General features: G+C 71.2%; 43 protein-coding genes and 2 pseudogenes (2 of these 45 running past the window's edge). 29 read left to right on the top strand and 16 right to left on the bottom strand.

All coding sequences use genetic code 11. From position 1 onward, the window contains the following. The 4 genes from ACQKM2_RS07305 to nusB form a co-directional block, all read left to right on the top strand. A protein-coding gene (locus ACQKM2_RS07305) for an AAA family ATPase (RefSeq protein ID WP_427707326.1) crosses the window boundary here: on the top strand, nucleotide 1 shows a 1-nt sliver of it. It extends 734 nt beyond the left edge of the window; just 1 of its 735 coding nucleotides falls inside the window; its start codon lies beyond the left edge, outside the window; its stop codon straddles the left edge of the window (only 1 of its three bases is visible, at nucleotide 1). 90 nt (nucleotides 2-91) lie between these two features. Further along, nucleotides 92-1,198 (top strand): aminopeptidase P family protein, encoded by a 1,107-nt coding sequence (locus ACQKM2_RS07300; RefSeq protein WP_125817771.1) that lies wholly within the window; start codon nucleotides 92-94, stop codon nucleotides 1,196-1,198. 59 nt (nucleotides 1,199-1,257) lie between these two features. Beyond that, complete coding sequence (gene efp / locus ACQKM2_RS07295; protein ID WP_125817770.1) at nucleotides 1,258-1,824, top strand: elongation factor P; 567 nt, start codon at nucleotides 1,258-1,260, stop codon at nucleotides 1,822-1,824. Nucleotides 1,825-1,826: 2 nt separating this feature from the next. Beyond that, nucleotides 1,827-2,258, top strand: a complete 432-nt coding sequence (gene nusB, locus ACQKM2_RS07290; protein ID WP_427707325.1) for a transcription antitermination factor NusB — start codon at nucleotides 1,827-1,829, stop codon at nucleotides 2,256-2,258. 232 nt (nucleotides 2,259-2,490) lie between these two features. Here nusB and aepY read toward each other — a convergent pair whose 3' ends face one another. The 6 genes from aepY to ACQKM2_RS07260 form a co-directional block, all read right to left on the bottom strand. Next, nucleotides 2,491-4,830 carry a phosphonopyruvate decarboxylase gene (gene aepY / locus ACQKM2_RS07285; protein ID WP_427707324.1) on the bottom strand — a complete coding sequence of 780 codons (2,340 nt, stop codon included), beginning with the start codon at nucleotides 4,828-4,830 and terminating at the stop codon, nucleotides 2,491-2,493. After that, complete coding sequence (locus ACQKM2_RS07280; protein ID WP_427707323.1) at nucleotides 4,827-5,684, bottom strand: isocitrate lyase/phosphoenolpyruvate mutase family protein; 858 nt, start codon at nucleotides 5,682-5,684, stop codon at nucleotides 4,827-4,829. The genes aepY and ACQKM2_RS07280 overlap by 4 nt, the downstream gene beginning before the upstream one ends. 42 nt (nucleotides 5,685-5,726) lie before the next feature. Continuing rightward, nucleotides 5,727-6,611, bottom strand: coding sequence for a TauD/TfdA family dioxygenase (locus ACQKM2_RS07275; RefSeq protein WP_427707322.1), 885 nt, complete (start codon nucleotides 6,609-6,611; stop codon nucleotides 5,727-5,729). Between the two features lie 72 nt (nucleotides 6,612-6,683). Beyond that, nucleotides 6,684-6,977 (bottom strand): PqqD family protein, encoded by a 294-nt coding sequence (locus tag ACQKM2_RS07270; RefSeq protein WP_427707321.1) that lies wholly within the window; start codon nucleotides 6,975-6,977, stop codon nucleotides 6,684-6,686. Further along, on the bottom strand, nucleotides 6,974-7,849 hold the full coding sequence (locus tag ACQKM2_RS07265; RefSeq protein ID WP_427707320.1) for a hypothetical protein: 876 nt from the start codon (nucleotides 7,847-7,849) through the stop codon (nucleotides 6,974-6,976). Before ACQKM2_RS07265 ends, ACQKM2_RS07270 begins: the two co-directional genes overlap by 4 nt. A gap of 360 nt (nucleotides 7,850-8,209) precedes the next feature. After that, nucleotides 8,210-9,430 (bottom strand): hypothetical protein, encoded by a 1,221-nt coding sequence (locus ACQKM2_RS07260; protein WP_427707391.1) that lies wholly within the window; start codon nucleotides 9,428-9,430, stop codon nucleotides 8,210-8,212. Nucleotides 9,431-10,090: 660 nt separating this feature from the next. Between ACQKM2_RS07260 and ACQKM2_RS07255 the strand changes: the two genes are divergently transcribed. The 10 genes from ACQKM2_RS07255 to ACQKM2_RS07210 all read left to right on the top strand — a co-directional run bounded on the left by ACQKM2_RS07255 (nucleotide 10,091) and on the right by ACQKM2_RS07210 (nucleotide 23,969). Further along, entirely contained in the window at nucleotides 10,091-12,322 is a 2,232-nt protein-coding gene (locus tag ACQKM2_RS07255; RefSeq protein ID WP_427707319.1) for a terpene synthase family protein, read from the top strand. Between the two features lie 405 nt (nucleotides 12,323-12,727). Beyond that, complete coding sequence (locus tag ACQKM2_RS07250) at nucleotides 12,728-12,865, top strand: hypothetical protein (RefSeq protein ID WP_427707317.1); 138 nt, start codon at nucleotides 12,728-12,730, stop codon at nucleotides 12,863-12,865. Nucleotides 12,866-13,133: 268 nt separating this feature from the next. Then, complete coding sequence (locus tag ACQKM2_RS07245) at nucleotides 13,134-14,288, top strand: LLM class flavin-dependent oxidoreductase (RefSeq protein WP_427707316.1); 1,155 nt, start codon at nucleotides 13,134-13,136, stop codon at nucleotides 14,286-14,288. 252 nt (nucleotides 14,289-14,540) lie between these two features. After that, nucleotides 14,541-17,072, top strand: coding sequence for a cytochrome P450 (locus ACQKM2_RS07240; protein ID WP_427707314.1), 2,532 nt, complete (start codon nucleotides 14,541-14,543; stop codon nucleotides 17,070-17,072). Beyond that, on the top strand, nucleotides 17,069-18,163 hold the full coding sequence (locus ACQKM2_RS07235; protein ID WP_427707312.1) for a polyprenyl synthetase family protein: 1,095 nt from the start codon (nucleotides 17,069-17,071) through the stop codon (nucleotides 18,161-18,163). The genes ACQKM2_RS07240 and ACQKM2_RS07235 overlap by 4 nt, the downstream gene beginning before the upstream one ends. A gap of 42 nt (nucleotides 18,164-18,205) precedes the next feature. After that, on the top strand, nucleotides 18,206-19,567 hold the full coding sequence (locus tag ACQKM2_RS07230; RefSeq protein WP_427707311.1) for a cytochrome P450: 1,362 nt from the start codon (nucleotides 18,206-18,208) through the stop codon (nucleotides 19,565-19,567). A gap of 89 nt (nucleotides 19,568-19,656) precedes the next feature. Then, nucleotides 19,657-21,291 (top strand): ABC transporter substrate-binding protein, encoded by a 1,635-nt coding sequence (locus ACQKM2_RS07225; RefSeq protein WP_427707309.1) that lies wholly within the window; start codon nucleotides 19,657-19,659, stop codon nucleotides 21,289-21,291. Between the two features lie 12 nt (nucleotides 21,292-21,303). Further along, nucleotides 21,304-22,254, top strand: a complete 951-nt coding sequence (locus ACQKM2_RS07220) for an ABC transporter permease (protein WP_427707308.1) — start codon at nucleotides 21,304-21,306, stop codon at nucleotides 22,252-22,254. Further along, nucleotides 22,255-23,082, top strand: coding sequence for an ABC transporter permease (locus ACQKM2_RS07215; RefSeq protein ID WP_427707307.1), 828 nt, complete (start codon nucleotides 22,255-22,257; stop codon nucleotides 23,080-23,082). Nucleotides 23,083-23,345: 263 nt separating this feature from the next. After that, complete coding sequence (locus ACQKM2_RS07210; protein ID WP_427707306.1) at nucleotides 23,346-23,969, top strand: molybdopterin-dependent oxidoreductase; 624 nt, start codon at nucleotides 23,346-23,348, stop codon at nucleotides 23,967-23,969. 15 nt (nucleotides 23,970-23,984) lie between these two features. Here the strand turns inward: ACQKM2_RS07210 and ACQKM2_RS07205 are convergent, their stop codons facing one another. Further along, nucleotides 23,985-24,686, bottom strand: a complete 702-nt coding sequence (locus ACQKM2_RS07205; protein ID WP_427707305.1) for a M24 family metallopeptidase — start codon at nucleotides 24,684-24,686, stop codon at nucleotides 23,985-23,987. A 169-nt stretch (nucleotides 24,687-24,855) separates the two neighbouring features. Then, on the bottom strand, nucleotides 24,856-27,036 hold the full coding sequence (locus ACQKM2_RS07200) for a SpoIIE family protein phosphatase (RefSeq protein WP_427707304.1): 2,181 nt from the start codon (nucleotides 27,034-27,036) through the stop codon (nucleotides 24,856-24,858). A 212-nt stretch (nucleotides 27,037-27,248) separates the two neighbouring features. On the opposite strand from ACQKM2_RS07200, the gene ACQKM2_RS07195 reads away from it, so the two are divergent. Further along, nucleotides 27,249-27,986: a gamma-glutamylcyclotransferase family protein gene (locus tag ACQKM2_RS07195; RefSeq protein ID WP_427707302.1), complete on the top strand. Its 738-nt coding sequence runs from the start codon at nucleotides 27,249-27,251 to the stop codon at nucleotides 27,984-27,986. Nucleotides 27,987-28,303: 317 nt separating this feature from the next. Here the strand turns inward: ACQKM2_RS07195 and ACQKM2_RS07190 are convergent. Then, a pseudogene (locus ACQKM2_RS07190) lies at nucleotides 28,304-28,603 on the bottom strand (HAD family hydrolase); the annotation flags it as partial. Nucleotides 28,604-28,863: 260 nt separating this feature from the next. Between ACQKM2_RS07190 and ACQKM2_RS07185 the strand changes: the two are divergent. After that, nucleotides 28,864-33,057 carry a molybdopterin-dependent oxidoreductase gene (locus ACQKM2_RS07185; RefSeq protein WP_427707301.1) on the top strand — a complete coding sequence of 1,398 codons (4,194 nt, stop codon included), beginning with the start codon at nucleotides 28,864-28,866 and terminating at the stop codon, nucleotides 33,055-33,057. Nucleotides 33,058-33,078: 21 nt separating this feature from the next. Here ACQKM2_RS07185 and ACQKM2_RS07180 read toward each other — a convergent pair whose 3' ends face one another. Together ACQKM2_RS07180 and modA are read right to left on the bottom strand one after the other, a co-directional pair. Beyond that, nucleotides 33,079-34,926: an ABC transporter permease gene (locus ACQKM2_RS07180; RefSeq protein WP_427707390.1), complete on the bottom strand. Its 1,848-nt coding sequence runs from the start codon at nucleotides 34,924-34,926 to the stop codon at nucleotides 33,079-33,081. 227 nt (nucleotides 34,927-35,153) lie between these two features. Continuing rightward, nucleotides 35,154-35,978: a molybdate ABC transporter substrate-binding protein gene (gene modA / locus ACQKM2_RS07175; RefSeq protein WP_427707300.1), complete on the bottom strand. Its 825-nt coding sequence runs from the start codon at nucleotides 35,976-35,978 to the stop codon at nucleotides 35,154-35,156. A gap of 373 nt (nucleotides 35,979-36,351) precedes the next feature. Between modA and ACQKM2_RS07170 the strand changes: the two genes are divergently transcribed. From ACQKM2_RS07170 to ACQKM2_RS07160, 3 genes are all read left to right on the top strand, one after another. Beyond that, complete coding sequence (locus tag ACQKM2_RS07170) at nucleotides 36,352-36,771, top strand: TOBE domain-containing protein (protein WP_427707299.1); 420 nt, start codon at nucleotides 36,352-36,354, stop codon at nucleotides 36,769-36,771. A 1,385-nt stretch (nucleotides 36,772-38,156) separates the two neighbouring features. After that, nucleotides 38,157-38,801, top strand: a complete 645-nt coding sequence (locus tag ACQKM2_RS07165) for a hypothetical protein (protein WP_427707298.1) — start codon at nucleotides 38,157-38,159, stop codon at nucleotides 38,799-38,801. A gap of 110 nt (nucleotides 38,802-38,911) precedes the next feature. Beyond that, a complete protein-coding gene (locus ACQKM2_RS07160; protein WP_427707297.1) occupies nucleotides 38,912-39,565 on the top strand; it encodes a hypothetical protein in 654 nt (217 codons plus the stop codon). 45 nt (nucleotides 39,566-39,610) lie between these two features. Here the strand turns inward: ACQKM2_RS07160 and ACQKM2_RS07155 are convergent, their stop codons facing one another. Further along, on the bottom strand, nucleotides 39,611-39,817 hold the full coding sequence (locus ACQKM2_RS07155) for a ferredoxin (protein WP_427707296.1): 207 nt from the start codon (nucleotides 39,815-39,817) through the stop codon (nucleotides 39,611-39,613). After that, nucleotides 39,814-41,007 (bottom strand): cytochrome P450, encoded by a 1,194-nt coding sequence (locus ACQKM2_RS07150; protein ID WP_427707295.1) that lies wholly within the window; start codon nucleotides 41,005-41,007, stop codon nucleotides 39,814-39,816. The genes ACQKM2_RS07155 and ACQKM2_RS07150 overlap by 4 nt, the downstream gene beginning before the upstream one ends. A gap of 181 nt (nucleotides 41,008-41,188) precedes the next feature. Here ACQKM2_RS07150 and ACQKM2_RS07145 point away from each other — a divergent pair, with 181 nt between their 5' ends. Beyond that, a complete protein-coding gene (locus ACQKM2_RS07145) occupies nucleotides 41,189-41,863 on the top strand; it encodes a helix-turn-helix domain-containing protein (RefSeq protein ID WP_427707294.1) in 675 nt (224 codons plus the stop codon). A gap of 384 nt (nucleotides 41,864-42,247) precedes the next feature. On the opposite strand, the pseudogene ACQKM2_RS07140 reads toward ACQKM2_RS07145, so the two are convergent. Then, nucleotides 42,248-42,316: pseudogene (locus ACQKM2_RS07140) on the bottom strand (WhiB family transcriptional regulator); the annotation flags it as partial. A 200-nt stretch (nucleotides 42,317-42,516) separates the two neighbouring features. Next, nucleotides 42,517-44,490, bottom strand: coding sequence for an ABC transporter ATP-binding protein (locus ACQKM2_RS07135; protein ID WP_427707293.1), 1,974 nt, complete (start codon nucleotides 44,488-44,490; stop codon nucleotides 42,517-42,519). 97 nt (nucleotides 44,491-44,587) lie between these two features. Here ACQKM2_RS07135 and ACQKM2_RS07130 point away from each other — a divergent pair, with 97 nt between their 5' ends. Beyond that, complete coding sequence (locus ACQKM2_RS07130) at nucleotides 44,588-45,019, top strand: hypothetical protein (RefSeq protein WP_427707292.1); 432 nt, start codon at nucleotides 44,588-44,590, stop codon at nucleotides 45,017-45,019. A gap of 9 nt (nucleotides 45,020-45,028) precedes the next feature. Here the strand turns inward: ACQKM2_RS07130 and ACQKM2_RS07125 are convergent, their stop codons facing one another. Continuing rightward, nucleotides 45,029-46,114: an NAD-dependent epimerase/dehydratase family protein gene (locus ACQKM2_RS07125; protein ID WP_427707291.1), complete on the bottom strand. Its 1,086-nt coding sequence runs from the start codon at nucleotides 46,112-46,114 to the stop codon at nucleotides 45,029-45,031. Nucleotides 46,115-46,275: 161 nt separating this feature from the next. On the opposite strand from ACQKM2_RS07125, the gene ACQKM2_RS07120 reads away from it, so the two are divergent. The 8 genes from ACQKM2_RS07120 to ACQKM2_RS07085 all read left to right on the top strand — a co-directional run. Next, nucleotides 46,276-46,461 carry a hypothetical protein gene (locus tag ACQKM2_RS07120; protein ID WP_427707290.1) on the top strand — a complete coding sequence of 62 codons (186 nt, stop codon included), beginning with the start codon at nucleotides 46,276-46,278 and terminating at the stop codon, nucleotides 46,459-46,461. Between the two features lie 17 nt (nucleotides 46,462-46,478). After that, nucleotides 46,479-47,825, top strand: a complete 1,347-nt coding sequence (locus tag ACQKM2_RS07115; protein ID WP_427707288.1) for a lanthionine synthetase C family protein — start codon at nucleotides 46,479-46,481, stop codon at nucleotides 47,823-47,825. Between the two features lie 76 nt (nucleotides 47,826-47,901). Further along, complete coding sequence (locus ACQKM2_RS07110; protein WP_427707287.1) at nucleotides 47,902-51,174, top strand: lantibiotic dehydratase; 3,273 nt, start codon at nucleotides 47,902-47,904, stop codon at nucleotides 51,172-51,174. Then, complete coding sequence (locus ACQKM2_RS07105; protein WP_427707286.1) at nucleotides 51,171-52,100, top strand: phytanoyl-CoA dioxygenase family protein; 930 nt, start codon at nucleotides 51,171-51,173, stop codon at nucleotides 52,098-52,100. Before ACQKM2_RS07110 ends, ACQKM2_RS07105 begins: the two co-directional genes overlap by 4 nt. A gap of 25 nt (nucleotides 52,101-52,125) precedes the next feature. Next, entirely contained in the window at nucleotides 52,126-52,983 is an 858-nt protein-coding gene (locus ACQKM2_RS07100) for a phytanoyl-CoA dioxygenase family protein (protein WP_427707285.1), read from the top strand. 327 nt (nucleotides 52,984-53,310) lie between these two features. Then, nucleotides 53,311-56,061 (top strand): AAA family ATPase, encoded by a 2,751-nt coding sequence (locus ACQKM2_RS07095; protein WP_427707283.1) that lies wholly within the window; start codon nucleotides 53,311-53,313, stop codon nucleotides 56,059-56,061. 376 nt (nucleotides 56,062-56,437) lie between these two features. Then, complete coding sequence (locus ACQKM2_RS07090; protein ID WP_427707282.1) at nucleotides 56,438-57,406, top strand: hypothetical protein; 969 nt, start codon at nucleotides 56,438-56,440, stop codon at nucleotides 57,404-57,406. Continuing rightward, on the top strand, nucleotides 57,403-57,671 hold the beginning of the coding sequence (locus ACQKM2_RS07085; RefSeq protein WP_427707281.1) for an NAD(P)/FAD-dependent oxidoreductase. Its footprint extends 844 nt past the window's final position; the window shows 269 of its 1,113 coding nt (coding positions 1-269); it begins with the start codon at nucleotides 57,403-57,405; its stop codon lies off the right edge, out of view. Before ACQKM2_RS07090 ends, ACQKM2_RS07085 begins: the two co-directional genes overlap by 4 nt.

Below are 57,671 nucleotides of genomic sequence, written 5' to 3'. Positions count from 1 at the left end.
GGGCACCCGCGGCGGGACGCGGGCCCTGCCCCGGCCCCGTCCGGACGCGCTCGCCGGGCCGGATGCGCGGGGCGCTCGTAGGCTCGAAGACATGTCAGACGTGTACGAGGCCCGCAGGGGCCTGCTCCGCGAGCGCTGCGCCGCCGCGGGCAACTCCGCCGCCCTGGTCACGCGTCCGGCGAACGTCCGCTACCTCGCCGGGGCGTCCCCGCTGGGCGCCGTCCTGCTGGTCGGGCCCGCCGAGGACGTGCTGTTCTGCCCCGGAGCGCCCACCGGCGAGGCCGACGAGGGGCGGCTCGACGAGGGGCTGCGGGTCTCCGTGCTGCCCACCCCCGGCGCCGACCCGGCCGTGGCCGCCGCCGACCTGGCCGCGGCGAACCGGGCCGATTCCCTCGCCGTCGAGGAGCACCACCTCACCGTCGGCCGGCACCGGGCCGTGCACTCGGTCGCGCCCCGGCTGCGGCTGGCCGACCTCGGTACGGCGGTGGAGCAGCAGCGGCTGGTCAAGGACGAGGAGGAGATCGCCTGTCTGCGGATCGCCGCGGAGATCGCCGACCAGGCCCTCGGCGAGCTGCTGGAGTCGATCCTCGTCGGCCGTACCGAACGCCATCTGGCCCTGGAGCTGGAGCGGCGGCTCGTGGACCACGGCGCGGACGGTCCGGCGTTCCCCACCTCCGTGGGCACCGGCCCGCACTCGGGCCGCTCCCGGCACCGGCCGTCCGACCGGCGGGTGGAGGAGGGGGACTTCCTCTCCGTCTGCCTCGGCGCCAACTACCGGGGCTACCGCTGCGAGATCGGCCGCACCTTCGTGATCGGCACCACGCCGGCGGACTGGCAGATCGAGCTGTACGACCTGGTCTTCGCCGCCCAGCGGGCCGGCCGGCAGGCCCTGGTGCCCGGTGCCGCGTACCGGGAAGTGGACCACGCTGCGCGTTCCGTACTGGACTCGGCGGGGCACGGTGAGGCCCTCGCGGGATGGATGGGACACGGGGTCGGCCTCGAAATCGACGAGGACCCGCAGCTTGCACCTACGGCAATGGGTAAACTGGACGCTTGCGTGCCGGTCACCGTCGAACCGGGGGTTCACCTCCCGGGCCGGGGAGGTGTCCGGATCGATGACACGCTCGTCGTGCGCCCCGAGGCGGACGGCGGTCCCGAGCTACTCACCATTACGACCAAGGAACTGCTCGCGCTCTAGTCCGCACAGCCGGACCGTGCGCGCATCCCTGGTCTTCCAGTGCAGGAGATTCCGCAACCGTGGCTTCCACGAACGACCTCAAGAACGGCATGGTGCTCAAGCTCGACGGTGACCAGCTCTGGTCCGTCGTCGAGTTCCAGCACGTCAAGCCCGGCAAGGGCCCGGCCTTCGTGCGCACCAAGCTCAAGCACGTGCTCTCCGGCAAGGTCGTCGACAAGACCTTCAACGCCGGCACGAAGGTCGACACCGCCACGATCGACCGCCGTGACATGCAGTTCTCGTACATGGACGGCGACTACTTCGTCTTCATGGACATGAGCACCTACGACCAGCTGATGGTCGACCGCAAGGCCGTCGGCGACGCCGCCAACTTCCTCATCGAGGGCTTCACCGCCTCCGTGGCCCAGCACGAGGGCGAGGTGCTCTACGTCGAGCTCCCGGCCGCCGTCGAGCTGACCATCGAGCACACCGACCCGGGCGTCCAGGGCGACCGCTCCACCGGCGGCACCAAGCCCGCCCGCCTGGAGACCGGCCACGAGATCCAGGTCCCGCTCTTCGTCACCACCGGCGAGAAGATCAAGGTCGACACCCGCACCAGCGCCTACCTCGGCCGGGTGAACAGCTAACCGTGGCTGCCCGGAGCAACGCGCGCAAGCGCGCCTTCCAGATCCTCTTCGAGGCCGACCAGCGCGGCGTGCCCGTGCGCGAGGTCCTCGCGGACTGGATCCGCCACTCGCGGTCGGACGACCGGCAGCCGCCGGTCAGCGCCTTCACGATGGACCTCGTCGAGGGCTACGCCGACAAGGTGAACCGCATCGACGACCTGATCGTCACCTACGCCGTGGACTGGGAGCTCGACCGCATGCCGGTCGCCGACCGGAACATCCTGCGGCTGGGTGCCTACGAACTGATCTGGGTCGACGAGACCCCGGACGTCGTGGCGATCGACGAGGCCGTGCAACTGGCCAAGGAGTTCTCCACGGACGACTCGCCGGCCTTCGTGAACGGCCTGCTGGCCCGCTTCAAGGACCTGAAGCCGAGCCTGCGCCGGGGCGAATAGCCCGGAGCCGGACGGCTGAGCGGAGGGCCCGCGGCGCACGAGCGCCACGGGCCCTCCGCCGTTCTCCGGCCGCCGTGCGGGCCGCGCCCGGACTTCTGTCGGCCGACCGACGAAAAACCGGCGGGTGCCGGCGCCCTGGGCCGAGACCGGGGAGGTCCACGCTCCGTACCGGGCCGTCTCGTTCACGGCTGGGCTCCTCTCCGGTTTCGGGTGCGGGCGGTGCGGGTGCGGTTCAGTGGATGCTTTCGAGCGCGGCGAGGACCGCCGCCTCGTCCAGGCGGACCGGGTTGTTGGCCGCCCGCTGTACCGAGGAGATCCCGGCCACGAGCTCCGGCAGGCCGTCCCGGGGCACGCCGTGGTCGCGCAGCCGGTTCGACCAGCCGGCTTCGGTCAGCATCCGGCCGAAGTGCGCCGCGCTGCCGCCCGCCGCACCGCCGGCCCCGGTCAGTTCGTCGAGCTCGGCGAGCCGTTCGGCCAGGAACTCCGGGCCGCGGGCGTCCGTGCAGCCACTCGCCGCGTGCTCCCGGTTGTACGCGTACAGCCACTGGAGGTTGAGCAGGCAGGCCACGCCGTGCGGGACGCCGTACGTGCGGGTGAGCGCGTACGCGCAGGCGTGTGCGGCCGTGGTCCGGGTGATCGTGATGGCCCTGCCGGCCTCCATGGAGGCGGTGGCGAGCGTCTCGCGCTCCCCGGCGGTCGGTGCGGTGATCCCGGTACCGCCCGTCAGCGTCAGCGGCAGCAGCAGGCGCAGGGCCCGGGCCGCGTGCTCCCGCGACCGGGGGGTCGACCGGCGGGCCCAGTAGGACTCGACCGCGTGGCACAGGGCGTCGAATGCGCAGCTGCTCGTCACGTGGGCCGGGCAGGACCCGGCCAGCCGGGCGTCGACGACCGCGATGTCCGCCGTCACGCACTCGTGGTCGAGCGACAGCTTCCGGTCGCCGTCGAACACCGTGGCGAACTGGGTCACCTCGCTGCCGGTACCGGCCGTCGTCGGGACGAGGACCAGCGGCCCGGACACCCGGTGGCGCACCTCCCCGGCCGCCCGGCCGTGCAGCTGGTCCAGGGCCGCGGTGCGGTCCGCGGGCAGGATCCGGACCATCTTCGCGACGTCGAGGGCACTGCCCCCGCCCACGCCCAGGACCAGATCCGGCCCCCAGTCGTCGCGCAGCGCGCAGCCCGCCAGTACGTCATCCAGATCCGGGTTGGCGCGGAACCCGGAGAACACCCGGTGCGGGCGGTCGCCCAGCAGCCCGAGGACGCCCGACCGGGCCAGAGCCCGGTCGGAGGCCACCACGAGGACCCGCCGGGCCCCGGACGCGTCGAGCACCTCCGGGAGCCGGCCGGCCGAGCCGGGCCCGCTGATGATTTCGGGCCCGGCCGGCGGCCACCCGGCGGGGGGCTCGGCGGCCGCGGGTTCCAGCGCGGCCGCCGGTTCCGCCGCCACCCGGTCCGACAGCGCGGGCGGCCACGGCTCGCGGGCCTCCAGCGCGGTGCCGAAACCGAGCCGGATGTCCTGCGCGGTCATCGCCGAAGTGGCCCGCGGCGGCGCCTCGGAGCCGTCGCTGCCCACGCGGACGACGACCAGGTGCGGCCCCGCCGAGGCGAGGGCCGCCGCGAGTGCGTCCGCGGTCTCCCCGGCCGTGGTGCAGGTGCGTGCGCTCACGTATCCGGTCGCCAGGGCGACGGCGGCGAAGTCCGTGGTCGCCGACGTGGTCAGCTGGGCACCGGTGGATTCGTACGCCCCGTTGTCGAAGACGACGTGGACCAGCTGCCGGGGCGCCGTCGCGCCGACGGTGGAGAACGTGCCGAGGTGCATCAGCGCCGCCCCGTCGCCGTCCAGCACCACCACCGGTCCCGCATCGGCGGGGCGGGAAAGGGCGACGCCCAGGCCGAAGGCGCCGGCGTGCCCCATCGAGCCCTGCATGTAGAAGTGGCTCTTGGAGGCCGTGACGGCGTACAGCTCCCGGGAGGTGTAGCCGGTCGTGGAGATCAGCGGCACCCGGTCGAGCAGCGGCAGCATCGCCTGCAGCGCGTCGATCCGGGTCAGCCGCGCCCCGGGCGGCGTGCTCGTCCGGCAGCCCGCGACGGCGCCCTTCTCCGTGAGTACGAACACCGCGCGGCCGCGCCGCAGTTCGGGTTCGGCGGCGTCCAGCGCGCGCTCCAGGCCGGTCTCGCCGGCCCGGACCGTGACGTGGGGCACGCCGACGGCGTCCAGCAGGGCGTGCGTCGACACCCCCATCACGGCGTGCTGCGGCTCGTCCTGGCCGGGATCCGGCCAGCCCCGCAGGCTCATGAAGACCAGCGTGGGAATGCCGTACGTCATGTGGAGCGAGGTGAGCGGGTTGATCAGGTTGCCCAGGCCGGAGTTCTGGGCGATGACGGCGGACCGGCGGCCCGCCGCGGCCGCGCCGCCGGCGATGGCGAGGGCCGCGCCCTCGTTGGCGGCCGCCACGTACCGGCCCTCACGCGTCAGCCGGACGATCGGACCGGCGAAGTGCGAGCACGGCACGCCCGAGACGAGGTCGATCCCGCGGGCGGCGAGACTGTCGCAGAAGTCGTCCGTCGCTATCAATTCTCCAGCGCCTGCCACTCGTCGAGGTTCTGCAGCGCGAAGATCTCGGAGACCGAGGCGATCTCGTCCTCGATCGCGAGCGAGGTCCCGGCCCGGTAGATCTCCTGGTACGTCTCGCGCAGCGACTTGACGGTCGCCCGCAGCCCCTGGTTCGCGTAGACGACGGCGGACACACCGCGCTTGGCGGCGTCGGCGGCCGACCAGGACGGGTAGGTGGTGGGGACGACGACCACCGGGCAGCGGCCGTCCCACCGGTCCAGGAAGTCCACGATCTGCTCTTCCGTCCGGGCCTTGGAGTGCACCAGGACGGCGTCGGCGCCGGCGTCGGCGTAGGCGTTGCAGCGCTCCAGGGCCTCGTCCACGCCGAGACCGCTGATCAGGGCCTCGGTCCGGGCGATGAGGTAGAAGTCGTCCGTCCGCTGGGCGCCCTTGGCGACCGCGAGCTTCCGCGCGAACGCCTCGGTGTCCAGAAGGGAGTGCTGGACCTCGGCGAAGCTGTTCATCTTCGGGTAGACCTTGTCCTCGATACAGGCCGCGGTGATGCCCGCGTCCTCGTACTCGTGGACCATGTGCGCGACGTTCAGGTTGTTGCCGTACCCGGTGTCGCAGTCGGCGACGACCGGGATGGACAGCGCCTTCTGCATGCGGCTCGCGGCTTCCAGGTACTCGGTCATCGTCAGGACGCTGGCGTCGGGCAGACATCGTGCCGCGGACACCTCGAAGCTCGACGACCAGATGGCGTCGAAGCCGGACTGCTCGGCGAGTACCGCGCCGAGCGCCGAGTGCGCGCCGGCCAGGCGGACCAGTTCGCCGCGGGCGATGAGCTGGCGGAATGTGACGTGTGCAGGCTTCACGGCAACCTCCGTTGAGGAGAAGGGTGTGGGTGGGGGGCTACGTCAGCGGAACGTGATCCAGGTCCGCAGCATCAGGCGCTTGGCCGCCTCGACGGGACCGTCGGTGAAGGGCGTTCTGCCGTGCAGGACCGCACGGTTGTCGATGAAGATCATCTCGTGCTCGCGCAGCCGGTCCGTCTGCTGGAGCGCCGGATCGGCGAGCAGCGCGTCGAGTGCGTCGAAGGCCTCGACCTGCTCGGCCGTGAGCGGTGTGACGCTCTCGTGGCCGTGGCCGATCTCGATGTACTCGCGCAGGTAGTGCGCCCGGTACGTGCCACCGCCGGTGTCCTGGAGGACGGGGCGCACCACGGTGCGCGGCGCCCCCGGCGTGTCGTCGCGGCAGTCGAAGTGCACCGGCTGTTCGAGGGACTTCAGCAGGTCCGGCCGGTCGCCGAGGCGGGCCGTGAGGTCCCGCAGGTCGACCAGGACGAGCGAGCCGCCGGAGGCCGCCTGGTGCACGCAGTAGAGCGCGAAGCAGTCGGGCACCGTACCGGGGCGGTGGGGGGAGTCCGTGTGCAGGTTCCCGCCGTGGCGGGTGTCGGAGTAGCGCCCGGTGAGGCCCTCGCCGAGTTCCACCCCGCGGTCGCGGACCTCGCGCAGGAGGGTGCCGCGGCCGTCCTGGGGGAGCAGGTCCCCCAGGGCGGCCGAGGCGAGCGGGGCGAAGCGGCGGGCCTGGTCCTCGGTCAGGTGGTCGAGGCCCGAGAGGAGGAAGTACCCGGGCGTGCCGTCCAGGTGGCGGTCGGCGTGGGCTCTGAGCTCCTTGGTGAACTGCTGGTATCCGGGCCGCTCTGCGACCGGCGGTCTGTCCGGGGCCTCGTCGAGCAGGTCGAGGACCAACTCTCGGCCGACGGTGTAGCGAACCGAATCGAACGGACGCGGAATGCCCACGCCGTACTCCTTTCCCCCGTTGCACCCGCCACTGCCGGCGGGTGCCTGATGTGGAACGTGCTGCTGCGGCGGCTACTCGGCCGCGTCCGCTTCGCCCTCGGCCTGTTCGATGAACCCGCGCTCGACCAGCACCGTCAGGAAGTCGTGGACGGCGGAGGCCGCGAGCGCGGTGTCGACCGAGTAGGCCTCGGCGACCTGCTCGACGATCTGGCCGACGGTCACGCCGCTGCCGACGCGGGACCAGATGAAGACACCGGTCTCGTTGATCTCGTACCCGTCGTGGTACGTCTCCAGGAGCATGCCGGTGGGCGAGCGCCGGGTGTACGTGGCGTACGCGCGCTGCGGGATCCAGCCGTCGGTGATCATGCCGTCTTCCTCTCCACCGCGGCGAGCAGACGCTGCGAGACGCGCGCGGCGTTCCGGACCCATGCCTCCGGGGACTCGTGCAGGCCCTGCATCGAGAACAGGGACCAGGCCTCGGCCGCGGTGATCTCCGCCGGGGCGAAGTCCACCACCCGGCGCTGGAGCCACTTGCGGTTCACGCAGTAGTCGCCGTAGAGGGCGAGCAGCGCCTCGACCGAACCGGTGAAGGCCTCGTAGACGGCCAGGACGGCGGTCTCGTGGTCGCCGGAGATGAGCAGGCCGCCCGCGTCCTCCAGGTACGTCTCCGCGATGAGCTTGCGGTTCTCGGCCATCCAGTTGCCGTAGCAGGAGGCGTGGATGGCGGCCTTGCGCTCGGTCCACCAGGCCTCGCCCTGGATGGGCTTGCCCACCGAGAGCCGGTACAGGATGTCCTGCTCGCGCTTGCCGAGCTCCGGCGCGTCCTGGCTCGGGGTCTTGCCGGCGTACCGGCCGATGATCTCGTCGATCTGGCTCGTCCGCCACAGCTCGATGTCGGAGCGGAACGCGTCGAACTGGCCGATGACGATCTTGATGGCCGGCACCTCGCACGACACGCTGCGCTCGAAGAACTCGAACGAGTCGTCGACGGTGACCGCGTCCTCGGTGACGACGTACATGTCGAGGTCGCTGTTGGCGTGGGCCCAACCCTGGATGACCGAGCCGGAGGCGAAGGTCGAGGTGGCCCCCGCGAAAGTGGGGTACTTCGACACGATCTCGTCGAACGTGGGGAGGACCACGTCCGAGGTGCGGTCCTTCACGAAAGCGTCACGGGTCTCCTTGAGAGCCTCGGTACCGCTTCCATAGCGCAGGTTCATAGCAGGTGCCACGAACTCCATGATGTACTCCCGGATTTCGCCATTGGAACAGGGAACAGAACAGGGACAGAGGAAATGGAATAGGGAATGTGGGGGCGGAAGGTCAAGAAAGGGAAGGGGGTGTGCAGCCGAATTCGGGATCGACTGGACGGCCCGGCCGCACAGAACGGACCGAACGGTCCGGTGAAGTGGTCCGGGAAAGGGCGGCAGGGGTGGACGGCCTGCCGGAATGTGCCGGTCCGGAATTCCCGCTCCGGGGCATGCGGCGCCGCGGCGGCGGCACGGGAAGGGTGGCGCCGGCGGCCGGCGGCCGGGGGCGGCCGGGGGCGGGGGCGGCCGGAAGCCCGGGGCCGGGGGCCTGCAGCGGCCGGCCCCATGGGATCAGCCGGTGTACAGGCCCTGGCGTTCGAGCGCCCGCAGCGCCTCGTAGTCCCGCTCGACATCGGCGAGGCGGTCCGCGGCCAGGTATACGTAGCCGGGCGCGGTCAGCAGGTCCACGGTTTCCGGCAGATGGTCCCCGACGGCCGCGGAGTAGCTGGAGGCGGCCAGCGTGGGCAGTGATTCCAGTACGGACATCCACCGGTCGGAGCGGATGACCCCGGCGGTGTGGTTGATGAGGGAGACCATGCGGAGCGCGCCCTTCCAGCGGACGCTCTCGTCGTCGAAGTCGTGCAGGGAAGCCGGATCGACCAGGGCCGAGGCGAAGAGCGAGGCCTGCGAGACGCCGGCGAACTTCTCCACGAGGTGCGGAATCGTAGCTCCGCCGAGCCGGGCCCCGGTCTCGATGAGCACCGGGCCGCGCGCGGTCACCATCACCTCGGTGTGGGCCGCGCCGGAGCGGATACCCAGGGCGTCGAGGACGCCGTGGGTGAAGGCGCGCAGCATCCGGCCGTCCGGCCCGGCGGCCTCGACCGGCTCCTCGTAGTCGTAGACCGGGGCGCCGCCGGCCCCCTCGCACTTCACGTACCGCCAGAGCTCGGCGGTACGGTGCAGGCCCTGGTGGGAGACGGTGTTGAGGTAATACTCGACGCCGTGCAGCCGCTCCTGGACCAGGACGGCGGCGTTCGGTTCGCCGTACAGGTTGGCCGAGGCGAGGATGTGTTCGCACGCCTCGGAGAGGCGCGCCCGGTCCTCGCAGAACCGGATGTTGTCCGTACCGGCGCTCTTGAGCGGCTTGGCGACGACGTCGGTGAGCCGCTCCCGCTCGTACCAGGCGACGGCCTCCGGCGCCGAGGCCACGGTGGCGCCAAGGGGCGTGGCCAGGCCTGCTGCCCGTACGGCATCCGCCATGAGGGCCTTGTCCCGGCGGGCAGCGGTGAACTCCGGCGCGTTGCCGGGAAGGCCGAGCAGGTCGCTCAGCGTGTCGGCCAGCGTGACGCCGGATTCGGTGCCGGCGATGACGCGGGTGACCTTCTCCTCCCGCAGGCGCGCCGCGAGGACCTCGACGTCCGGTTCGTATGCGATGTCGACCTCGTAGTCGGCGGCGCGGAATCCTCCGCGGAAAGCCTCCGTCATCTCGGGCTGGCTCTGAACGTGCAGACATGTGACGCCGCGATTCCGCAGCATCGCGACAAGTAGGCGGCCTGTCGAATAGCCGTCCACGACAGCAAAACGCAAAGCTGGACCTTCCCCCGTTGGGCCGCCTGGTTGCGGCCCGGAATTCTGCTCGGTGATTCGACTCTTGGCCTCTCACCGGTGAGGACAGTACTCGAGCGACGCTGGAGCAGAGACCCTGGAACGGACATTCCGGGTAGGCCGGTTATCTGATCGTTACCATTGTGGAAATTCTGTGTTTGGAGAAAGTGGACATTCCTTCCGGCGCCCGGGGATTCGAATCCCTTCGGGGTGGCAAAGAGGGATGACGACCGATGTGTCCGATGAGTGACTTTGGTGCGGAGCCAGGTTGTTGATTGGGCATCGGAGAAACATGCCGGGCAAGTGCGTCTCGGTTAGCGGGAGTTGGCGTGCGTGCGGTCGTGGCGGTCGGATGGGTGGTCAGCGGGCGATGGAGAGCGCGAAGGGCGGGAGTCGGAACCAGCGAGGTGGCCGCCACTGGATGAACGCGGAGACGCCCACCCGTCACTTTGAGTAGCATCGGCACCACACGGCTGACGGTGGTGGAACTGGCGGTCATGGAGCGGCAGTTCCTCACGAGCAGTGGACCGGACAGAGATGACTGCCGGGCCGGGGCCCCGGTGGCCGCGGCGGCTCGAACCTCGCCATCCGCCCGACCGGGGACCACGACCTTCCAAGGACTTGACGATGCCGTCCATCACGCTGCCGGACTTCTACATGCCGTACCCGGCGCGGTTGAACCCGCACCTGGACGCGGCCCGGGCCCAGAACCTCGTCTGGGCCCGACAGGTGGGGATGCTCGATCCGGTCGCGGGTCAGTCCACCGCCGTATGGGACGAGGAGCGGTTCCTCGCCATGGACTTCGCGCTGTTCGCCGCCTGGACCCATCCCGACGCACCCGCCGAGGAGTTGAACCTCATCAGCAACTGGTACATCTGGGGCTGGTACGTGGACGACTACTTCCCCCAGGCGTACCGGTCGGCAGTGCAGCTCCGCGATGCCCGGGACTACCTGTCGCGCCTGCTGCGGTTCATGCCCACCGACGGTTCGCCGCCGCCGGCCGAACCGGAGAACCCGCTGGAGCACGGCTTGGCAGGCCTGTGGGCCCGCACCACACCCGGCAAGACGCAGCCCTGGCTGGAACGCTACGTCGCCACCGTCCGGGACATGGCGCAGGAAGCACTCCGCGAGCTGTACCACCTGGGCCGGGACGGCGAGCGCGTCCTCGACCCGTTGGAGTACCTGGCGCTTCGCCGCTCGGTCGGGGGCATGCCGTGGTCGGCCCAGCTCCTGGAACACGCGCTGGGGATGGAGCTGCCGCCCGCGATGGTGGGCGAGCGCACCCTGCAGGTGTTGATCTCGGCGTTCTCCGACGCGCAGGGGCTGCAGAACGACATCATCTCCTACGACATCGACATGGCCGAGGGCAAGGTCAACAACGGTGTCACGGTGACCCGGCACTTCCTCGGCTGCGGCACCCAGGAGGCGGCCGACTTCCTCGACGACGTCGTCACCGACCGCCTCCACCAGTTCCAGAACACCGCGGCGACCGAACTCCCGGCCGCCTTCGAAGAGCACCGGCTCGACCCGGCCACGCGCACGGCGGTGCTGCGGTACGTGCAGGGGCTGCAGGACTGGATGGCCGGCAACCTGGAATGGGCCCTGCGCCCCGGCGGCCGCTACCTGCCCGCCGACCACGGCGGCGCCCGGCCGGCAGCAGGTTCCGCCGGCCCCCTGTCGTTCCTCGTCCCGACCGGCATCGGCACCGCCGCCGCCCGCCTGGGCCTCACCGCCCGCCGGCTGGACCGTCGAGCCCGCAGCTACCGCCAACTCCCCGGTCGTCCGCAGGAGCAGCTCGTCCTGCCCGAGTTCCACATGCCGTGGCCGGCCCGGGTGAACCCCGATCTGGAGGGCGCCCGCATCCGCAACAAGGAGTGGATCCGTGGGATGGGCATGCTGAGCGCGGCCGGACTGGGCGTCTGGAGCGAGCAGGCAGTCGACTCCGCGGACTACGGGCTGTTCGGCGCCCTGATCAACCCCGACGCCCCCGCCCCCGAACTGGACCTGATCAACAACTGGTACGCCTGGGGGTTCTTCCTGGACGACTACCTGGTCGAGGTGTTCAAACGGCGCCGCGACCTGGTTGGCGCCAGGGCCTTCACCGAACGGCTCACGCGGTTCGCCCCGCCGGACGGCCTGACGATGCCCGTCCCGTCCAACCCAGCAGAGGCCGCGCTCGCCGACGTGTGGAGGCGCACCGCCCCCTCGCTCCCCGACAGGCTCCGGCACAGCCTGTCGGCCAGCATCGGCAAACACGCCGATGCGGCGCTGTGGGAGGTCCTCAACCTGATGCAGAACCGGGTGCCGGAGGTGGTGGACCACGCCGAGATGCGGCGCCTGACCATCGGAGTGGGCGTCTGCACCGACCTGGTCGACCACACCTCCGGCGGACTCGTTCCGGACGCCGTCATGGAGAGCCCCTCGATGCGGCGGGTGAACACCGCGATCGCCGACTGGGCGGGCTGGCTCAACGACGTGGTCTCCTACCAGGTGGAGACCGAGTACGAGCACGAGGTCACCAACGGCGTGCTCGCCCTGCTCCGCTTCGCCGACTGCACCCTGCCCCAGGCTGTCAAGACCGTCAACGACCTGCTTACCGCCCGCCTGCACGAGTTCGAACACCTGGTGAGCACCGAACTCCCCGCCCTCTACGCCGAGCTGGACCTGGGTGCCGTGGAACTCGACGGCCTCGCCCGCTACGTCGGCCGGCTCCGCGACTGGATGTCCGGCTACCACGCCTGGCACCTGCGCACCGGCCGCTACACCGACTTCCGCACCCGCCGCATCCCCGTGGCCACCGTCCTGCGCGGCCCCACCGGCCTGGGCACCTCCGCCGCCCGGATCAGGCGGACTCCCTGACGGGAGCACGAGATCTGCGGGTGGGTCCGGCGAGAAGCGGGGGAGAGACGATGGCCGAGACCCATGGGGGCTCGCGAGGCCTGCTGCACGCCATGAGTTTCCCCGCGGACCGCCTTGCACGCCGGTAGTACCTCACGCGCCGTCTTGTCGAAGGCGCCGGGGGACCAGAGACTTGACGGGAGTGGCGTTTCACCTCGGATGCCTGATGCCGTCCATGACGCTGTCGACGCCCCTTCCTGCCGTGCTGTCCGACGCCCTCCATTGACCGCTGGACGCCACGGGCGACCCGCTGAGCTCCCGCTGGTCGTCCTCCGCCCGGTGACGACTCCTGCCGCGTGGCGACGCACTCGTACTCGCGCATCCCCGATGCCCCCGGCTCGTCGCGACCACGGAGGTTTCCCCGCCATGGCCACACCCGCCTCCTCCGCCCAGGCCTCCCCGACCGGCACCCTCGCTCCATCGCACCGCGAACGGGACACCCGGGAGATCCTGGCCTGGGCCGCCGAGACCGGCCGCACCGGAGGTGCCGGAGGTTCGGAGTGAGAGGGTCGCCGCGTCTCGGGACCGACGGTCCTCAGGGGCTTCGGCGTGGGTGGAACGACCAGGTGCGGCCGCCCCGTGCGACTGGATTTCGTAGACGCAGCCAGTCGTCTCCACCAGTGCTCCGTTGGTTCACTGGTTTCGCCCGGGGCCGGGTACTGGATCCCGCGGTCCCGGGCCGACACCCGCATCCGCACCCTGCCCTGCCATCCGGTGTCCGGGTCCCGGGCGCATACCTGACCGGCAGTGATTCCGAGAGGCAGGGGCCGACGTGCCGTCCCGAAGACCCGTTCCGCTGTCGGTGCTCGACCTCGCGCCCCTCGCGTCGGGTTCGACGCCCGCCCAGGCGCTGCACCGTACGGTGGACTTGGCCCGGCACGCCGAACGGCTGGGCTACGCGCGTTACTGGATCGCCGAGCACCACCTGACGCCGAGCGTCGTCGCCGCCGCCCCTGTCGTGCTGATGGGTGCGGTGGCGGCCGCCACCCGGCGGATCAGGGTCGGCTCGGGGGCGGTGCAGACCGGGCCCCGGCGGCCGGTGGTCATCGCCGAGGAGTTCGGCACCCTCGCCCACCTGTATCCCGGACGGGTGGACCTCGGACTCGGCCGCTCGAACGTCGACCGCTTCATCGGGCGCATCGCCGGCGGGGGAGCCGGACGGCCGGTTCCGGCCGAGGCCGTCGGCGGAGGGACGGGAGGTGCCGACCGGGTGGTCGACGGGCTGCTCGTCCCCTCCAAGCCGAAACTCCGGTTCGATCCGGACCGGGTCCGCACCCAACTGGAGCTCGTCGGATACCGGGACGGGGCGGGCGAAGACTACGCGCAGCAGATCAGGGACATCCAGGCGTTCGTACGGGGCGACTACCGCACGCCGGGCGGCGAGCACCTGCGCACCCCCGCGGCCGAGGGTGCCGATGCCGAGCTGTGGGTCGTGGCCGCCGGGGCGAAGGGCAGCGCCCCGGTGGCGGGTGAGCTCGGGCTGCCGCTCACCGTGAACTACCACTCGATGCCGGCGGCCGTCCTCGACGCCGTCGCCGCCTACCGGGAGGCCTTCCGGCCCTCGGAGCTGCTCTCCGCACCCCATGTGATGGTCTCCGCGGACGTCCTGGTCGCCGAGGACGCGGCCGCCGCCCGGCGCATCGCCCGCGGATACGCGCAATGGGCCTGGAGCATTCGCCGCGGAGAGGGGTCCGTGCCCTACCTTTCGCCGGACGAGGCGGATGCATTCCCCTGGAGCGCACAGGACGAAGAAATGGTGGCGGACCGCCTGGCCACTCGTTTCGTCGGCGATCCGAAGGCAGTGGTGCACGGACTCGGGATGCTTGCGAAGGTGACCGGAGCTGATGAAATCCTCGTTACCGCCACGGCGCACGACCATGCGGACCGGGTGAGGTCGTACGAGCTGCTGGCGAATTCCTGGAATTAGATTCCGAAGGTTTTCGGTGCGTGAAACATGCAGGTCAGACGTGCTCTGGCCTGCTGTTTTGCGTTCCTCTGGGAATACTGGGCGGTAGTAATTCGGCGAGATCATAATGTGATGTCCAGGGAATGGCTGAAAATGCATCCCGTGTGCCAGTCTCTGCTCGTCCTTCCCGGGGTCGGGAAAGTGCTCACGTGATGAGGAGTGGTGATGGATAGTGCCTCGGTGGTGAATTCCTCGGATTCGCCTGTCGGGACCGTGGCGGGATTCTTCCTTCCCGAGCTGCCGCGCACCCTGCCGGTCGTCTACCACCCGAACGCCGCGCAGATCGAGTTCGCCTCGAACGGCTGGGTCCGGGAGTTCCTGGGTGCGTGCTTCTCCTCGGAGGAGCAGCTGCTGTTCTTCTTGCGCCAGCGCAACGGCATCTACGGCCCGCTGACCGTGCCTTACGCGTCCGTCGAGCGGGCTCGTGACATCGCCGACTGGTACCAGTTCGTCACCGTCATCGACTCCTTCGTCTCCGACCGGGGGGACCTGGGCGCGAGCGACGGGCGGGCACGGGAGGTGTTCGCCCGGATCCTGGACGACTTCCACCGCGAGGACACCACCCCGGCAACGGACTTCCCGTACGGGCGGGCGGCCAGGGACCTCTGGCGGCGGATCGGTGCGGGGCTGAGCCCGGCGCAGATCAAGCGGTTCGTGGAGTCGCTGGAAGCGTTCCTGCGGGGCTGCGCCGCGGAGATCGGCACCAAACTGGCCGACCGGGTCCCCGACTACGAGACCTGCCTGGCCGTACGGCTGGACAGCTTCGGCTGCGAGTTCATCGAGCTGATGACCGAGTACGGCGAGGGCGTCGACATGAGCGACGTCCTCGCCCAGCTGGCGGAGGCACACCGGCACGCACGCCGGCAGATGATCGTCGTCAACGACCTGCTGTCCTGGCGCAAGGAGTACGCCCAGGACGACAAGATGACGGTGGTCCGGGTCCTGACCGAGCGGGACGGACTGCCCCTGCAGGAAGCCGTGGACAGGCTCTGCGAACGGGTCGCCCACCACGAGGCCGAGTACGCGCGCGCCCGGGACGAGGTCCTGGCCGGACCCCTCGGCCTGCGCGAGGACGTCCGCCGCTACCTGACGGCCGTCGACCACATGGTCGGCGGGAGCCAGGAGTTCGAGTACCTGACGCCGCGCTACTTCGGCGACGGCTCGGTGTGGGACGGTTCGACCTCGGGATGGGTGGACCTGCGCGCCGAGGTCACCCGGTTCCAGGACCGGCCGTCGGGGCCCGCGCCCGACGCCACCGCTGAGGATGCACCCTCGGATGCCCTCACGGCCCATGCGGCCGCCATCGCCGCCTCCGGAGCCGCTTGTCCCGTCACCGGCACCAACGGCCGGCGCCAGGAGCCCGCGTACACCTACGCGGCCGCCCCGGGAGCCCTTCCGCTTCTCGGGCACGCCTTCCAACTGTGGCGCAGACCCCTGGAGTTCCTGACCTCCTTGCCGGCCCGCGCGGACCTGGTCCGGATCGGCCTCGGGCCCCGCCCGGCCTACCTCGCCTGCCACCCCGAGCTCGTCCACCGCGTCCTGACCGACTCCCGGACCTTCGACAAGGGCGGCCCGCTCTTCGAGAAGGCCCGGCTCCTCGTCGGGAACGGACTGGTCAGCTCCATGCGGGAGGACCACCGGCTCCAGCGCCGCATGCTCCAGCCCGCGTTCCACCCGAGCCGCATGCCCCGCTACGTCCGGCTGATGCAGGAGGAGATCGACGACGTCCTCGCCGGGTGGGAGGACGGCAAGACCTTCGACGTCAGCGACGCGATGCACGCGCTGACCCTCCGGATCACCGCGCGGACCATGTTCGCCACCACCGTCGCCGACCGGCCCATCATTCCGGAGGTCGCCCACTGCATGCCGATCATCATGCGGGGCGTCTACCAGCGGATGGTCGCCCCGATCGGCTGGAAGGAGAAGCTGCCGACACCGGACAACCGCCGCTTCGAGGCCGTCCGGGCCCGGATGCACAAGGCGATCGGCGAAACCGTCCAGCTCCGGCGCCGCAGCGGCGCCGCCGACGGCGACCTGCTCTCCATCCTGGTCAACGCCCGCGACGAGGAGACCGACCACCGCCTCACCGACGCCGAGGTCTACGACCAGGTCATGACCCTTCTCATCGGCGGCACCGAGACCACCGGCAACACCATGGCCTGGGTGTTCCACGTCCTGGCCGGACACCCCGAGGTCGAGGCCCGGCTGCACGCCGAGCTGGACGAGGTGCTCGACGGACGCCCGGCGACGTACGAGGACCTGCCCCGGCTGGAGTACACCTGGCGGGTGCTCCAGGAGACGCTGCGCATGTACCCGCCGGCCTGGCTGCTCACGCGTACCACCACCCAGGACACCGAACTCGCCGGCCGGAGGCTGGAGAAGGGCTCGGTCGTCATGTACAGCCCCTACGTCATGGGCCGCAGCGAGGCCCTGTTCGAGGACGCGGAGCGCTTCGACCCGGAGCGGTGGCTGCCTGAGCGGGCGAAGCGGATACCCCGGGGCGCGCTCGTCCCGTTCGGGGGCGGGAGCCGCAAGTGCATCGGTGATGCGTTCGGAGCGGCCGAGACGACGCTGACCCTGGCCGCGATCGCCGCCCGGTGGACGCTGCGCCCGCTGCCCGGCGCCAAGCCGCAGACCGCCGTCCCCAAGGCCTCCCTCGGCACCGGCCCCTACCCGATGGTGCCCGAGGCCCGCGAGGTACGGGCCTCGACCGTGGACGGCCCCGTGGCGGGCGGCGCCCGATGACGGCCGCAGACATGGGCGCGCCCGCCAGGGAACGCCACCGCGCCTCCGGGCACCAGGCGCTGGACACGCTGGCCCGGTGCCGCGAGCTCGTCCTGCCGGCGCTCCGCGACGCCGTCGCCCGGCTCCACCCCGAGGTCGGCCGGATCGCCGCCTACAGCCTGGGCTGGTGCGACGCGGACGGCACGCCCCAGGAGGACGGGGCCGGCAAGGCCCTGCGCCCGGCGCTGGCCGTCCTCGCGGCCGAGACGGTCGGCGGGAAGGCGCAGGACGCCGTCCCGGCCGCCGTGGCCGTGGAACTGGTGCACGTCTTCTCACTGGTGCACGACGACATCATCGACGGCGACGAACGACGCCGGCACCGGCCCACCGCCTGGAAGGCGTTCGGCAGCGGACCAGCCCTCCTGGCGGGAGACGGACTGCTCGCCCTCGCCCTCGACGCCCTCGCCGAGAGCACCCTCCACCTGCTGCCCCGGATCCGGTCGGAGGCCCTGCACACACTGACCGGATCCCTCGTCGAACTGGTCAACGGACAGGCGGCCGACACGGCCTTCGAGCGCCTGCCCTGGACCGGCCGCGAGGCGGTCACGGTCGCCCAGTACAACGCGATGGCGGCGGGCAAGACCGGCTCCCTGCTCGGCTGTTCCGCCGCGCTGGGCGCCCTGCTCGGCGGCGCCGACGTCGACACGGCCGACGCGATGGGCCGGATGGGCCGGAACCTCGGAGCCGCGTTCCAGGCGGTGGACGACCTGCTCGGCATCTGGGGCGACCCGGACGTCACCGGAAAGCCGGTCTTCAACGACATCCGCCGCCGGAAGAAGACCCTCCCCGTCGTGGCCGCCCTGGCCCACGGCCCGGCCCCCGACCGCCTCGCGGCCCTGCTGGCCGCCCCTGCCGAGGAGGGGGGCGAGGCCGGGGCCCTGGACCGCATCGCCGACCTGATCCGGGAAGCGGGCGGCCGGACCTTCACCGTCGCCCAGGCCAACCGCGACCTCGACCGCGCGCTGCGCACGCTGCACGGCGTGTCGGTCGACCCGGCCGCCACGGCCGAACTCATGGCGCTCGCCGAGTTCGTCGTCAACCGCACCCACTGAAAGCCCTGCTCCGGCCCCGTCTCCCTACGGAGGAGAACCATCATGACGACCGCCGCCCCCGCGGTCGCGCACGCCCCCGGCGGCCTGCCGCTGCTCGGTCACGTCCACCACATGCTGACCGGACCGCGGGAGTTCTTCACCTCGCTGCGCGACCTCGGTGACCTGGTCACCGTCCGCCTCGGCCCCATGCGGGCCTACGTCCTCAACAACCCCGCGCACGTCCACCAGATCCTCACCAAGGACGTCCGCAAACTGGACAAGGGCCTGGCCTACGAGAAGTCGGCGCCATTCCTCGGCAACGGCCTGCTCAACTCCACCGAGCCCCAGCACATGACGCACCGCCGCATCGTCCAACCCGCCTTCCACACACGCCGGATCGCCGCCTACGCCGACCAGATGCGGGAAACGGCCGAGCAGCGGTCCGCCGGCTGGTCCGACGGCGCCACCGTCGAGTTCGACGACGAGATCCACGCCTACGCCGTCTCCGTGGTCTGCCGGGCCCTGTTCTCCACCGACCTCGGCGACACCGTCGCCGCAGAGGTCGAGGAGACGTTCCCGGTGCTGCTCAAGGGCGTGGCCCGGCGCATCGCCATGCCGTTCGGCCCGCTGGAGAAGCTCCCCACCCCCGGCAACCGCCGCTTCGAACGGGCCCGGCAGCGGCTGGACAAGGCCCTGACCGACGTCATCGCCGCCTACCAGGAGCGCGGGGCGAAGGACGGCGACCTCATGGCACTGCTGCTGGCCGCCAGGTCCCACGGCGAAGGCTGCCCCGGACTCACCGACCAGCAGGTCCACGACGAGGCCATGGCCCTGTTCCTCGGCGGCGTCGAGACCGCCCGCGACGTCCTGGCCTGGGCCTGCCACCTGATCAGCACCCACCCGCAGGTGCAGCGCAGGCTCGCCGCCGAGATCGACCGGGTCCTGGGCGGACGCCCGGTCACCCACGCCGACCTGCCCGAACTCCGCTACACCCACGCCGTACTGACCGAGGTCCTGCGCCAGTACCCGCCCGGCTGGCTGCTCACCCGCCGGACCGTGACGGAGGTCGAACTCGGGCCGCACCGCATCCCGGCCGGTTCCGACGTGCTGTTCTCCCTGCACGCCCTGCAGCACGACCCGGCCGTCTACCCCGACCCCGAACGCTTCGACCCGGACCGCTGGACCGGTGGCTCGGCCGTGCCCGTACCCCGCATCTCCTTCCTGCCCTTCGGCGCGGGCAACCGCGGCTGCATCGGCGAGCCCTTCGCCTGGGAGGAGATGACGGTGTTCCTGGCCGTGGTCCTGGCCCGCTTCAGCCTCCACCCGCTGCCCGGCTACCGCGTCCGTCCCAGCCGCTCCACCATGTACGCCCCCAAACGCGTCCCGCTCATCGTCCGGGACCGGGAGGCGGACCCCACCCACTGAGTCGCCCGCGGCCGGCCGGCCGACCCTTCCGCCTCCCCGCCCTCCTTTCCCCACCCTCCTCTCCCCGCGCCGATCAGAAAGACATGCCCATGAGAGCGCACCCGCCCTCCTCCTCGCACACCACCCGGCTCCGCCTGACGGCGACGGCCGGTCTCGCCGGCCTGCTGCTGACCGCCTGCGGCGGCTCCCCCACGGAGAAGGCAGCGGACGACGGCCGCGACGGCACCCCGAAGGACGGCGGACGGCTGACCGTCGCCCTCGCCTCCGACTTCGGCTGTCTGGACCCCCAGCAGGCCGGCTCCGTCGATGCGGTCCCGCCCGTGCGTCAACTCGTCGACTCGCTCACCGACCAGGACCCCGCCACCGGCAGGCCCGCCCCCTGGCTCGCCGAGAAGTGGGAGGTCAGCCCGGACGGCACGTCCTTCACCTTCCACCTTCGTCCCGGAGCCACCTTCAGCGACGGCACCCCCGTCGACGCCGCAGCCGTCAAGGCCAACTTCGACACCGCCGGCAAGCTCGGCCCGAGCGCCACCCAGGCCGCCACGTACCTGAAGAACTACCGCGACACCACCGTGGTCGACCCGCTGACCGCCGTCGTCGCCTTCAACCAGCCGGCGGCCGGCTTCCTCCAGGCCACCTCCACCCACACCCTCGGGCTGGTCTCGATCGCCACCACCCAGCGCCCCGCCGCCGACCGCTGCGCCTCCGGCGTAGCCGGCTCCGGCCCTTTCACCCTCGCCGAGTACCGCAAGAACGAGTCGATCGTCCTCGCCAAGCGCACCGGCTACGCCTGGGGCTCCGCCCTCTGGAAGAACGGGGGCGCAGCCCACCTCGACCGGATCGCCTTCCGCATCGTCCCCGAGACGGGCGTCCGCACCGGCAGCCTCCGCTCGGGCGAGACGGACGCGCTCACCGCCGTACCGCTCCAGGACCAGGACGGCTTGAAGAAGGCCGGGTTCACCCTCCAGGCGAAGAACGCCCCCGGCGTCCCGTACGGCTTCAGCATCAACAACGCCCGCGCCCCCATGGACGATCCCGCCGTCCGCAAGGCGGTCTCCCTGGCCGTCAACCGCAAGGAGGTCGTCGACACCGTCTTCGGCCCCCTCGCCAAGCCCGCCACCAGCCCCCTGGCGAGCACCACCACCGGATACACCGACCTGTCCAATGAACTCGCCCACGCACCCGACACCGCGAAGCAGCTCCTCGACGGAGCCGGCTGGACGCCCGGACCCGACGGCATCCGCACCAAGGACGGCAAGCCGCTCGCCCTCACCGTCCAGTACTTCAGCGGCCAGGCCTCGGCGAAGGCCGCCCTGGAACTCCTCCAGCAGCAGCTCAAGGCCGTCGGGATCGGGGCCACGCTGAAGGAGGACCCGGTGGGCCAGGGCGCCGCCGTCATCCAGGCCAAGCAGTACGACCTGCTCTGGGGCCACAACGCGGGCGGCGACCCCGACGTCCTGCGCCCCCAGTACACCAGCGGCGGGCTCAACTTCAACAACCTCAAGCCCGGCAAGCTCGACGAACTCCTGACCCGCCAGTCCGCCACCACCGACCCGGCACAGCGCGCGGCCGTCGTCGCGGAGATCCAGAGGTTGATCGTCGCCGAGCAGTACAGCGCCCCGGTGGCCGAGTTCACCGTGGTACTCGGTCTTTCGCCGAAGGTCCACGACGTGACTCTGAACGCCGACGGCCGCCTCCAGCTCCACGACACGTGGAAGTCGTAGCGGAGCACCGCAGTGTCCCTCGCATACCTCCGCCGGCGCACGCTGCTCGCCCTCTGCGTGCTCTGCGCGGCCTACTCCGTCTCCTTCGGCATCCTCTACGTGCTGCCGGGCGACCCCGTCGAGATCATGGCGGCGGGCGGTGACGGGACACCGGCGGATGCCGGGCGCGTCGCGGAACTGCGCCATGCGTACGGCTTCGACCGCCCGCTCGCCGCGCAGTACGCGCAGGGCGCCCTCGCGGCGCTCCGGGGCGATCTCGGCCGCTCGGTGCAGAGCGGCCGGCCGGTGGCGGCACTGATCGGCGAGGCGCTGCCCGAGACCCTCTCCCTGGCCGCAGCCGCGCTCGTGCTCGGTCTGGGGGCGGGCACGGCGGCGGCACTGGGAGCGACGTACACCCGCAGGACCTGGCTGCGGCGGACGCTGTCGGCCCTGCCCGCGGGTGGGGCCGCCCTGCCGCCGTTCCTGGTCGGGCTGGTCCTCCTCCACGTGGTCTCCTTCCGCTGGGGGTTGATCCCCGCCTTCGGGGACGGCGGAATCGCGGTGCTGGTGCTGCCCGCCGTGACTCTGGCGCTGCCCTGTGCGGCGCTCGTCGCCCAGGTCCTGGCCGGGGATCTGGAGCGGGCACTGGGCGAGCCGTACACCAGGACGGCCCGGGCGAAGGGCGTGAGCCGGGTCCGGGTCCATCTGCGGCACGCCCTGCCCGAGGCGCTGCCGCCCGCGCTCGCCCTGGCCGGCACGCTCGCCGGGAACACCGTCGCGTCGGCCACCGTGGTCGAGACGGTGTTCTCCCGCCCCGGCGTCGGCCGCCTGCTGACGGGCGCGGTGCACCAGCAGGACATTCCGGTGGTGCAGGGTGTGGTTCTCGTAGGGGCCGTCGTCTTCGTCGCCGCCGGCCTGCTCGTCGACGTCCTGGGCCCGCTGCTGGACCCACGGGCCTGCGGCACCGGTCGGGCGGGGGCGTGAATGCGCGGCCTCCGAGGTCCTTTCCGGCTGTTCCGCCCGGGGCTCGCGGCAGCCGTGCTGCTGCTCGGCGTCATCCTGCTGGCCGCCGTCTCGCCGGCCAGCCTGACCTCCGCGGACCCGCTCACCGGTGTACCGGCGGAGCGCCTGCTCCCACCAGGGCCCGGCCACTGGTGGGGGACCGACCAGCTCGGCCGGGACCTGTACGCCCGTGTCGTCCACGGCACCGGCCGCTCCCTCGGTACGGCTGCCCTGGCCGCCGGACTGGGGCTCACAGCCGGCTGCGTGATCGGACTCGTCGCCGGCTACGCGGGCGGCTGGACCGACGACCTGCTCATGAGAGGGGTGGACGCACTGCTCGCGGTCCCGGCGCTGCTGTTGTCACTGGCGCTGGTGACGGCGCTCGGCACCGGCAGGGCCGCCCTGGCCGTCGCGGTCGGGGTGCCGGCGATCGGCCCGCTCGCCCGCGTGATGCGGGCGGCGACGCTCAGGGCGCGGCACAGCGGCTTCGTGGAAGCGGCGGTAGCGTACGGGGCCGGCCGGTGGTGGACGGTCCACCGCCATGTGCTGCCGCACGCCAGGCACCCGCTGCTCGCCCTCGGCGCGCTCGAGTTCGGCTTCGCCGTGTTGGCGGTGTCCGGGCTGGGCTACCTCGGCTACGGGGCGGAGCCGCCCACCCCCGAGTGGGGCCTGCTGGTGGCCGACGGCCGTGACCACCTGGCCACGTCCTGGTGGCTGTCGGTACTCCCGGGTCTGGCCGTCGCCGCCACCGTCCTCGCCGTCCACCACGTGGCACGGACCCTCGACCGCGACCCGCGAAGCGCGGGCTGACCGGATGAAGGGCCGAAGGCCCCTGCGCGCCGAACACCGCGAGCGGCGCGCAGGGGCCTTCCGGGGAAGAGCCCACGTGGCGGAGAGAGCCGCTCCGCCGCCCCGGGGCCAGGACTCAGTCAACCAAGACCGCTCCCGCGGGGCGACTGGACCCGGACACGGAAACAGGACAGCAGGACGCACGCCGGTCCAGGGAATCATCCAAGAGGTGAATCTGCCAGAATGGCTGGCATCTGCGAGGCAAAAGCCTCACTTGTACGCCGATGCCGGTCGAGGCGGTCGGGGAGCCGAGGTGTCTGGTGTGGAGTGAACCCCTGCCTCCGGGGCAGCGCCTGGTCAAGGGCTGGCCGGTCTCCCACTACGGCCCGGTGCCCAGGTTCCGGGCCGACCGCTGGAACCTCCAGGTCTTCGGGGCCACGGCGACCGGCGAGAAGTACTCCTGGACCTTCGAGGAGATCGCCGGCCTTCCCGCGACGACGATCACCACCGATCTCCACTGCGCCTCGGGCACGACGACCACCGGCCACGAGTTCCACGGCGTGCCGGCGGCCGTCCTGCTGGGCCTGGCGCCGCCCGCACCGGAGGTCACGCACGTGATGGCCTGGGCGGAGTACGGGTACAGCGCCAACCTGCGCCTCGCCGACTTCCGGTCCGACAGGACGCTCATGGCCACCCACCATGACGGTGAGCCGTTGACCGTCGAGCACGGCTTCCCGCTCCGGCTGGTCGTGCCCCACCTCTACGGCTACAAGGGCCCGAAGTGGCTGCGCGCCATCGAGTACATGACGCAGGACCGGCGTGGCTTCTGGGAAGAGCGGGGCTACCACAACATCGCCGACCCCTGGACCGGGAAACGCCATTCGTACCAGGAGGACGAGGGCGAGTAGCCGGACTCCGGTCGGTCAGGCGAGGTCGAGCAGTTCCGCGTGGACGGCGGCGTGGCCCATGTACTCGTCGACGAGGCGTATCTCCAGGATCCAGTGCGCTCGCCACCCTTCCTGCAGCGCGCGGCGCAGCGGCCGGGTGTTCTCCGGGCTGATGAACGCCTCCGGCCGGGTCGTCTCCGCGTGCGTGGCGGGTGCGGTACCGGTCAGCCGGCCGACGTGCCAGGCTCCCAGGGTCCGGTCGGCTCTGGCGGCCGTGGCCCGGACCTCCGCGTGGAGGGCCCGGCCGGTGATGGCCGGGTCGGCTCGGAAGGCATCGCGCGCCGCGGTGGCCACGACCGCGAGGTCGTGTATCAGCCGTCGACGCGCCGGACCGTCCCCGACGGCCACGGTCCGGGCGAAGCCCGTCTCGTACGGCGCCAACAGCGACTCGAAGTCCAGCATGACGACGTCCTGCGCGCCGATCACCCGGTCCGGCCACTGGCCGGCCACCACGGTGTTGGGCCCTGAGCGCACGAAGCGCCGCTCGACGAGACCTGCTCGCGCACCGAAGACCTCCTGCGCGATGACGGCGATCCGGTCGTTGACCTCCCCCTCGGTACGCCCTGGTGCGATTGCCTTGGCGGAGATCACATGGGCGAACAGGCGCTGCCCCAAACGCTGGCCTTCCAATAGGTGGAGGCTCCGCAGCCTGATGTCCATCCGGTCCGACGTCGCCATGGTGGATCCTTGCCGTCTTCGTCGCCCGGACCGCGCTGCTCGCGGCGCCCGGGCCTGGTTGAGCCGGTCACCCGCCGGGATCGTGGCCGTTCGTCTGCCTGCGCGGCAGGAGAACCAGAGCCGGCGAGCCGAACGTAACAAGGCAGGCCGGGGAGACGTCAGCGGTCGATCATCCAGTGCTCGGCCGCGGCCGGGCGCCGGCGCTGGTCGCATCTACGAGGGACGGCCCGGGTACCTCAGGGCGTCCTGGCGGGGTGGGCGGGTTGCGGTGGGCATCGGCGATGACGAGGGCGACGTCGTCGGCGGCGTCGGGGTGTCGTAGCGCGGCAAGGAGACGTTCGCAGCTCGCCTCCGGGGAGTGGCCGGGCTCGCCGAGGAGGTTGAGCAGGAGGGCGAGGCGGTCGTCCAGGGAGTCGTCGCGGGTTTCGACGAGGCCGTCGGTGTACAGGACCAGCCGGTCGCCGGGATCCAGGTCGAAGGCGGTGGTCTCGAAGCGCGCCGGGCCGAGGCCGCCGGTGCCGAGCGGTACGCCGGCGGGGAGGTCGAGCAGCGCGGGGTCCTGCCCCGAGCGGATGAGCACGGGGGGCGGGTGGCCGGCCAGGGCGACCAGGCAGCGGGAGCGGTGCGGGTCGAACGTGGCGTAGACGCAGGTCGCCATGGTCCCGTCCAGTTCCGCGGTGATGTGGTCGAGGTGCTGCAGGACCCGGGCGGGATCGAGGCCGAGATCGGCCAGGGTGCGGGTGGCCGTGCGTAGCTGTCCCATGGTGGCGGCTGCGTGGACGCCGTGCCCCATCACGTCGCCGACCACGAGGGCGGTCTTGTGCCGGGGCTGGGGGATGGCGTCGAACCAGTCGCCGCCGATCCCGCTGGCTGCTGCCGCCGGCTGGTAGCGGTAGGCGATCTGGAGGCCGGTGGCCTGAGGTGAGGGCTGCGGGAGGAGGTGGCGCTGAAGGGTCAGAGCGGTGTCGCTGGCGTGCTGGTACCAGCGGGCATTGTCGATCGCTATGGCGGCGCGGATCGCCAGCTCGCCGGCCAGCGTGACGTCGTCGTGGTCGAAGGGCAGCGGGTTCCGGGTGCGGATGAGGCCGAGTGCGCCGAGGACCTGGCCGCGGGCGATCAGCGGTACCGCCAGGTAGGAGTGAGCGCCCTCCCGGGCCAGGAGCTCCGCGGCGTCCGCGCTGCGGGCGATGCGGGCCAGGTCCGGGGCCATGACGTGCGCTGCGAGGACGGGGCGCCCGGTGCTCACGCAGCGTGCGACCAAGCGGTCGGACGGGTACGTGGTGCGCTCGCCCAACGGGTCGGCGGCGCCTACGGGCGCCGTCTCGTAGGCTGCCGCCACCGCCAAGGGCCGGAAGAGGGCCCGCCCGACGTCCGTGCCGGGAGATGGTGTCACGTCGCCTTCCAGGACGGAGTCGAGCACGTCGACCGAGGCGACATCGGCCAGGTCGGCCACGGCCAGATCGGCCAGTTCCCGGGCCGTGCGCTCCACGTCCAGGCTGGTTCCGACGGCCACCGACGCCCGGGCGATGAGGTCCAGCCGCCTGCGGGCTTCGGCGGCTTCCCTGGCCGCGCGGTAGCTGTCGGTGACGTCCACGACCACCAGGGCGACGCCGATCACCCGCCCGCCCGGGTCCTCCAGCCGGTAGTACGAGCCGGACCAGGCGCGCTCCTGGTACGGGTCTGCGGGCGTGCGCCCGACGCCGTACTGGTCCAGCAGGGGTACGCCGGTGTCCAGGACCTGTCGCATGGAGGCTTCGATCACGTCGGTGTCCAGGAACGGCAAGGCCTCATGGGGTGTGCGGCCCAGGTGCTTCTCGGAGGGCAGACCGTTGATCTGCTCCAGTCTGGGGTTGACCAGGACGTAGCGGAGGTCCGTGTCCAGCACCGCGAGCCCGAGCGGGGACTGCGTCACCAGGCGCACCGACAGTGCCAGGTCACGCTCCACACCGCGCAGCACGGCCTCGTCACAGGCGATGCCCAGCGCATAAGCGGCGCCGTGCTCGTCCACCAGCCGCATGTTCCGGAATTCCACCAGCTTCGTGGAGCCGTCCTTGTGCCGTACTGGGAACACGCCCGCCCAGGTACCGGCACCGGACATGACCTTCGCGAAGAGTTCGAGGACCAGGTCGACGTACTCGTCGGCGACGAGCAGAGTGGCCGCGTATCTGCCCATCGCCTCTTCGGCGGACCAGCCGAACAGGTCCTGGGCCTGCGGACTCCACAAGGTGATCCGTCCCTGGTTGTCCAGGACCACCGCGGCCACGCTCAGCACGTCCAGCAGGCCGCCGGCTTCGGAGGGCACCACACCTGTGCGGCCGGGCGCTGCCCGGGACGCCGCGGACGCGGTCATGACCACCTCCTCAAGCTGCGGGCAGGTCCGGTCCCGCACCTGCCCGTCGGCCCGTCTCCCATCCTCCACCCGTCGCCTTTCGGCGGCAGCACTGGTCGTCATGCGCGCGCTCCCATGACCCATGATTCCCGCGGCGCATACCTACTATCCTCGCAAATGCAAGGAGAATCTGCCGATTGTGCTCGCAAGCACCACATTGCGTGAGGGATCGTATGGCTGACCATCTGTTGTTCTCGTACGGCACGCTGCAGCTGCCGCAGGTCCAGCGGGCCAGGTTCGGGCGCGAGCTCACCGGCCGCGCCGACGCGCTGATGGGATTCCGGCTGGAAACGGTGACGATCACCGACCCGGCGGTCATCGCCGACAGCGGAAGCGACCGGCACCCGGTGGCCGTTCACTCCGACAACCCTGCCGACGTGATCGAGGGCACCGTCCTCACGCTCAGCCCGGCCGAAGTCGACGCAGCCGACCGGTACGAGGTCGGGGACTACAGGCGAATCAAGGCCGAGCTGCGCTCGGGCGCCAAGGCGTGGGTCTACATCGACACCCCGACCGCGGAGGACTTCCGCGCCCGGCGGCTCCTGGAGGCCCAGGACAAGGCGCTGCGCCTGGCCGCGGACCTGCCCGAGGTGTTCGAGGCCGGCCGCCGCTACTTCGCCGCCCACCCCGACATCACCGGCGCCCAGTTGCACGCCGAGATCGCGCGCCTGGCCCACGGCCGCGGGTGGACGCTCGGCGGCACCGGCCACGCCGGGCACCTGGTCGGCGAGTTCCCGCACGAGAAGATCGACGCCGCAGAGATCGAGTCCTACATCGCGCCCGGGAACACCACCCCGATGCGCCGCACCGACCGCGCCGGGCGCATCTGCCACTGGATCCTGGAGGTCCACCTCGTGGACACCGCACGCGGGTTCGGCGGCTTCCACGAACAGCTCCTCGACCTCGGCTGACCCGCCGGTGTTGGTTCACGCCAGAAGCCGGCAGCCGTCGGGATCCGGGCAGCGACGGCTTCCGGTGCGGCGGGCACGGTGACGTGGGCGATGCCGTCCAGGCCGGGATGAGCGCCGACGCGGACCGAGTGGCGGGCGTTGCGCAGCAGGTCGAGGTCGTTGGTGTCGTTGCCCAAGGCGGCGTAGTCGGTGATGCCGAGGTCGACCCGGGAGGCGAGGGCACCCTGGTCGACGCGGCCCAGGATCGGGTGGTCGGCGGGGCCCGTGTAGGCGTAGTCCCAGGGGCCGTCGGCCAGGTAGGTGGCCGCGTGCCGTCCGACCGCTTCCAGCAGGGCGGCCAGCGTCGCGGGCGTGAAGGCGGCCCGGGCGCGGACCCCGCTGCCGACGGAGACGAGGCTGCCGTTGCCGCCGATCAGGGTCGCGTCGGGGAAGGCTCCGTCAAGGACGGGCAGCATGTCGCGGACCGGCCGCGCGGAGGCGAACACCAGCCGGTGGCCGGCTCGTTCACAGGACTGGATGGCGGAGACGATCCGGCTGTCCATCGACCGTCCGTCGAAGCAGAGCGTGCCGTCGAGGTCGAAGACGGTGGTGGGGGCCAGAGATGAGCACCCGATCATGCTGTCCGTCGATGTCGGGAACCCTGTCCGTCCCTGTGTCCGTACCGGTGACGTGCAGGTTCCCCCGCTTCCCGTCGTCAGGGGGCTGCGTACGTGCGCCTCACACGACGTGTTCGCAGCGTGTGCGCGGGGCGTAACCCCTCCTCTCCCTGCGGCGTGACGGGCCGGTAATCCGATCTCCCTACGGTGCTGGTCGTGGGGCCGTCCGCCGTCGGCGGGGCGGTCCCGGTCGGACGAGGTACGCCAAGGGGTGGGGTTCGGTGGCATCTGGCGCGAAGGCCGGCGGGGTACGTACGGTCTGCTCGTACTGCGGAGTCGGCTGCGGGATCGTGCTGGACGTGGCGCCCGCTCCTGCCGACGGACGACGCCGCGTCGTGAAGGTGTCCGGGGACAAGGAGCACCCCGCCAACTCCGGTCGCCTCTGCACGAAGGGGGCGACGAGCGCGGACATGATGGCCGCGCCGGGGCGGCTGGAGCAGGCCCTGGTGCGGGCGGAGCGCGGCGCCCCTGCGACCGGGACCGACGTCGAGGAGGCCATCGCGTCGGTCGCCGCCCGGCTGCGGTCGATCCTGGACGAGCACGGGCCCGACGCCCTCTCCTTCTACGTCTCCGGGCAGATGTCCCTGGAGGCGCAGTACCTGGCGAACAAGCTCGCCAAGGGCTTCGTGCGGACGAACCAGATCGAATCGAACTCCCGGCTGTGCATGGCCTCCGCCGGATCGGGCTACAAGCTGTCGCTGGGGGCCGACGGCCCGCCCGGCTCCTACCGGGACTTCGACCGCGCGGACGCGTTCTTCGTCATCGGCGCCAACATGGCCGACTGCCACCCCATCCTCTTCCTGCGCATGATGGACCGCGTCAAAGCCGGGGCCAGGCTGATCGTCGTCGACCCGCGCCGCAACGCCACCGCGGACAAGGCCGACCTCTTCCTCCAGATCAAGCCCGGGACCGACCTCGCCCTCCTCAACGGCCTGCTCCACCTGCTCGTGGCGAACGGTCACACGGACGAGGCGTTCATCGCCGAGTCCACCGAGGGCTGGGAGGACATGCCGGCCTTCCTCGCGGACCACCCGCCCGAGAAGGTCGCGCGGATCACCGGCCTCGCCGAGGACGACATCCGGCAGGCCGCGCAGTGGATCGGCGAGGCCGGCGAGTGGATGAGCTGCTGGACCATGGGCCTGAACCAGTCCACTCACGGCACCTGGAACACCAACGCCCTGGTCAACCTCCATCTGGCCACCGGCGCCATCTGCCGGCCCGGGTCGGGGCCGTTCTCGCTCACCGGGCAGCCCAACGCCATGGGCGGCCGCGAGATGGGATACATGGGCCCCGGTCTACCCGGACAGCGCTCCGTCCTGGTCGACGCCGAACGCGCCTTCATCGAGCGCCTGTGGAACATCCCCGAGGGCTCCCTCCGCACCGACGTCGGGCGCGGCACGATCGAGATGTTCGAGCGGATGGCCGCCGGCGACATCAAAGCCTGCTGGATCATCTGCACCAACCCCGTCGCCTCCGTCGCCAACCGCAAGACCGTCATCTCCGCCCTGGAGGCCGCCGAACTCGTCATCACCCAGGACGTCTTCGCCGAGACCGAGACCAACGCCTACGCCGACGTCGTACTGCCCGCCACGCTGTGGGCGGAGTCCGACGGCATCATGATCAACTCCGAACGCAACCTCACCCTCGTCCAAGGAGCCCTCGACCCGCCCGGCCAGGCACTGCCCGACTGGCAGCTGATCGCCCGCGTCGCCTGCGCGATGGGCTACGCCGACGCCTTCACCTACGCCTCCTCCGAGGAGGTGTTCGAGGAGCTGAAGCAGGCGTGGAACCCGCAGACCGGCTGGGACCTGCGCGGCGTCACCTACGAGCGGCTGCGCGGCACGCCCGTGCAGTGGCCGGCGCCGACGGTCGACGGCCCCGACCGGAACCCCGTCCGCTACCTCAACGACGGCGTGAGCCAGACACTGCTGGAGCGGGAGGACGGCAGCCGCCCCCGACTGGCCTTCCCCACCACGAGCGGGCGCGCCCGGTTCTTCGCCCGCCCCCACCTGCCGGCGGCCGAGCTCCCGGACGACGACTACCCGTACGTCCTCAACACCGGCCGCCTGCAGCACCAGTGGCACACCATGACGAAGACGGGCAAGGTCGCGAAACTGACCAGGCTCAACCCGGGGCCGTTCATCGAGGTCCACCCCGAGGACGCCGCCGCCCTGGGGGTCGCCGAAGGAGACCACCTGGAGGTCGCCTCCCGCCGGGGCCGCGCCGTACTGCCCGCGGTGATCACCGACCGGGTACGCCCCGGCACCGTCTTCGCCCCGTTCCACTGGAACGACCTGTTCGGCGAATACCTCAGCATCAACGCGGTGACCAGCGACGCCGTCGACCCGATCTCCTTCCAGCCCGAGTTCAAGGCCTGCGCCGTCACGCTCACCAAGACCGCCGCCCCGGCAGCGGCCGTACGAACCGGCGGGGACCCCCTGGCCGAGTCGACGGCACCGAAGGCGCAGCCGGTGGCCGTAGCTGCCACTCCCGGCGCGGCGGCGTCGTCGGATTCCGTGCTCCCCGCACTCGCCGCCGTCCTCGGCCTCGGCGATACGCCCCCGGTGCAGCTCGCCGGGCCCGAGCGCCGCTACCTCACGGGCTTCCTCGCAGGCCTCGCCGCAACCCCGGCTGACGGGCGGGTTCCGGTCCTGCCCGCGGGCGCACCCCTCGCCGCGGACACGGCACTCTGGGTCGACGGCGTCCTCGCCGGCATGTTCTCGCGCGGTCCCGAGGCCTCGCCCCGGTCCGGGGCCGCCCGGCCGGCCGCCGCGCCGACGGTCCCGGCCGCCGGAACAGCCCGCCGTCTGATCGTTCTGTGGGCCTCGCAGACCGGCAACGCGGAGGAATGCGCCGCCACCGCCGCTGCCCGCCTCACAGAGGCGGGCAGGACCGCCGAACTGCTGCCGATGACGGAAGCGGAACCGGCCGCCCTCAAAGCCGGCACGGACCTGCTGGTGGTCACCAGTACGTTCGGCGACGGAGACGCTCCGGACAACGGCGCAGCCTTCTGGCAAGCCCTGTCCGCGCCCGAAGTCGGGAGACTGGAGGGAGTCCGGTACGCGGTACTGGCCTTCGGCGACTCCTCGTACGACGACTTCTGCGGCCACGGCCGCCGGCTCGACGAACGCCTGGACGCCCTCGGCGCCACCCGGCTCGCGCCGCGCACGGAGTGCGAACCCGACTTCGAGGAGACAGCCGAACAATGGCTCCGAGACGTCCTCTCCGCCCTGGCCGCGCCCCAGGATCCGCCGCCCGCCAAGCCCGTTGCCACATCGGCGCCGGCGCCGGGTGCCTACGGCAAGGCGTCACCGTTCGCCACCCTCCTGATCGGCAACCGGCTGCTGAGCCTCCCGGGCTCCGCGAAGGAGGTACGGCAGTTCGCCTTCGACACCCGCGCCGGTGAACTCACCTACGAAGCCGGCGACGCCCTCGGCGTCTGGCCGACCAACGGCCACGCCCTCGTCGCCGAGTGGCTCGCCCTCACCGGACTTGATCCCGACGAACCCGTCGACGCGGGCGACGGCACGCCCCTCCCGCTCCGGGAGGCACTGCGCACCCGCCTCGACATCACCCGGATCACCGGAGACCTGCTCCGGTTCGTGTGTGACCGTACCGGCAGTCACGACCTCAAACGGCTGCTGCGTGCGGACAACAAGGATGCGCTGGCACAGTGGAGTTGGGGCCGTCAGGCCGCCGACGTCCTCGCGCTCTTCCCCGTGCGGGCCTCGGCGGGCGAGTGGGCCGCCGTCCTCAAGCGGCTCCAGCCCCGCCTCTACTCCATCTCCTCCAGCCCCCTCGCGCATCCCGGCGAGGTACGCCTCACGGTCTCGGTCGTCCGCTACGGCAACGGCTTCGGCCGGGACCGCAAGGGCGTGTGCTCCACCTACCTCGCCGACTGCGCGGACGACGGCCCCGTCCAGGTCTACGTACAGCGCTCGCCCCACTTCCGCCCGCCCGCCGACCCCGCCACCCCCATGATCATGGTTGGACCCGGAACCGGTGTGGCCCCGTTCGTCGGGTTCCTCGAAGACCGCCGGGCCCGCGGCCACACCGGGCCCAACTGGCTCTTCTTCGGTGAACAGCGCCGAGCCACCGACTTCTACTACCGCCACGACCTCGAAGGCTTCACGGAGTCCGGCCACCTCGACCGGCTGGACCTCGCGTTCTCCCGGGACCAGCGCAACAAGATCTACGTCCAGGACCGCATGCGGGAGAACGGAGCCCGCCTGTGGCAGTGGCTGCAGAACGGTGCCCACTTCTACGTCTGCGGTGACGCGGCACGCATGGCCAAGGACGTCGACCAGGCCCTCAAAGAGGTCGTCGGTACTCACGGAGCCATGGCCGCCGACGAGGCGGACGCCTTCGTGAGGCGCCTGGCTGCCGACAAGCGGTACGTACGAGACGTCTACTGACGGCCCCGGGCCCCGAGGGCGTCACAGGGTGACGAGGGTGATCTCGGTGGCTTTGACGCTGCACCAGACCGGTGTGCCGTCGGCGACGCCGAGTTCGGCGGCGGCCTGCGGGGTGATCTCGGCGACGGTGTCCGCCGTGGTCTCGGAGGCGATGAGGACGCGCAGGCGGCTGCCGGTGGCGGTGATCTCGCGCACGGTTCCCGCCCAGACGTTGCGGGGGCTGCCGGAGGGGCGCTCCGTGTGCAGGGAAACGGCCTCCGGCGCGACGATCGCCAGCGCCGCAAGGCCACCCCGTGCGGCGTCGGCGACCACGAGGTTCCCTCCGGCCTCCAGGGCGAGCCCGTCGGCGGTAGTCGTGCCGGGCCACGCGTTGCGGCCGAGCATCCGTGCGACCCAGGGAGAGCGGGGATGGCGGGTGACCTCGGTCGGCGGCGCGTCCTGCAGGGCCCGCCCGTGGTCGAGGACGAGGACGCGGTCGGCCAGCGACACCGCCTCGACGGGGTCGTGGGTGACCAGCAGGCAGACCCCGCCGAACCCGCCCAGGTGCGTGCGCAGGGTGTGGCGGACCCGGGCACGGGTGGTCTGGTCGAGGGCGGCGAGCGGCTCGTCGAGGAGCAGCAGCCGGGGGCGGGCGGCGAGGGCGCGGGCGAGGGCGACGCGCTGGGCCTGACCGCCGGAGAGCTGGGCGGGCTTGCGGCCGGCGAGGTGCCCGACGCCGAGCCGGTCCAGCCAGAGCTGCGCCTCGCGCCGTGCCTCCTTCTTGGACGTGCCCTGGGCACGCAGTCCGAACGCGGTGTTGGCCAGGGCGTTCAGGTGGGGGAAGAGGGCGCCGTCCTGTGGCACCCACGCGACTCCGCGGCGGTGCGGAGCCAATGCAGTGACGTCCGTGTCGCCGAGCCGCAGCTCGGCATGGGCGCGCGGAGTGAGCCCGAGGAGGGCCCGTAGCAGGGTGGTCTTGCCGGCGCCGTTCTCACCGACGACGGCGATGGTGGTACCCGGCGCGGCGTCGAGGGTGAGTTCGTTGAAGCCGGTGACCTCCGCATGGAGCGCCCAGCGTTCGCCGTCGGGCAGCGGCTGGGGCGCGGCCGGTTCGGGGGCGCCGGCCACCGGGTCGTCCGTCAGGGCCTTGTGGTGGACATCGCGGACGGCGTGCCCGCTGGTCCACCTTCCGCGCAGCCCGATCAGCACGAGCATGGCGATGGCGAGCAGCAGCAGGGACAGGGAGGTCGCGGCCTCGGGGGAGTCCTGGAGGAGCAGGTACACCTGGAGGGGAAGGGTCTGCGTGACGCCCGGCAGATTGCCGGCGAACGTGATGGTCGCCCCGAACTCACCCAGGGCACGGGCCCAGGTGAGCGCGGCCCCCGCGATCAGCCCGGGCGCGACCATCGGAACCGTCACGGTCAGGAACACGCGCAGGGGCGAGGCGCCGAGGGAGGCCGCGGTCTCCTCGTAGCCGGGGCGCAGCCCGCCCAGCGCCCCTTCCAGACTGATGACCAGGAAGGGCATGGCCACGAACGTGGCCGCCACGACGGCACCGGAGGTGTGGAAGGGGAGCGTGATGCCGAAGGTGTCCTGCAGGAACGGGCCGAGCAGCCCGCGCCGTCCGAAGCCGAGCAGCAGGGCGACACCTCCGACGGTCGGGGGCAGCACCATCGGCAGCAGCACCAGGGACCGCACCAGTGTCTTGCCGCGGAACTCGACCCGGGCCAGCAGCCACGCCAGCGGCACGCCCAGCACGAGCGAGATGCCCAGCGCGCAGAACGAGACGAACAGCGACAGCTTCAGCGCCTGGACCGCACCCGGCGTGGTGAGGTGGGTCCCCAGCTCGCTCCACTGCGTGCGGACCAGGATCCCGATCAGCGGAATCATCAGGAAGGCGACCGCGACCAGCGCCGGCAGCGCGAGGGCCAGCGGAGGCCGGGATCCGGGCCTCCGAAACCGCGGAGGTGCGGAGTCCGGGCCGCCAGGGCGGGTCCCGACGGAGTCGTCTCGGCCGGTGGCCTGCGGCGCAGTCATCGCTCTCCTCGTGAAACCACCCGGGCCCTCGGACGCCGGGACCGGGGGCCTGTCGAACGGCCTTGGGGCGTGTCCCTCGGTCAGGGCTGCTGGAACCCCGCGGCCCGGAGGATCTTCTGCGCCTCAGGGCTTGCCAGCCACGTGACGAACTCGGCTGCGGCTTCGGGGGACTTGGAGGCCTTCAGGGACGCGGCGGGGTAGGAGGCGACGGCGTTCTGGTCGTCGGGGATCTCCACGGCGTCGACCTTCCCCTTCGCCGCTTCGGCATCGGTCTTGTACACCAGGGCGGCATCCGCCTCCCCGAGCTCGACCTTCGACAGTGCCGCGCGGACGTTCGGCTCCTGCGAGACCGGCTTCACCGCGATCCCCTGCTTGTCGAGGATCTCCTTGCTGTACCGGCCGGCGGGGACTTCGGGGGCCGCGAGCACCACCTTGACCTTCGTGTCGGCGAGGTCCTTCAAGCTGCCGATCTTCATCGGGTTGCCAGGGGCAGTCGCGATGACGAGACGGTTCTTCGCGATGACCTCGGGGTCGTTCACCTCCGCTTTCAGCCCGTCCATCGTCTTCGTGTCAGCCGTCACCAGAGCGTCGGCGGGAGCGCCCTGCTTCACCTGGGCGGCCAGTTCCTGCGAGCCCGCGAAGGAGAACGTGACCTTCGAGCCCGGGTGCGTCTTCTCGTACTCCGCCCCGGCGGTCTTGAAGACGTCGGTCAGCGAAGCGGCCGCCAGCACCGTCAGCTTCGCCGCCGGAGCCGAAGCGGAGCTCGATCCGGACGGGCTGGATGCCGCAGTGCCGTCGGAGCCGCCGCTGCCGCCACAGGCGGCCAGTGCCGGAACCAGCAGGGCCGATCCGGCCAGTACGGCGACCGCCGTACGCGCGCGGACAGGAACAGGAGGGAAAGCCATGGGTGCGGATTCATTTCTCGTCGGGGGCGTGGGCAACCCGAGGCAATTGCGGCTACCGCCAGGGGATCTCTACCGTATTTGCAATCCATCAATACCACAGCAGCCCGAATTTGCGGCGCCCGGAGAGGCTTCGCATAGCAGATGCCGCAGGCCCGTAAACGTGTCGGAAGTCCAGGCCAGGGAGGGGCGGGAGCCCTGGTCAAGTCGGGCCTGACGACCTTTCTCCGATACGCCATGCGGATGCGGCCATTTGGTTGGAGCCTGCGACCCGGCGGGAAATTCCCTTGCTTCGGGTCCGGTAATGTCGTTCATGACGCAGGTCACACCGGCCCGCATCGTTTCGTCCCCCTATTTGAGTGAGGCGTGGTTTTCCATGAGCCTGTCCATCCGCAACCAGATCGCCGGCACCGTCACCGCCGTCACCTCCGGTGAGGCCATGACCTCGGTCAAGGTGCGCCTGGAGGGCGGTCAGGACATCACCGCCGCGATCACCACCGACGCCGCGAAGGAGCTCGGTCTCGCGGAGGGCTCGGCGGTCAAGGCGCTCGTGAAGGCGACCGAGGTCTCCCTGGCCACCGGCCCCGTCGAGGGCCTGTCGATCCGCAATCAGCTCGCGGGTACCGTCGTCGACGTGGCCGCCGGCGCGGCCATGGCCTCCGTCAAGGTCGACGTGAACGGTGGCGGCCTGACCGCCGCGATCACCGCCGACGCCGCCCAGGAGCTCGGCCTTGCCGCCGGCACCTCCGTGGTCGCGCTGATCAAGGCCACCGAGATCTCCCTCGCCGCTGCCTGATCCACTCGCACTCGCCGCGGTTCCTCCCGCGACGAGAAGCCCGTCCGCCGGCCGGCTGCGCGTCCCCTCCGGGGGACCGGCCGGCCGGCGGCATGTACGGCACGGGTCTGATCTTGTGCCATCGATTGCGGCACGCCGCCCTCCGCGCCTGGCTCCGCCGCCTGTGCCTGACCCGCTGCGCCCGGGGCTCGGCCTGCTGCCGCCTCGCGCACGGGTGGCTCGGTTCCGACGGACCTGGCGTTCGTACTGGAGAGCGCCTTCGCGGTTGCCGCACAGGACATCGCACCGTTCGGCGGCGCCGTGGGAGTGCTACGGGAACTCCGGTGCCGGGGCACCGCCGTCGGCGCCGTCACCCTGCAGCCCCGCGGCCCGATCGGCGCACCCGCCCTCGTTACCTTCGGTGACAATGCTCGGCTTGTGGAGCCGCGCCGAGGAGGCGGATTGCGAGCGGGTCGCGAACGCTTGCCACGCCCGCTGAATCCCGGTGCTGGTTCGGTGCTGGTTCTTTGGTGTCAATGATCGGAAAACCGCAGGTCGTAGCTCTGTTCGGATGAGTTGTCGTACCACTCGATGGTGGTCCCGACGAGGCTCGCGGCGACGATCCTGCGTATGCCGGACGGGCTCGTTCTGCTCGCTGCGGGGGAGACCATGTGCACCACTTCCAGGGTGTCTGCGGGGGACGTCAGGTGTGGCCACAACGTAGAAGTCCCCAGGTCAGCGTCATATGTGGCGGACCATCACATTCACAGTCCGACTTGTGTGCCGCACCACCACATGGCCATCGCCGGCTCATTCTCACCCCCGGAGGAAGCCCTTCTGCATGGCGCCGGATCTGCAGAATTCCGTCCGTTTCGGTGCGGCGGTGCTGACTCCCGTGCTGGTTCGGTGCTGACTGTGCAGCGTCGGACTTCGACATTCGGCGCGCATCGGGTCCGCGGCCTTGCAGCTTGAAGGAACCGACAGGTGTGCCAGGGGAGATGTTCCGATCGCGTCGGCATGCGCGTCCACGATGCGTGCTGACGGCGATGGCCAGTCGGTACCGGGCCGGCTGTCCGGACGCCACCTCTCGACCCGCGAGGGAGCCAGTGGGGGAGCAGTGCCGGCTCGCGGGAAGCGCCGCCGCCCAGCACTGCAACGGTGTTTGCCGTGCTAGTCGGGGTTGCAGTACTAACCCCCTCTGGAACGTAGAGCACACCATGTGCCCCCGCTCTGGCGAGGGAGGCATTTCAGGACGGGCGATCGGGTGATCCGTAGCCGTCTCCCGTAATCAGGTCTGCTCCCGGGCGTTCTCTCTGGCACACGTATCCGCGCGCGATGTGCGCGCGCCGGTTTCGCGACCGTGTCGTGAAAAGGCGAAGGATCATCACCCGGTAGGAGAGGGCATCATGCTGACGAGCTCGCTGCTTCAACGGATTTCCGCTCTGGGAACGGTCCTTGGGCTTGGCCTGGTACTGCCTTTTGGGCTCGGAGTCACGCCCGCGTACGCTCAGGCCCAGCTGGAAATCACCAAGACCCACGAAGGGAGTTTCCCCCGTAACGGGCAAGGCATCTACACCGTAACGGTCACCAACGTGGGAAATGAGGCGACCCCCATCGCGACCCTGTTGACGGACACCCTCCCCGAGGGACTCCTTGTCGCCGGTTTTATCCCCAGCTCTGATGTCGAGTGTGAGGGCGTGGGAACGAGGCTGGCCAGTTGCACCAGCGGCATTTTGGGGATCGGGCAGAGTTACGTCGTCAGGATTCTCGTTGCCGTCGCAGCCGACGCGCCCTGCACGGTCACAAACAGTGCCACGGTCACCGCTCCCTTCACCGGTCTCAGCGATTCGGTGACGGACGAGCCCACGACGATCACCGGTGGAGACTGCGACAACGGCGGGAACGGGAACGGGAACGGAGGGGGATCCATCCTCCCCGTCAACGTCAGCGGTGTCCTTCCGGCGTATAACAACATCACTACGAACAACAACATCAACAGCCCCGGCGCCGGCAATGTCAGCCGACAGAATCTCGGAGTGAGTGCTCCCTGAGAGATCGACGCGGGCCGCCAAGCGAAGCGTGGCGGCGGCTTGGTGTCGTAGTCGTCGGGCCGACACGGCGGCGACTGCCACGCCCGCGTCAGCCGCGTCACCAGGGGCTCGTGCCGAAGGTCGTCGTCGGTGTCGGTGACAGCCTGGGCAGCCTGTCGGCGCTCCGCCGGGCTGCTGTCGAAGCCCGGCTGCTGGAAGTGAAGGGTGTGCCGTCCTGGCGTGGCAGGCTCCAGGAGGGCGGGCGTCCGCACCTGGCCTCCTTCCCCATGGAGCGAGGGTCCACCGGTTCGGGACCGGAACGGCTGAGGGCGAGTGAGGAACCGCGTACGGTGCCGCCCGCCTCCCGGTCCGACGCCGAGCAGGATGCCGAATGGGCCGGTGAACGCCGTTCCGCGACCGTGGTGGCCGGGCTGCTCGTTGCAGGGTTGCAGACCATCGACTGGGCCGCTGATTCCACCACCTGGCAGCGCGGCGTCGTGTGGACGGGGCTCGGCCTGCTGCTATGCGTCGTCCTGCTGCCGCCCCGCGTACGGGTGGCGGCCCAGCGCCTGATCCTGCGGGACGCCGAAGGCCGCCGGGCGGAGATCGACCCGGGCGTACTGGCCCGCAACCCCGCCCTGTGGCACGGCTTCGACACCGACGCACGGGCATCGGTGCGGCGCGGCACGCTGTCGGCCGGGGGGACCGCCACCCTGCGGCACCTGGCCGAGCACATCGACCGCGAGGCGGCCCGGTCCGTGTTCAAGGTCTCCGGGCTCGGCTGATGCCGCTCACCGGGACGGCGGCCGGCTTCCTGAACCGGTACCTGCCTACGGCTCGTTGAGGACTATCGCCCCGGAGGGGCAAACGCCGGCAGCCATCCGCGCGGCCGTGACCCGCTCGGCGGCCGGCTCGGCCTGCAGCAGGACCACCAGGCCGTCATCGGTGTCCTGGTCGAACACCTCCGGGGCGGTCATGGCGCACATCCCGGCGCCGATGCAGCGCTCACGGTCGATGCTCAGGCGGGCCGTGCTCAATTCTCTTCCCAGGTGACCGGGAGGCTCTTCACGCCGAAGATGTCGGCGGCCTCGGGGCGCAGGCGGACTTCGTCAGCCGGTACGGCCAGGCGCAGCGCCGGGAAGCGTTCGATCAAGGCACGGAACGCCACCCGCATCTCGACGCGGGCCAGCTGCTGGCCCAGGCACTGGTGGATGCCGTGGCTGAAGGCCAAGTGTCCGTCGTACGGCCGCCGGACGTCGAGCACGTCGGGGTCGGTGAAGCGGCCGGGGTCGCGGTTGGCGGTGTTGAGCGACAGGACGACCGTCGTGCCGGCCTCGATGGTCTGGCCGCCGACCTCGACGTCCTCCAGCGCCGTCCGGTGGAAGGTCTTGGCGACGCTGAGGTACCGCAGGAGCTCCTCCACCGCGCCGTCGGTGAGCGCGGGGTCGGCGCGCAGCGCGGCCAGCTGCGCCGGGTTCTGCAGCAGCGCGAAGGTGCCGAGGGACAGCATGTTGGCGGTGGTGTCGAAGCCGGCCGCCAGCAGGATGAGGCTGATCCCCTTCAGCTCCTCATCGGTCAGGTCGCTGTCGGTGAGCTCGCTGAGCACGTCGTCGGTGGGGTTCGCGCGCTTGGCGGCGACGAGGCGCGCGAGGTACTCCTGGGTCGCGGTGTAGGCCGCGATCAGTTCCTCGTCGCTCACCTCCCCGCCCATGAACGCGTCGATCTGCTCCTGGAAGGAGGCCCGGTCCTCGTACGGGACGCCCAGGATCTCGCAGATCACGATGGTGGGGATGGGCTTGGCGAACGCGGACACAAGGTCCGCAGTCGGCCCGGCCTGCTCCATGGCGTCCAGGCATTCGGCGGTGATCTGCTCGATGCGCTCAGTGAGCAGCCGCATCCGCCGTACGGTGAACTTGCCGACCAGGGGCTTGCGGTAGCGGCTGTGCTGCGGCTCGTCCATGAGGAGGAACTCGCCGGGCGGTGCCGGAGGAAGCTCGAAGTCGACAACGTTCATCAGCTCCTTGCGCGAGCTGAAACGCGGGTCCGCCAGGACCGACCTCACCAGGTCGTAACCGGTGATCAGCCAGCCGGGCTTGCCACCGGGGTGGGTGAACCGGCTGATGGGACCCTGTCGATGGGCATGGGTCAGCTCGACCGGAGGGTCGAAGGGGCAGCCGGGCTGACGTTCCGTCGGCAGTGCCGTGACGGTGTGGACGGCTTCGCTCATGACCATGCCTCATCTCGCGATATGACGTGTTTGGATTCCCTTGAAAGCTACGTTGCATTTACTGTGCGGTCAATCGCCGGATCGCATATCTCCAGGTAGAAGGCGGTGAATTGATGCAATGGTGTGCGATCGAATGCAACACTGCATTGCAATGAATGCACCTGAAGGCAATACTGGCGCCATGCCAGGAGGACGGTTGACCCAGCAGGAGCGCCACCGGATCGCGGCCGGACTCGCCGACGGCCTGTCCTATGCGGAGATCGCCAGGCGGCTCGAACGCCCGACCTCGACGATCAGCAGGGAGGTCTCGCGCAACGGGGGACCCGCCGGCTACCGGCCCCAGCAGGCCCACCAGGCAACGGTCCGGCGGGCGCGGCGGGGCGCACCGGCACATCCCCTCGTGGACCGGCCGTACGGGAACGCGGCGGAGGAGGAGATCGTTGAGTTGGCGGTCAGCTCCGGGATGCCGAGGATGACCGCGCGCGTGCACGTCGACCTGCTGCTTTCCGAGGACGGCAGGCGCACCGCGGCGGAGCTGACCCGCAGACTCCAGGTCAGCCCGGCCTCCGTCTCCGTGGCCGTGAACCTCCTGGTCCAGTACGGGTACGTCAGGCGTGAGCGCGATCCGCAGCGGCGCTGTGACGTCTACGCGGTCGACGACGAGGCCTGGTACCACTCGATCGTGATCAGCGCTCGGCAGACGCTCGAAACGGCGCACGCCGCGATGGCGGCTGCGGAGGCGTTCGGGCCCGACAGCCCCGTCGGGCGGCGGCTGGTCAGAGGCGGGTCGTTCCTGGAACGGGTCATTGGTGACATGAGGGAGTCCGCCGACCGCTGGCGCCCCCTGCTGACGTGACGGGCCCGTCGCACCCCTCCGGAGTCGGCGCGCCACGTCCGGCCCCGATCGGTGCCGAACGTGGCGCCCACGGGGCGTGCTGCTGCAGTCTTTGTGGCTTGCGCACCGATGACGCCGCCCGGGCCGGTGTACCCGCTCGGGAACGGCGGTGGTCGTCGGCGCTCGCACCACCGATGGGCGAGCGGCTCCGGTGGGGTGCAGCGGTCGCGGTGGTCGAGCAGGCCGGGCTCCAGGCCGTTCGTCCTGGCAGGCGCCCCAGGCGCCCCAGGCGCCCCAGGCGCTGCCCTCGTCGCGGTCGCAGCGGCTGACCCCCTCGGCCGGCTGCGACAGCAGTTCCGAGAGCTGCTCCATCGCCGCCCGGATCGCCGAAGCAGCCCGCACGCCGTAGGACTCGCCCATGAGCAGGGCGTGCCGCAGGCAGGCCTGCCGTACCGGGCAGGACGTACACAACACTCAGGCCGCCCGGTCGCGTTGCTCCAGGTCTCCGCGCTGTTCGTTCCAGTGCCGAAGAACTGCTCCGAGCCCAGCCCCCTGCACACGGCTCGGGATCCCCCTCCCCGGCGCCGGGCCGGAGAAGCCCCACCCCCGCAAGCAGGCCGCACTGCCCGGGGACGGGGACCGTGCGAAGGAGGAGCCCGGCTCAACTCGGCCGCTCAGGGGGCGGTGTCGCCCGTCCGGCACGACGTGGTCCGGTCCGCCCCGGTGTACGGGGACTGCTCCGGGCCGTCCCGGAACTGTTCCGCCTGCAGGCGGTAGGCCGCCGCGAAGCTGCCCTGGGCGGCCAGCAGGGCGTCGTGGTCACCCTGTTCGACCACCTTGCCCCGGTCGAGGACGTAGATGGTGTCGGCGCAGCGCACCGACGCGAGGCGGTGGGTGATGAGGACGACCGTGCGGCCGCTGTCCGCCAGGGCTCGTATGCGGTGGAAGACCTCGATTTCGGAGGCGGCGTCGAGGGCCGCGGTGGGTTCGTCGACGATGACGACGGACGCGTCGCGGAAGTGTGCCCGGGCCAGGGCGAAGCGCTGCTGTTGGCCGCCGGAGAGGCCCTGGCCGCCGTGGAAGCCGCGTTCGAGGAGGGTGTTCCAGCCGCGGGGCAGCGTCCGGATCAAGCCGTCCACGTCGGCGAACGCCGCGGAGCGCTGTAGGGCGGCCTCGTCGTGGGCGCGTTCGGGACGCCCCAGGGTCACATTGGCGCGGGCCGTGAAGGGCCACTTGAGGAAGTCCTGGTCGACGAGGGCGACACGGTCGAAGACGGTGTCGCGGTCCAGCTCGCCGATGTCGGTGCCGTCCCAGGTGAGTCGGCCGGAGTCGGGGAGGTAGAGCCCGGCGATCAGTTTCGCCAGCGTCGACTTGCCCGAGCCGTTGTCCCCGACCAGGGCTACGACGCTGCCGCGCGGAATGCGCAGGCTCACGTCCGTGACCGCGGGGGCGGCCTGCCCCCGGTAGGTGAAGGAGACGCTGTCGAGCTCCAGGACGGTCGGCCGTCCGGTCAGCGGAAGGCCGCCGGCCGGAATGGCGCGCTCGCGGGCCAGGGCCACCGCGCGGTCCAGGTCCAGGAGGTAGAGCGACTGCTCGTACAGGTAGTTGACGTTCCGCACCAGTCCGGACAGCTGGCTCGTGGTGTTGCGGACGGCCAGCACCGCGGTGCCGGCGGCGGCCATCGGCAGGTGTCCGGAGACCAGGAGCAGCCCGAGGACGGCGTACGTGCCCCCGGTGGCGGCGCCGGACACGGCACCGGCGGCCAGGTCGGTGCCGGCGGCGGCCAGCGCGAGCCGTTTCTGCTCCGCCGTGGACTGATCCGTGAGCTCCCGGTATCGCCGCAGCAGATGGGGTCCTACGGCGTGGGCGCGGAGCTCGCGGGCCGGGTCGGGGGCCAGCAGCAGGTCGGACAGGCGCCTGCGCACCCGTACGTGGTCGAGCCAGCGCTGGATGCTGCGGTAGACCCGGCGGGCCGTGCGGACCGTGCCGTATCCCTTGGGTATGGCGGTGAGCAGGAGCAGGGGTAACAGCAGCGGGTGCAGCACGGTCAGCACCCATGCCGCCGCGACCAATGAGATCAGGCCATTGAGCACGGCTACGGCGTGCCCGATCAGCCGACGCGCGGCGTCGGTGCCGTATTCGGCCGTCTCCAGGAGCCGGCGTACCCGGGCGTCCTCCAGGTCGGCGAGCTCCACCCGGATCGCGTGGGAGAGCAGCCGGAGCGAGGCGGCCCGCTCCACCTGGGGTTCCAGCCGGCCCACCGCCAGCGCGGACACGGCCGTGAGCAGCGCGACGAGTACCGCCGTACCGGCCACGACCAGCAGGGACGGCAGCGCGGCGCGCACCCGGTCCGGTGTCGGGCCGCCCGCGAACAGGTCGACCAGCACCTCGTTGGTGGCCAGCAGCCCGAAGGCCGTGGCCGTGCCGCGACCCACCTCCGCGACGGCCACGGTGACGAGGGAGACGCGGTCCACCTCCCAGGCCATCGCGGCGGCCCGCGCCAGCAGCGCGGGGACCCGGCCGGCCATCCTGTGGAAGGGGATCTCCAGCGGCACCTGCTCGTGCCGGGCCGACGCGTCGTCCATCCGGAGGCGGCCCCCGAAGAGTTCCCGTTCCGCGTCGTTGGTCTGCTCCTGATCGGACGTCACTGGGCGCAGTGCCTCCCGTTCCGGTGTCGTTCGTCAGCGTCTGAAAGCCGTCTCAAAGTGAGTGCCCTGTCCTGTCGTCTTTAGTTCAATGGGATTTATGACTCGGCTGACCACCACGACCCGGTCCGGACGGCATGTGCTCGGCAAGCGGCTGGGCGTCATCGCGCTCTTCGCGGCAATTGCCGGGTGGCTGATTCTCGTCATCTTCTCCATCACGACGGAGGACGACGGCAGCGAATCGAGCCCGCAACGGCTCGCGGAGGCGGTGCAGCGGGAACTGCGGAAAGGCGATGCGGACGCCCTGCAGAAGCGCTTCACGGATGACACGGCGGGCGAGAAATACGCCGAGAGCTTCCTCGGCAAGCTCAAGGACGTCCCCGAGGACCGGATCGCGGTGCGGGTGGTCGGGGACGCGCTGCGCGTCGACGTCGCCGGTACCCCCTCCTGCACCGCGTGGACGCTCGTGGAGGCGGACAAGGGGCACTGGAAGCTGGACGCGGCTCCGCCCGCCCCCGGGTCGGGTTGCTGACCGGCGCGGTCACGCCTGCCGCACCCGCGCGTCCTGGGCCCCCGTATCCCGACCGCCGGCCCGGCCGTCCGCGTCCGGCGTCCCCGCTCCGTCGGCCCGGGCGTCCCAGGCCCGGAGCAGGGCGTCCTCCCGCGCCGGGGTGAGCGCGTAGGCACCGGCCGCGTAGTCCCGGCCCGCCGTACCGCCGGCCGTCATCCAGTCCCAGGTGTCCCGCACGGTCTCGGCAACGGGTCGCGTGCGCAGGCCGGCGGATTGCGCGCGGGAGGTGTCCACGGACCAGGCCCCGGCGTCGTCGGCGGCCCACAGCGGCAGGCCGAGCCATGGACGGGCGCCGTGGGCCCGTAGGAAGGCCCCGTCGGCCCAGACGGTCTCCGCGCCCGTGGTGCCGACGGCGTCCAGGCAGTGCGCCAGCAGTTCACCGAGCGTGGTCTGTCCCGGCGGTCCGGTGACGTTGAGCGCCCCGGCCGGCTGCGGGCCGTCGAGGACGTCGAGCAGCCAGTGGGCCAGGTCGCGCGCGTCGAGGTAGCGCAGCGGCAGGTCGGGCGGCCCCGGGGCAAGGATCCTGCCGCCCCGCGCGGCGCGGTTCAGCCACCGCGGCAGTCGCCCCAGGTCCTCGTGCGGCCCGAGCAGGAGGCCCGGCCGGACGATGAGGGAGCGTCGTGGTCCGAAGACCTGCGTGACGGCCCGTTCGCAGCCCGCCTTGAGGGTGTCGAAGTCCGCGTCGTCGATCCCGGCGTCGGAGGGGCAGGGCCGTAACCGGGAGTCGTCGGTGACCGCGGTCCGCGGCCAGCCGAGGGCGGCCAGCGATGAGACGAACGCGTACCGGCCGGCGGCCCCCTCCAGTTCCCGGGCCGAGGCGAGCACGTCCCGGGGGAGCATCCCCGAGGTGTCCACCACCGCGTCCCAGGGCCCGCACGCGGCCAGCCGCCGGAGGTCCGGCGTCCGCGTGCGGTCACCGCGCACCACCTCGGCGTCCGGGTGGTCAGGGCCGTGCGTCCCGCGGTTGAACGTGGTCACGCGCAGGCCGCGCGCCAGGGCCCGCGCCACCAAGGGCCTGCCGAGGAATCCCGTTCCGCCGAGCACCAGGACGCGCATGACTCCCCCTTGCTCACGGCCTGTTGGACGAGTGGCGCGAACACGTGTGTTCGACACACCCGGCACATTAGGCTCGTTGACACACGTTCGATCACAACTTAGCTTTTTTGATCGCGTCTTGAAAGACGTTTCAGAGATGTTCCGAAAAGGAGTGATCCGTCGTGTTATCAGCAACGCTGATCGACCTGGACAGTGAATTCGACCTCGACATTCACATCGCGTCGCCGGACGCCCTGGACACCGAGCCCACCGCTTGGTGGTGCACCCACCCGTACAGCTGCCGTTGGACCAAGTGCTGTTCGGGCAACGAGAGCCCTGAGGGCGACCCGACCGCGCTTGCGGGCTGACGGCTGAGAGCGTCGAGATGAAACGGGACGTCCCGGCCGTCGTGCCCGCAACCAGCTGCGGCCGTGACGTCCCGGTCCGCGCATCGTCACGTGACACGGCCCTCGGGATCGTGCGCGAGGCCGCGAGCCGGCTGTATGACCCGGAGGCAGCGCCCCGGTACGCGGACCTGGCCCGGAGCCGGTCGGCGGGCGGCTTCGAATTCTGGCCCACCGCACTGTCCTCGGGCCTGCCCAGCGTCGCCCTGCTGATGACCGAACTCGCCCGCGCCCTGCCCGGCGAGGGCTGGGACGCCGCGGCCCGCACCCACCTGAAGACCCTCGCCGAGGCCACCCGGGCCCGGCCCGTCGCCGGACTGGGCATGCACGGCGGCCTCGGCGGCGTGGCCCTGACCTTCGCCGCGGCCGAGGCCATGGACCCGCGCTACCGCACGGTCCGGCGCTCCCTCGACCGCGCACTGGCCGAACGCGTCCGGGACCACCCCTGGCGCCATGGCGAGGACGGCGTACAGGACCACGACTACGACGCGGTCAACGGCGCCGCCGGACTGCTCGGCTACCTCGTCACGGCCACCGACGCCGGTCCGGCCGTCACGGAGGCCGTCACGGTGCTCGTCGACCACCTCGTCCGGCTGGCCGGTCCGCCGGACGCGCCGCGCTGGCGGATCGCCGCGCACGCCGACGGCCACGGACACCCCGGCGGCCACTACGACCTCGGCCTCGCCCACGGCATCGCCGGCCCGCTCGCCGCCCTCGCTCTCGCCCGCCGCGCCGGCCACGGCGGACCGGCCCTCGACCGCGCCCTCGGCGATACCGCCGACTGGTTGTACGCGCGCCGCGCGGAACCCGCCGCCCCGGACGGCGCGCCCGACTGGCCCGCCACCGTCCCGGCCCCCGCCCCCGCCCCCGCGCCGGACGCGGGGCAGCCGCCCGGCCGCCCCGGCTGGTGCTACGGCGGCCTCGGCGTCGCCCGTGCCCTCTGGCACACCGGCACCGCCCTGGGGCGGGACGACCTCATGCGGCATGCCCTGCGCCGTGCCGCAGCCGACCACCGGCCCCAACTCGACCACACTGCCGGGGACTCGCCGGGTCTTTGCCACGGCACGGCCGGGCTGCTGCGGCTGTGGACCCTGTTCGCCCCCGACGACCCCGGCGGCCGGGCCGGTGCGGCGGCGGACGCGGCCCTGGCACGGCTGATCGCCGAGTACGACCCGTCCACCCCCCTCGGCTACCGCGACGAGGAACGCCCGGGAGTCCATCTGGACGACCCCGGCTTCCTCACCGGCGTCTGCGGCGTACTGCTGAGCATGCTGGCCGCCGTCACCGACACGGCCCCGCTGTGGGACCGCAGCCTGCTCATCGACTGACGGAGCGGCACCGCCGAAGCGGCACACGCCTTCGAAGGATGCGCCGCCCCACCCAAGGTGAAGGAAGAGAACACACGTGACCGTCCGCACCGCGGCCCCGGGCCGGCCCCTGTACGAGCCCGCGCCGTTCTACGTTCTGCGGGCCCCGGCACTGAGCACGGACGTCTTGTCGAAGGCCGGCCCCCGGCCCGGTACCGAAGTACGCACGTGGGAGGCGGACCTGCTCCGCACGGCCGCCCTGCCCGCCGTGCGGCTCGCCCTCCGGCTCGCCAGCCCGTCCCTGGCCGACGCCGTCACACACCGGCTCACCGGGTCGGACCCGTCCGATGCGCCCGCCGACACGCAGGAGACGCGGCGCCGCGCCCGCACACGCGCCGCACTGCTGCGCTACATCACACGCATGAGCACACGCCCCACCCCGTTCGGGGCGTTCGCGGGCGTCTCCGTCGGCCGCTTCGCCGACAGCAGCACCGAGCGCCTGGGCGCCACCGCTCTCGCCACCGTCCGCACCCGCGCCGACTTCGGCTGGCTCCTCGGCGTCATCGAACAGGTCGAACAGGACGAGACACTGCGCGCCGCCCTGCCCGTCCACGTCAACCGCGCCTGCCACATCGTGGACGACCGGCTCATCCTGCCGCAGGCCGACGTCTACGGGCGGCGCGACGTCCGGCGGGCCACCGTCCGAATCTCCCGGCCGGTCGCCGCCGTCCTCGACCACGCGAAGGAACCGATCGCCTTCTTCGACCTCCACGCCAAGCTCGCCACCGAGTTCCCCGAGGCCGGTCCGCGACGGATCGCCGCTCTCCTCGACAAGCTCTGGGAAAGCCACTTCCTCGTGGGCGCCCTCCGCCCGTCACCCACCGACCCCGACCCCACCCGCACCGTGCGCGACGCGGTCGACCGCCTCCCCGGCGGCGCCTCGTTCACCGCGGCCCTGGACGACGTCCTCACCCGCACCGCCGACCTCGACCGGGCCGCGCCCGCGGACGCCGACGACGCACTGCGCGCCCTCCACCGCAGCCAGCACGCGCTGTGCACCACCACACCTGCCGCACAGGCCGACGCACGCCTCGCCACCGAAGGCCGCACCCTGCACCGGGACGTGGCCCGGGCCGCCGCCGACGCCGCCGAGATCCTGCTGCGCCTCGGCCGGTTCCCGCACGGCCACGACCACCTGTCGACCTACCGGGACGCCTTCCTGGAGCGGTACGGCATCGGATCCCAGGTGCCCGTGGAGGAATTGCTGTCGCCCGAAACCGGGCTCGGACCCCCCGCCACCTACACCGAACCCCGCCCCGTGCGACCCCCCAGCCCCCCGGCCCCCGCCCGTGAACAGGAGCGCGACGACATCCTGCTGCGCGTCGTCAGCGGCGCCCTCAACTCCGGGAAGACGGAGGTCGAGCTGACCGACGACCTGATCACCCGGCTCACCCGCTGGACACCCGCCGACTCGCCCGCCCCGTCCACCCTCGACGTGTTCATCCAACTACACGCCCGCAGCCGGGAGCACCTCGACCGCGGCGACTGGCGGGCCGTCCTCGGCGTCACCCCCCTGGCACCGGGCGGCCGCTCCCTCAGCCGCTTCCACGACCTGCTGGACGAGGCCGAACTCTCGGCCCTGCGGCAGCTCTACGAGGCCGAGGCGCGCGCCGAGGGAGCCCTGCCGGTCGAGCTCGGCTACCTGCCCAGCGCGGGCCGCGCGGCGAACGTCGCCCTCCACCCGGTCGTCCGGCCCTACGAGATCGCCGTCAACGTGGCACCGTCCGTGCCCGCGGACCGCGTGCTGCCGCTGTCCGACCTCACGGTGGGAGTGGAGGGCGGGCGGTTCGTCGTCCGCTCCCGGCGGCTGGACCGCCGACTGGCCGTCGGACAAAGCCACATGCTCACCCTCATGCAGGCGCCGAACGTATGCCGGTTCCTGCTCGAAATCGCGGAGGACTCCCGCCCCCTGCCGTCCGTCTTCCACTGGGGCGGCGTCGGCAAGGCACCGTTCCTGCCGCGCCTGGTCCGGGACCGGATCGTGCTGAGCGCCGCCCAGTGGAACCTCACCGACACCACGGTGGTCCCGGAGGGCTCGGGCAGCGCGGACGAGCGCTGGTTCCGCGGCGTCCAGCGCTGGCGCCGGGAGTGGCGCGTGCCGCGCCACGTGTACCTGCTCGAATTCGACAACCGCCTGCTCCTGGACCTGGAACAGCCCGCCTTCGCCGCCGAACTGGCCGCCCAGCTGCGCCGGGCCCGGGAACAGGGACGCCGAAGGGTCGTCGTCCAGGAGATGCTGCCCGACTTCGATCACCTGTGGCTGCGGGACGAGGCCGGGGCGCCCTACCTCTGCGAGGTCGTCGTCCCGGTGGTGACGACGGGAAGCCTCCGCACCGGGGACGCGCCGACGGAGGCGACGACCCCCGGCAAGGTCCCGGCCCGCCGGTCCGACCGGGTCCTCGCCCCAGCCGACCGCCGGTGCCTGCCCGGCGGCGACTGGGCGTACCTCAAGCTCTACGGCACGCCGGAGCAGCTCGAACGCCTGGTGTCCGGCCGTGTCCCCGGCCTGGTCCGGAATCTTGAGGACGACGGCCTGCTGGACCGCTGGTTCTGGATTCGGTACGCCGATCCGGACCACCACCTGCGCCTGCGGCTGCGCGGCGTCAGCCCGGAGGCGGGGGAAGCCGTCCTGACCCGGGCCCTGCGCTGGGCCCGCGAGGCGGCCGACGCCGAGGGGCTGCCCACCGTCGCGGTCGACACCTACCGGCCGGAGACCGAACGGTACGGCGGACCGGCCGCGCTCGCCGCCATGGAGCGCGCCTTCGGCGCCGACAGCACGGTCTGCGCGGCCGTACTCGGCGACGCGCGGGGCGCGGAACCCGGCCCGGACCGCCTCATGGAAGCCGCCTTCACCCTGGACCGCTTCTTCGCCCACTGGGGACACGACCCCGCCGAACGCCTCTCCCTGGCAGCCGACCTGAGCGAGGGCCACCGCGCGGACGCCACCGTCCGCGGCCTCGTCCGCCGGCTCGGCCTGCGGATCACCGCGGCGGACCACCCCGCGCCCGCCCAGCCCCGGGAAGACGCCCCGCCGCCGGACCTCCTCCGCCCGTATGCCGACCTGCTGCCCGCAGCCGCCGGCACGGCGGACCGGCTGCACCGGGCCGGGGAACTGTGGCAGCCCCCGCGTGAGATCCACGCGAGCCTCGCGCACATGCACGCCAACCGACTCTTCGGCATCGCCCGCGAATGGGAGAACCGGATGTACACGCTCTGGGCGCAGGCGCTGCGCGCGGCGGCCCACCGGAAAGCGGTGGCGGACGAACGGACCGGGACGGCACAAGACAACAGGAGTGTGGAAAGCCCGTGATCACCCATCCGCTCGACCGTCCCGAGGACGTTGCACGAGCCGCCGACACCTTCCGGGAAGACGGCTACATCGTCCTCGACGGCCTGTTCACCGAACAGGACGTGGCCGGCTTCCGGAAGCTGCGCGAACGGGCCGTCGCCGACACCCAGTTCACCGACGGCACCGACGACCGGCCGCTCTTCGTCACCGACCTGGTGGAGCGCTATCCCCAGGAGGTCTGGCCGGTGGTCAGCGGACCCCGGCTGCTGCGGTTCGCGGAAGCCGTCATGGGCCCCCGGGTCCAACTGGACAGCACCGTGCTGTTCGGGGCGCCGGCGATGGAGACCGAACTCCGCGGCCTGCCGGTGCACTGGCACCGCGACCGCTTCGGCTCCTTCCCGCAGGGCGGCTACGCCCACCCCCTGCTGATGATCTGCTTCCTCTACCTCCAGCCCATGACGGACGACGCGGGCCCCCTCCGCGTCGTCCCCGGCTCCCACCGCCGCGCCGTGACGATCGCCCCCGACGCGCTGGACCGGCCCCACCCCGAGGAGCGACTGCTGGCCACCCGGCCGGGCCAGCTCGTCGTCATCCACCACAACCTGCTGCACTCCGGCTCGCACAGCGTCCTGGCAGAGGAGCGGCAGTTCCTCGGCATCGGATTCAACACCTCGGCGATGCGCCAGGACGACACCTTCACCGGCCCCAACTGCACCGCCCTCGCCCGTACCGCGCGCCGCACCGGCGACCGGCGGGCCCTGCGGCTGCTGGGCCGCGACGACACCTTCGACCTGCGCCAGAACGCGGGCTTCACCACACCCGAGGATTCCGTCTGGGCGCGCTGGGCGGACGAAGACGACCGCGCGCTGGACCCGGCGGAGGACAAGGCCGTCCGCACCGCCCGGGCCGCGCTGCTCCCCGACAGCCCCCAAGGACCGACGGCGTAAGCCGGCAAGGAAGGAAAATCCCCCGATGCCACTCTCCCAGGAGCAGATCGAGCACTACCGCAACTTCGGCTACGTCGTGCTGCCGCGACTCCTGAACGACGACGAGACCGGACGCCTGACGGAGGAGGTCCGACGGGCCCACGCCGACGCCTTCGCCACCGACGAGCGGACCGACGGGGGCGGCATCCCCGGCCGCTACCTGCCCATGATGACGCCGGACCGGACGCCGCTCAGCCTGTCCCTGCTGGAGGACCCCCGGTTCCTCGACACGGCCGGGCAACTCGCCGGGAACGTACTGCCGACCTTCGCGGAAAGCGTCCTCTTCTACCGGGAGGCCCCGCTGCACAAGGACGCGGTCCCCGGGATGTCCGGCATCAAGCTCATCATGTACCTGGAGCACGTGACGGGCGACACAGGTGCGCTCCGGGTGCTGCCCGGCTCCCACCACGCCGACTACAGCGCCGTACTGGCCGCATGGCACCGCGAGTCCGGCGTCTGGGCGGGTGAGTGGGACGGCAAGCGCATGCGCCGCCAGCTCGCCGGGCTCCCCCTCCAGGTGCTGGAGACCCGGCCGGGCGACGTCGTGGCCTTCGACTGGCACCTCTGGCACGCGACACTCGGCGGCATCGACCGCCACCAGTGGACGGTCAGCTACGTCAGGGACCCGGAGACCCCGGAGGAGACCGAGCGCTTCCGCCGGCAGATGGCCGCCGTCGACGAATCCGAGCTGGACGTCCCGTACGACCCGGCAAGGTACCCGCGGTACGCGCCGGCCTGGCTGGCCACGGGCCTCGGGGACGAACGGCACGACCGGACCATCGCACGCATGCGGGAACTGGGCATGGTCGCAGAGGAGCAGGAGGCGACACCTTCCGCGCACTGAACCGGATGGATCCGGGGCAGGGCGGCGACGCCGTCAAGCGGGCCCGGCCCTGCTCATCGGTATGGACACCCCCCGCAGGTCACTTCCGACCTGCGGGGCGCACGGGCTTGTCTCCGCCGGCTCGTCGCCGCCCCGGCCGTACGAGGCCGCATCGGTCGCCCGGAATTTCCGCGTGGTCAACCGCGTTGGGCTCCTTCGCCCACCCGTCGACGAGACCTGGATTACCAGGGTGTACGGATGGGGGGATCTTGACTGCCCGCCCGGGCTGAAGTTACGTTGAAGATGCAACTAAGTGGTTTGGGTGTAAAGCAAAACGGGGGCTGTTTAATGATCGCGGTTGAGCGGCGTGTCGAGCTTCAAACCCTGAAGAGAATGCTGAACGAATGCATGACGGACGGCCGAACGGTTGCCCTCGTAACGGGCCCGGGCGGTGTGGGGAAAACGGAACTCTTGTCCGGCTTCTCCGGGTACGCAAAGAACATCGGCGCCTTGGTGTTGAGTGCGTCGGGGGCCCGTTCCGGGCAAGCCCACTGCTTAGACGTGTTGGCACAGTTATTCCGCTGTATTGAGCTGAGTGCTGAGACGGGGGAGCGGATCGAGCGTCTCCTGGCTTCACAGGAATCAGGCTCCCGGGACTTTTCGCTGAGTGCCTGCGCAGTGGACGAGCTGACAGCAATTCTCCTCGATGCTGCTGATGGACGACCTTTGGTGCTGGCTGTCGACGATGCGCAGTATGCGGATCCGGCCAGTTTGCAAGTTCTCTTCCGGGTGCTGCGCCGACTCGCATCGAGTCCTGTCGTAGCTGTGTTCTCCGAGTGGCGGATATTCAGCTCCAGGCCGCCACTGGTATTGGCTGAATTCATCAAGCAGCCGTACTTTCATCTCTTGAGTCTGGAGCCGCTCTCTCTTTGCGGCGTGACCGATTGGCTGCGGCAGCGACGCCTGGGCGAGGCGAGCGCGGAGCGGCTTGCTCCGTCCTTCCTGGCGGCAACAGGTGGCAGTCCACTGCTCCTTCAAGCGCTGCTGCAGGATCAGGGTCACGGGTTCGACGAGTGTGGCTCCGGAGACGTCGTGTCGGTTTCCGCGATGGATGAGGTGCTCACAGGGGATCACTTCAAGGTGGCTGTCGAGGCTTGCCTGCACCGCTGGGATCCTCAACTTCTCGACGTGGCCCGCGGCTTGGCGGCCCTCGGTGCTCCGGCATCGGCTGCCGTGCTGGTGCGGCTGCTCAAGAGTGAGCGGCGGACTGTGGTGGAGGCGTTGAACGCTCTTGCCGGAACGGGACTGCTCCGCTCCGGATGGTTCTGCCACCCGGCCGCCCGAGCCGCTGCGTTGAGCGGGCTCGATGGTGAGGAGCTCGCCGCGCTGTACGAGCGCACCGCGCTGCTGCTCCACTCCGATGGGGCGGTGCCGTCGGAGGTTGCGGAACGCCTGGTTGCCGCAGGGGGCATCGCGGAAAGGTGGTCCGTGGACGTCCTCCGCAACGCGGCCTGGCAGGTGCTGAGGGAAGGGAATCCGAGTCGCGCGGCCGAGTTTCTTGAGGTTGCCCAGCAAGCCTGTGGTGACGCTCGGGAGCGGGCCGAGGTCATGGGGGAGCTGGCGCGGGTCCTGTGGCTGGTCAAGCCGGCTGCGGTGACCTCACTTCTGGAGCCGCTGTCCGCCTTGCTCAAGGACGGGAGTCTGGCCGATCGCAGCATCGTGGCGCTCAGCACCTTCCTCGCCTGGCAAGGCCGGGCTGACGAAGCGGCCATCGTGCTTGAGCGGGTTGGCGCCCAGGAGGACGAGTTCGACCTGACCGGCGCTGCCGAGTTGACGCTCGCGCGTCAGTGGATTCGATGGGTCGTGCCTCTGCCTCTCAAGGGAACGGACGGCGCCGATGAAGCCACCACGGCGCGTTGCGCCGAGGCGACAGCCGAGTGTGAGTCGTGGAGCGACCTCGTCAAGAGTGCCGAACAGGTCCTGCAGTGCTGCAGAATTGCTGACGCTCTGCCGGTAACTGTGCTGTCTGCTCTGCTCGTTCTCACCTTTGACAACAGACTGGACGACGCCCAACGCTGGTGCGAAGCGCTCGGGCCGGAGGCCGAAGCGCATCAGGCCGTGGCGTGGGTGGCCGTGCTCGCGGCTGTACAGGGGCTGGTGGCGGTACGCAGGGGTGACTTGGCTGATGCCGAGCGACACTCTTGCCGAGCCCTGACCGCGATGCCTCAGCACAACTGGGGTGCAGCCCTGGGGTTACCGCTCTCCTGTCTCGTCCACGCCACCACGGCCATGGGCAAGATGGACGAAGCGGAGATGCTCATAAAGGAAGCGCTCCCCCAGGTGCACCGAAATCCATTCTGGTTGCACTTCCTGCATGCGCGTGGACGTTTTTACATCGAGAGCGACCGCCCGTATGCGGCATTGGCGGATTTTCAGACGTGCGGTCGCTTTCTGGCCGGAAGTGTTCTCGACCTTCCGAATTTCGTCCCATGGCGGAGTGGCCTGGCGGAGGCCTGGTTACGCCTCGACGATTCACTCAGCGCCAAAGCCGTCCTCGATGATCAGTTGAGAATGGCGAACGCCGGCGACAGGCGGGTGCGTGGCCACTCCCTGCGGATCATGGCCGCGACGTTGAAGAACCCAGCCCGAGCTTTCATGCTGAGAGACGCGGTGCAGGTGCTGCTCGAATCCGGGGACCGGCTTGAGTTGGCCATGGCGCTTGCTGATTCGAGTGATGCCGAGCTTGAGTGCGGCAATTTATCTGAATTCAGACTCAGTGCACATCAGGCGAAGCAGATGGCCAAGATGTGTGGGGCCGTAGCGCTCTACCGGAGGCTGCAAAATTCCGATGGCGCAGAAGAACAGGGCGATACACCGTTGCAGAAGGGCATCCACAGGTTCGCCTTGCTGAGTGAAGCCGAGCGCAAGGTCGCGGCTCTGGCGGTACAAGGGCGGAGCAACCGTGAGATAAGTCGAACCTTGTTCATCACGATGAGCACGGTGGAGCAGCATCTCACCAAGACGTACCGAAAACTCGGAGTGAGCAGTCGCCTCGGCCTGCCGGTGGAGCTGAGCCTGGTGGGCCCGGCGGACCACTGAATCGCTCCGCATCCGGTCAGGCAGCAGCACGGTTCCCGGAGAGCGCGAGCCGCGACGGAGCACGGCCCGAGCGGTGCCCGTAGGGGTGGTAGGGGTGGGTGTACAGGCCGTTCCCTGCCTGGTGAGGGCCGATTGCGGGCGGTGAGTCGGGGCAGCGCTGCGCGCTGTACCTGGAGGTGGCAGCCGTCAACGGCCCCGATCGAGACTTCATGCGGCTTGCGGCTCCGGTCGGAGCCCGTCACGGCGAGGCGCGCTGGGGTGGGACGTCAACCCGATAGGGGGTTGATCAGGGGTGGGGGACCGCACTTGATCACCGGTACGTTGAATCGCGATGGTAGGGAGTTTCCAAACAGGTCAACCGAACGAAGGAAAAGCCTTGACTGAATCGTTTTCCGGTCGGGAAATCGAGATTGCCTGGCCCGACCTGGGCATCACCGTCACCGCGGAACTCGACGGCCGTAACCCCGAACTCGCAGATGCGCTGTGGGAGGCGTTGCCTTACCAGAGCCTGCAGGGGCACGCGCTGGTGGCGGGAGCGCACCTCTATCACGCCGCACCGATCCCGTCCCTGCTACATCTGTCCGCGTCCACTCGGATAGCGGATCGACGTGATGCGCCTGACGGGACCGTATTCTGCTCCGCGCTCCAGCATTTAGGCATCAAGTACGGCACGCTGACGGAACCGATGCCGGCGTCGCCGGTGGGCCGGATCCGGCAAGAGGACCTGCCGGCACTGCTGGAGGCCGGGCAGGAGATCTGGGATTCGGTCTATTCGACGAAGAAGCCGATCCTGGTGGAGGTCCGCAAGGCGGGAAGCGGAGGCGGCCACCGCATTCCGCAACTGACCGCCACGGATCCCGACGCGAACCGTCTCATCCACGAGGTGTACACCGCGACCGAACGGGCTTGGCTGTCCGAGCCGAAGGAACTCGCCGACCTCCACGCGGGGTTGATACCTTCCGGGGCCGGAAGCTTCGAGACGGTGCTGCCCACTCTGCTGTTCGTCAACGGTGAGACCCGCCCGCTGGGGTATGCCACCTACGGTGGTCTGGTCCGGGCCGCGGTCCAAGGCATGCCGATGGACTCACTGCGTCACATGGCGCGCCTGCTGGTCGGCATTCCGGCCGAGTTTCTGGGCTACTGCGGTCTGGAGCAGCTGTGGAGCTTCACCCAGCGCTTCCTGGACTGCCTCGACCGCCTCGATCGCGATGACTTCCTGAGCGTTGCGGGCCAGCTGGCCCTCTACATCAACTGCTTGGGCGGCTGGAACCTGCACCTCTACCCGTGGGACTCCGGAGACTACCTGCGCCAGCTGCGCCCCGATGAGTCGGCCCGCCGACCGTGAGCCAACTCCCCGAACGGGCCGATGCCGTCGTCATCGGCGGCGGTGTCATCGGCACCTCGATAGCGTGCCGGCTCGCCGAGTCGGGCGTCGGTACCGTCCTGCTGGAGCGTGGCGCGCTCGGATCGGGATCGTCCGGGACCACCGCCGGCGTCGTGCGCACCTACTTTCCCGGCAACGCACTCATCAGCAGCCTTGCCGTCCGCAGCCTGGCGGCCTACCGCGACCTCACCGAACGGACCGGAACCGACCTCGCCCTGGAGCGTAT

Source organism: Streptomyces sp. NPDC004126 (assembly GCF_050275515.1).
Taxonomy (GTDB): domain Bacteria; phylum Actinomycetota; class Actinomycetes; order Streptomycetales; family Streptomycetaceae; genus Streptomyces.
Note: the sequence above shows the minus strand (reverse complement) of the source record. Positions and strands in the feature narration are given on the sequence as shown.

Coding starts and splice junctions, on each gene's coding strand:
- ACQKM2_RS07145 (WP_427707294.1), top strand. CDS start 41,189: ATGCCAGGAGGACGGTTGACCCAGCAGGAGCGCCACCGGATCGCGGCC.
- ACQKM2_RS07200 (WP_427707304.1), bottom strand. CDS start 27,036: ATGACCGCGTCCGCGGCGTCCCGGGCAGCGCCCGGCCGCACAGGTGTG.
- ACQKM2_RS07230 (WP_427707311.1), top strand. CDS start 18,206: ATGACGACCGCCGCCCCCGCGGTCGCGCACGCCCCCGGCGGCCTGCCG.
- ACQKM2_RS07150 (WP_427707295.1), bottom strand. CDS start 41,007: ATGAGCGAAGCCGTCCACACCGTCACGGCACTGCCGACGGAACGTCAG.
- ACQKM2_RS07180 (WP_427707390.1), bottom strand. CDS start 34,926: ATGATTCCGCTGATCGGGATCCTGGTCCGCACGCAGTGGAGCGAGCTG.
- ACQKM2_RS07235 (WP_427707312.1), top strand. CDS start 17,069: ATGACGGCCGCAGACATGGGCGCGCCCGCCAGGGAACGCCACCGCGCC.
- ACQKM2_RS07250 (WP_427707317.1), top strand. CDS start 12,728: ATGGCCACACCCGCCTCCTCCGCCCAGGCCTCCCCGACCGGCACCCTC.
- ACQKM2_RS07225 (WP_427707309.1), top strand. CDS start 19,657: ATGAGAGCGCACCCGCCCTCCTCCTCGCACACCACCCGGCTCCGCCTG.
- ACQKM2_RS07210 (WP_427707306.1), top strand. CDS start 23,346: ATGCCGGTCGAGGCGGTCGGGGAGCCGAGGTGTCTGGTGTGGAGTGAA.
- ACQKM2_RS07265 (WP_427707320.1), bottom strand. CDS start 7,849: ATGGAGTTCGTGGCACCTGCTATGAACCTGCGCTATGGAAGCGGTACC.
- ACQKM2_RS07125 (WP_427707291.1), bottom strand. CDS start 46,114: ATGCGCGTCCTGGTGCTCGGCGGAACGGGATTCCTCGGCAGGCCCTTG.
- ACQKM2_RS07215 (WP_427707307.1), top strand. CDS start 22,255: ATGCGCGGCCTCCGAGGTCCTTTCCGGCTGTTCCGCCCGGGGCTCGCG.
- ACQKM2_RS07205 (WP_427707305.1), bottom strand. CDS start 24,686: ATGGCGACGTCGGACCGGATGGACATCAGGCTGCGGAGCCTCCACCTA.
- ACQKM2_RS07170 (WP_427707299.1), top strand. CDS start 36,352: ATGAGCCTGTCCATCCGCAACCAGATCGCCGGCACCGTCACCGCCGTC.
- ACQKM2_RS07300 (WP_125817771.1), top strand. CDS start 92: ATGTCAGACGTGTACGAGGCCCGCAGGGGCCTGCTCCGCGAGCGCTGC.
- ACQKM2_RS07195 (WP_427707302.1), top strand. CDS start 27,249: ATGGCTGACCATCTGTTGTTCTCGTACGGCACGCTGCAGCTGCCGCAG.
- ACQKM2_RS07270 (WP_427707321.1), bottom strand. CDS start 6,977: ATGATCACCGACGGCTGGATCCCGCAGCGCGCGTACGCCACGTACACC.
- ACQKM2_RS07115 (WP_427707288.1), top strand. CDS start 46,479: ATGAAACGGGACGTCCCGGCCGTCGTGCCCGCAACCAGCTGCGGCCGT.
- ACQKM2_RS07100 (WP_427707285.1), top strand. CDS start 52,126: ATGCCACTCTCCCAGGAGCAGATCGAGCACTACCGCAACTTCGGCTAC.
- ACQKM2_RS07255 (WP_427707319.1), top strand. CDS start 10,091: ATGCCGTCCATCACGCTGCCGGACTTCTACATGCCGTACCCGGCGCGG.
- ACQKM2_RS07095 (WP_427707283.1), top strand. CDS start 53,311: ATGATCGCGGTTGAGCGGCGTGTCGAGCTTCAAACCCTGAAGAGAATG.
- ACQKM2_RS07130 (WP_427707292.1), top strand. CDS start 44,588: ATGACTCGGCTGACCACCACGACCCGGTCCGGACGGCATGTGCTCGGC.
- ACQKM2_RS07165 (WP_427707298.1), top strand. CDS start 38,157: ATGCTGACGAGCTCGCTGCTTCAACGGATTTCCGCTCTGGGAACGGTC.
- modA (WP_427707300.1), bottom strand. CDS start 35,978: ATGGCTTTCCCTCCTGTTCCTGTCCGCGCGCGTACGGCGGTCGCCGTA.